Origin of the sequence: Citrobacter sp. Cpa228, from assembly GCF_030333085.1 — a bacterium.
Taxonomy (GTDB): Bacteria; Pseudomonadota; Gammaproteobacteria; order Enterobacterales; family Enterobacteriaceae; genus Citrobacter; species Citrobacter pasteurii.
Map to the genome: position 1 here is coordinate 186,924 of NZ_JAOWGQ010000053.1, position 57,671 is coordinate 244,594.

Sequence of the window (57,671 nt, forward strand, 5' to 3'; positions counted from 1 at the left end):
GGGATATCATCAAGGAATGCCGCATTCGCCAGCCCTTCATTGAGCGTAAACGCCATCTTATAACCTTGCTCTTTGGCCAGATTTAAGGTTGTACCGCTGGCGGCACCGTAAGGCCAGACCCACGCACGTGGCGATTTCCCCGTTACCGCTTTAATTTTATTGGTGATCAAAGAGATATCGGTATTAATACGGCGATAGTATTGCTCGTCCGTTTCGTAATTGCCGGTTTTCTTATCGTAAAGACGGTTTGCCACAGCAGGTTCTTTACTTCCTTGCGGGTTCGCCTCAGCACCGAAGTGCGAGTTCCAGGTATGCGCGCCGATTTCCACCAACGGCGATTTGCCCATTTCCTCGACCATCTTCCAGGTGGCGAATTTGTCGCGCGCCGTCATCAGGCCACCAAAATCGACTTTTTTGTCCGCAGGGGCATCCACCCAACTTCCAACAGGTGCCCAAAGGGCTGGCCAGTTGTAGGCTTTCAGCAGCGGCCAGACACGGGTATAGAAACTGCTATATCCATCATCAAAGGTGAGCAGCACCGCTTTTTCCGGCAACACGATTTTACCGTCATGAGCATCCAGAATTTGCTGAACGCTGATCGGGTTATAGCCATTATCACGGAGCCAGGCTATTTGATCGCTCAGCGCGCTGGTACGCACAGAGAGGTAGCGCTGATCGGCTGCATCATCTTCTACATCGTGATAGCCCAGAACCAAAAAACTATTTTTCGGCCACGGGTGATCTGCCGTCAGCGGCGTTCTCTCATCAGGAGGAACATAGCGAGGCGTCGTATTGTGCGCACTGCTGCACGCGGTAATCATCAACCAGCCAGCGATGAGTGCGCTAAGCCATAGGCATCTTTTCAGCATGAACAATCCTTAAAACCTGACATTCAAATCGAAAGCGAGGGAGATATTCCGCTCACGTTTACCGTCGTAGGGGCGTTTATCCCACACCAGCATCACCCCGCCATCTACGACGTTGTTCCATTTAAGCCGTTGACCGTAACCCAACTGGACGATAGCCCCCGCGTCTTCACCTTGTTGCCAGTAGCCGCCCACGCCAGCCACTCCCTGCTGTGTCCACACGGTGTCATAGTGTCGGTAAAGCACCTGCTCCGCGGTTAAGCCAGGTACCACGGAGAAATCACTTTTGGGGTTGTAATACGGCACATTCTCTTTGGTGTTGGTGCTACCGCCGATACCCGGGGTAAAGTCCAGCGTGAAGCGCGGTGTCGTCCACATACGCTCTTTTCCGCTAAGCCCGTATTCGATACGATCGTTACCATCCGAGAAATGTGAGGCTGCAAACGACAATTGATACTCTCGCCGTTCGTTTTGGTACCAGCGGACATACATATCGCCGCCGTTTGCATATACGCCGCTACGCAGCGCACGCAGTGGCGTATTGCGGGAAAGACGCTCTGCTGACCCACCCACACGCCAGTTATCATTGAAGTCATGCCAGGCTGAAAGACGGCCCCCCATTTTCTGCCCGTCGCCATAATTACGGCCAGACAGTTCCATTTCGGCCCAGTAATCACGTGAAGTCCATTCAGCACCAGCCGCCAGATCGCGGCTGATGCCTTTTCCTTCTTCAAACTCGCCGGTGGCAAAGTTGAAACCGGTAAACAGTCGCCAGTTGTCATTAATCGGCGGGCTGTAAATCGCAGTATTGATGTTAAAGTCATTCTTACCGCTGACCGGACTATCGGAGGAAATCCCCTGCGTACCGCTGATACGCAATTCCGACATTTTGTGCACATCACGAATACGCGCCAGACGCAGGGTCGCTTCATCATCCGGGCTACGGACGATGACATCATCGGTCAGCTCGTCGGCCTGCTTCCACTCCTGAAGATCCAGCGCCACATAGGCCTGCTGACGCTCCAGCTCCAGGTTGCTGGGCTCAATCACTTCCGCAAGCTTTAGCTCTTTTTCCGCCGCATGTGGCAATCCACGGGCTTCCAAAACGGAGGCATAAGTTATGCGCAGCCCCTGGTTACCGGACCCCGTTCGTGCCAGATGTTCTGAGAGTTTTTCTGCCTCTGGCAGTTCATTGGCAGCAAGATGATATTGCGTCAGCAGCGTCTGCCCGAGCAGCCAGTTATCGTTAGGCTGTGGCGTTGGCGAGCCATAGATACGGCGCAGGTACGGGCTCTCTTTGATCAAGTCATCGACTTGTTTTTTAGCGGCATCAAAGTTTTCATTATCAATATGCGCATAGAACAGATCCTGTTGATCTTCAGGACTGAGCGGCGTCACAGGGATAGGTCCGTTCGGGTAATAGATGCTCGTCAGCATTGCTTCGGTCTTTTCCGGCTGACGTTCGCTGAGCCACGCCGAAGCCACCCAACGTTTGGCATAGTTGGGCACTTCACCGTCCGCTGAAAGGGATTCGTACTCCTGAATCACGTCGGCAGTACGCTTACGCACCAGCAGGGCGCCCATGCGGTCAATTCTCGCCCGACGCACATCGCCCTGGGCTGCGGGATCATCTTTCCAGGCTGCCAGCAACTGGTCATAGCGAGCAAGCGCTTTATCCGCCACGATAAAACGCTCATCTTCATTTCGTGCAGAGGTATAAGAAGCGCGCACCTTTTCGGCTGCAGCATCAAGCGCCAGACGCCGCTTAACGGGATCAGATGTCGGAACCACTTCCGTCAGCCCCAACGCCGGTTCAGCTACACGGTTGGCTGACAGCGCTGACAACAGCGTGGATTTCGCATTTTTGTTACCCGGATCGACTTCATCCGCCTCGCTGGCGACTAACAGCGCATCCCAGTTTTTACCCTGTGAATGATACACATAGGCAAGCAGTGCATCAGATTCAGCCCCCGGATGCGCGCGTGCCCATTTATTCGCTTCAGTCAGGGCCTGCTGATTGTAACGTGCATCCGCCAGCGTCATGATCCAGCCAGTACGCACATCGGCGTTTTCAGGCTCTTCCTGTACAACGCTTTCCCAGAGGGCTAATGATTCATTCCAGCTCTTCTGATTGCGGTACGCACGTGCAGCGGCCACTTTGCCACGTGCGGGCACTTCCATCTGCCCATGATACCTTTGCCAGATATCAATGGTTGCTTTATCGTTGTTATCAACCCAACTGGATACCTGCAGCCAGTCAGCCACCTGATTTGGCGTTAACGCACTTTTCTTTCCCTGCTCCTCAAGGTAGCGCAATAGCGGTGTGCTATTACCACCTCGCGCTTCAATAATCAACGCATCATAATCTGATACTGCTGCAGAGGCTTGCATTGGGAAAAGAACGCTTGCCGTAAATAAACAGGTTACTGACTTGAAGCGTTTAATAAAGTTGGCATGTCGACGCATACTGAACATATCTGCCCTTATATCTTACATCATAGTAAAAATAAGCGTTTTCAATAAGTTATAGTCATTCCCTGACGGTTGCCGACCATGTAAAGTGCACTGCCGCTTATTTCGTAATATGGCTAAAAATCATTTAATTCTTTCGCCTTATTGACTCCCTGTGACTCGTCCACTCGTCGTTGAGAGGCTGGCGAAAGCTCAGGAATTTTATCACTCAGTGTGGGGTCTTGCTATGTTATAAGAAAACTCTTAGGCAAAAAAAGTATTTTAAACCAAATTATCCTAATACTCTTGGGATCGAATACTGGATTTAGATTAAGTTTCCGTGACGAAACCACGTAACGATGATAACTATTATCAGCAAATATAGAAACACCAGGTAACTGTTTGCCTGATAAGCATTTTGAAAATTGACAGGAAAAAACTGATAATTAACAGTAACTGATAACACTATAAATAACATCAGTTAATTTTAAACGGCTAAGTTTCAGGGTTAAATGGGCAACATGACACCAGGCAAAAAGAATTAGATAAAGATATAACAAAATGAAACTAAAGGGCTTTATGAACAGTAAGTTTATCACCTACCAAAAATGGCATTGTGGAATACCTCAATAAACGACCACAGGTAATTGTTAATTCCACTACGCCCTGGTGTATTTATCATTCCGCAAAACTGTACTTATCTATTTGTTAAATTATTGGCGATATCAACGACAATCAATTTTTACCCTTACAAAATACAAGCCTAATACTATTGAATGATGTCCATTGAACCATAAGCTTTTACGCTTACCCTTTGCGCATTCTTTCAGGTAATCTGGCAAAAGACGCCAATGGGAGCTGGGAGCTGGGAGCTGGGAGCTGGGAGCTGGTCAATGAAAATCGTTAACGCAGAAGAAAAGCACATCCCCGCTATCCATACTATCTACGCACATCATGTTCTTCACGGGGCGGCCAGCTTTGAGACTGACCCGCCAGATACTCGCGAAATGCTTGTTCGCCTGACTAAGATCCGCGAGCTGGGGTTGCCGTGGGTTGTGGCCCTGCAGGACGAAAAAGTCATCGGTTACTGTTATCTCACCCGCTACCGTGAACGCTATGCCTATCGTTATACGCTCGAAGACTCGATTTATATTGATCCGACAGCACAACGTCAGGGCGCGGGCAAAGCGCTACTACACCATGTTATTACATGGGCAGAAATACACGGCTACCGACAGATGATTGCCATCGTCGGGGACAGCAATAATCAGGGATCGCTGAAAGTCCACCAACAGGTCGGATTTACGGAGGTCGGCACGCTAAAGAATATTGGCTTCAAGCATGGTCGCTGGCTCGATACCGTATTGCTACAACGTAATCTGGGTGAAGGTAACAGCACACTGCCGCCCGATACTGGCGTGATACTTTGAGGGAAAACGGAGGACCCCCCCTTAATACTTATTTCAGTCGTTTACCTGCTTTATCTACCAGCTACTCGCCATCTTCCTTTACGAAAGTGCCTTTTTGCGCATTCGGGAGGATTTCCAGCACTGAAGTGGTTTACTGAATTTGGCCACCTGAATAGAGGTGATATGCTAAATCTTCGCATTGCAGCCCACAGCCCCGCAAGAACCAGGGCTACCATGCTCTGAAACGTGGGGTAAGGGCATAGCTCACAGGCTGTTACGCTGGCATACTGCGGGATTATGGAAAAGATATTGAAGACGTATTCCAGACTATCGACTACTGATGACCGTTTACGATTTTGCTATGCAAATCGCAACGCGACTATTGAGACTACTACTTTGAAGAAAATTTTACTTTTTGTGCTGGTCCTGCTGCCGCTGGCGGCTCATGCAGGAAAAATAACCATGAGCAACCCAGACGAACAGGAATTACAGGGAGGGAAGCGTCTTTGCACTTATGAAAACAGCATTTACCTGTTTACGCTGGTGACGCGCTCGCAGTCCTGCCCGTACTCTCGCACGTTCTCCACCTCGGACAGCGAAAAGTAAATGGCACAATGCCCGACTTAGTCAGGCAGTATTACGAGAAAATCCATACCACCTTCAGAGTTTTTGTTCACTTTATCTACAGAAAATCCTTTTTCATCGATAAACTTCAATAAGCCTTCATCAGTATAAAACCCCTGAATTCGTTCTTTGGTCTCAGCACTGACTAAGAAGAATTTCTTGGCTATATTTTGAGTCTCGTTCTCCGCAACTTTTTTAGGTTGAGTATTTGATGAGAGAGACCAAACCAAACAGACTAACCAACCAAGAAAGGTCCAGCCAAGGAAGATATTTAAAGCAAAAATAGGCTTAAAGTTTCTGTGCCATCTTCTGTAAGCAATAACAGATGGGATGAGATAAAGAACCAGCAGTACAGCAAGAAACATAAATCCATTAAGCGAAGAATAATCGTTCATCCAAAAAATCTCGTCAAATTATGTTATCAAGTATTAGCTTACTTAATTTCTCTTAGTTGCAACAGCATCATTTGCTGATGATGTGGCTACAGGCTTTGAGAGGATAGTCGTGAACGTTTCAAGGGTGTGTTACGAATTTCAGGGTGTTAAGAAATGTTGTAACAGATAGATTGGATAGCAGCGTTCATGGTAAACCACTCCGGCGCATCAAATCTCCTGGCAATAATTTAAGGTTTGGTATTGGACATTTTGTTACCCTCAACCATTTGCCAGATCAGACACTATGAAGAAGGTTTAAAAAGAATTTGGGGTACTGCTACCTTTTTTAAGCTGTCCAAAACTTAGGCCGGTGCGGGCGTAGAACAATGGGTAGTTTAAGTTGTACCTGCTAAGGTGGGGTAAACGTTACTAACTGATAAATCATAACTTGTTGATTTATCAGGAAATTGGAGCGGGCGAAGGGAATCGAACCCTCGTATAGAGCTTGGGAAGCTCTCGTTCTACCATTGAACTACGCCCGCGAAGAGGTGCGTGGGTCATTATAGACCTTACGCACCCTCTGACAAGCCCAAACTATGCTAACTGCTGATAAAATAGCCTTTTAGCACTTAGGTTTACTCCCCTGCGGCGGTAAATAACGCAGCGGATCAATCGCCGTTGCGCGATAGCGAATCTGGAAATGCAGGCGTACAGATGCCGCATCTGTACTACCCATGGTGGCAATTTTCTGCCCAGCCTTCACGCTCTGCCCGTTGTTCACCAGTAGCGTATCATTATGCGCATAAGCGGTAATGTAATCCTCGCTGTGCTTAATCATGATGAGGTTGCCATAGCCCCGCAACTGGTTGCCGACATATACTACCTTCCCTGCCCCCGCCGCATAAACCGGTGTGCCGCGCGCAGCTGAGATATCAATACCCTTGTTGCCGCCATCCGCCGTTGAATAAGGCAGGATCACTTTTCCGCTGGCTGGCCACAACCAGCAGCGTTGTCCCACCGGCGGCCAGGATGACTGCGGTACGGAGGACGACGGTCTGACTGCCGCTGTTTTTGTGGAAGATTTTGTGGTGGTCTTGCCGGAAGTCGGGCTGGTTTTCGTGCTACCGCTAAGCTTCAGCCTTTGCCCTACTTCGATGGTATAGGGAGGAGATATATTGTTGAGACGGGCGAGATCCCTGACGCTGGTACCGGTAGAGCGCGAAATCGCGTACAGCGTGTCACCACGCTTCACGGTATACGTAGAGCCGGAATTAGATGAACTGGAACATCCTGCAACGATCAGGCTGCCCACAAACATTATCAAGATAGAAAAGCGTTTACTCATCAGACATTCTGCACTAAACACGAACGTTCACCTCCAAACCAGAGGCAATTATCATACCAGCCAGCCGGACGATCCCCAATCGCTTCGGTTCAACCTGGTGTATTAAACGGATATCCCTGCGCAATAATATCCATCAGCGCGGGTAAATCAGGCATGGACGGTAATTTCACTAGCGCTGGATAAAATATTTATGGCGAAGGGAATACATCACCACGTAGCACTGGCCGAATTTATCCGCGTCGACTTCTGAAGAGGGTAGCAATGCCGCGGCTTCCAGGCCGGACTCCAGCCAGTCGAGGATCACCCCGGCAGTGGATATGCATGATCATCCAGGCGTTCACACCAGAGTTACACGGTGATGACCATTGCTATCCCGCAAATTATTATCCAGGTCGCGCTGGCGATGCTGGCAGTGGTTATTCTGCCGATGATCGCCCCAGACATGATGGCGGATTGCTAATGGTCGCGACCGGATTGCGCATCTGCAACATTAAACTATTTCCGGTCGCCAACATGCTGCCAGGGCTTGTTTTGATAATGCCTTTGTCCCATTTATGGGCTACCCTAGTGGCCTGAGTACATGACCCGGCGGGTTTGTACCGGGTTATTTTTTCTTTTCAGGAGTTGTCATGGCCGGGGAACATGTCGTTTTGCTGGATGAGCAAGATATACCTTCAGGTATACTCGAGAAGTATGCCGCCCACACCCACAATACCCCTCTACATCTCGCGTTTTCCTGTTGGATTTTTAACGACCAGGGCCAGCTGTTAGTTACCCGTCGTTCACTGCACAAAAAAGCCTGGCCAGGTGTCTGGACAAACTCGGTGTGCGGTCATCCACAATCAGGGGAAACAACTGAAGATGCCATTATCCGTCGCGCCCGCTTCGAGTTGGGTGCTGATATTCGCGCACTCACGCCCGTATACGCGGATTTTCGCTATTGCGCAGCAGATCCGAGTGGAATTGTGGAAAACGAAGTTTGTCCGGTATATGCCGCACAGCTAATCAGCACGCTGCAGCCGAATGCGGAGGAAGTGATGGATTATCGGTGGAGCAATCTTGAGGATGTGTTATGCGGGATTGACGCTACACCGTGGGCCTTCAGCCCATGGATGGTAATGCAGGTTTCAGACGATAAGGCGCGAAAATTGTTGCGCGCATTTTCCAGCGGCCATTAATTAATTGCCGGATGACAACGCAAACGCGTTTTATCCGGCCTACGAATAGTCTTCCCCGTAGGCCGGACAAGGCATCAGCCGCCATCCGGCAGTTCACATCTTACTTAACCGGACGCATTGCCGGGAACAGGATCACATCGCGGATGGTGTGGCTGTTGGTGAACAGCATAACCATACGGTCGATACCAATACCCAGGCCCGCAGTCGGCGGTAAACCGTGTTCCAGAGCGGTAACGTAGTCTTCGTCGTAGAACATCGCTTCGTCATCACCCGCATCTTTGGCGTTAACCTGATCCTGGAAACGCTGCGCCTGATCTTCGGCATCGTTCAGCTCGCTGAAGCCGTTACCGATCTCACGTCCGCCGATGAAGAATTCGAAGCGATCGGTGATTTCCGGGTTTTCATCATTACGACGCGCCAGCGGAGAAACCTCTGCCGGATACTCGGTAATGAAGGTTGGTTGAATCAGGTGCGCTTCCGCCACTTCTTCAAAGATCTCGGTCACAATACGACCCAGACCCCAGCTCTTCTCAACCTTGATGCCGATAGATTCAGCAATCGCTTTCGCTGAGTCGAAGTTATCCAGATCGGCCATGTTGGTTTCCGGACGGTATTTCTGAATCGCTTCGCGCATGGTCAGTTTTTCAAACGGCTTACCGAAGTCGAAGACTTCTTCACCGTAAGGCACTTCAGTCGTTCCGAGAACGTTCTGCGCCAACGTACGGAACAGAGATTCAGTCAGTTCGATCAGATCTTTGTAGTCCGCATAAGCCATGTAGAGTTCCATCATGGTGAACTCTGGGTTATGGCGAACAGAGATGCCTTCATTACGGAAGTTACGGTTAATTTCGAATACGCGTTCGAAACCGCCAACCACCAGACGCTTGAGGTACAGTTCCGGCGCAATACGCAGGTACATGTCCAGATCCAGCGCGTTATGGTGGGTGATGAACGGGCGTGCTGCCGCACCGCCGGGGATCACCTGCATCATCGGGGTTTCAACTTCCATAAAGCCACGGCCCACCATGAACTGACGGATACCCGCCATGATCTGTGAACGCACTTTAAAGGTGTTGCGGGATTCATCGTTAGAGATGAGATCCAGGTAACGCTGGCGATAGCGCGCTTCCTGATCCTGCAGACCATGGAATTTATCCGGCAGCGGACGCAGGGCTTTGGTCAGCAGACGCAGTTCGGTGCAGTGGATAGACAGCTCACCGGTCTTGGTCTTGAACAACTTACCTTTCGCGCCGAGGATATCGCCCAGATCCCATTTTTTGAACTGCTCGTTGTAGACGCCTTCCGGCAGGTCATCGCGAGCAACGTACAGCTGAATACGGCCGCCAACATCCTGCAGCGTAACGAATGATGCTTTACCCATAATACGACGGGTCATCATGCGGCCAGCAACGGATACCTCAATGTTCAGCGCTTCCAGCTCTTCGTTTTCTTTCGCGTCGAAGTCAGCGTGCAGTTGGTCTGAGGTATGATCGCGACGGAAATCGTTCGGGAACGGGATCCCCTGCTCACGCAGGCTCGCCAGCTTCTCACGGCGCGTTTTCAGTTCATTGTTAAGGTCGGCTACCGCGTCAGCGCCCTGTACGTGTTGTTCAGACATGTTGGTTCCTCATAACCCTGCTTTCAAACTTGCTTCGATAAATTGATCCAGGCTGCCATCCAGCACCGCCTGCGTGTTACGGGTTTCAACCCCGGTACGCAGATCTTTGATGCGGGAGTCATCAAGGACATAAGAACGAATCTGGCTACCCCAGCCGATATCTGACTTGGTGTCTTCCATCGCCTGTTTCTCGGCATTCTTCTTCTGCATTTCCAGTTCATAAAGCTTCGCTTTCATCTGCTTCATGGCCTGGTCTTTGTTCTTGTGCTGGGAACGGTCGTTCTGGCACTGCGTCACAATCCCGGTCGGGATGTGGGTAATACGCACCGCAGATTCCGTACGGTTAACGTGCTGACCGCCCGCACCCGAGGCGCGGTAAACGTCAATACGCAGATCCGCTGGGTTGATATCGATATCGATATCATCGTCAACTTCCGGATAGACAAACGCAGAACTGAACGACGTATGGCGACGGCCGCCGGAATCGAACGGGCTCTTACGTACCAGACGATGTACACCAGTTTCCGTGCGCAACCAACCGTAAGCATATTCTCCAGCGATTCTGATGGTCACGGATTTAATACCCGCCACTTCACCTTCAGACTCTTCAATAATTTCCGTCTTAAAGCCGCGCGCTTCAGCCCAACGCAGATACATACGCATCAGCATGCTGGCCCAGTCCTGCGCTTCGGTACCGCCGGAGCCAGCCTGAATATCGAGATAGCAATCCGCGCTGTCATATTCACCGGAGAACATACGACGGAATTCCAGCTGGGCCAGCTTATCTTCCAGCGTATCGAGTTCTGCTACGGCTTCGTTAAAGGTTTCTTCGTCGTCGGCTTCTACAGCCAGTTCCAGCAGGCCGGAGACATCTTCCAGGCCCTGGCTCATCTGATCGAGCGTATCAACGATGGCCTCAAGGGAAGAACGTTCTTTACCCAGCGCCTGAGCGCGTTCGGGTTCGTTCCACACGTCCGGCTGTTCCAGCTCGGCGTTTACTTCTTCCAGACGCTCTTTCTTGGCATCATAGTCAAAGATACCCCCTAAGAACGTCTGAGCGTTCCGTGAGGTCCTGAATGCGGTTATTTACCGGATTAATTTCAAACATGGTCTGATTTCTTTTATTGGACTAGTCAAAATGCGGTGATAAGAGCGGGATTGTACCGGATCCCGGCTCAATTTTATACACACTAAATTCGTCAAACTGGCCAGATATTATCGATAATAATCTGCAGGCTGCGGTTGCCACGAAACTCGTTAATATCCAGTTTGTAGGCAAGCTGAACTTCGCGAACACCGTTATCCGGCCAGCAGGTGGTATCGACATTAAACGCAATTCCGTCCAGCAGTGGGCCGCCGCCAACAGGCTCCACCATCACTTTCAAGTGACGCTCACCGACCAGGCGCTGCTGAAGCAGTCGGAAGTGCCCGTCAAACAGCGGCTCCGGGAACATTTGTCCCCACGGACCGGCATCGCGCAGCATTTGCGCGACCTCCATGGTCATCTCTGCCACACTCAGCGGACCATCAGAGACTACCTCACCCTGTAATAAAGCGGGGTCAAGCCACTCGGTTACCAGTTCACCAAAACGCTGCTGGAAACGCTCAAACTGCGCTTCTTCCAGCGACAGACCTGCTGCCATCGCATGTCCACCAAACTTAATGATCATGCCGGGATAAAGCGTGTCCAGACGCTCCAGCACATCACGCATATGCAGTCCCTGGATCGAACGTCCGGAACCTTTTAAGGTGCCATCCCCCGCAGGAGCAAAGGCGATTACCGGACGATGGAAACGCTCTTTAATACGCGATGCCAGAATGCCGACCACCCCCTGGTGCCATTCGGGATGATACATCGCCAGGCCCCCCGGGAGTGTGTCACTACTGCGCTCCAGTTTTTCACACAGGGCCAGTGCTTCTGCCTGCATACCCTGTTCAATCTCTTTTCGCGTCTGGTTGAGAGCATCCAGTTCATTGGCCAGCATACGCGCTTCACCAATGTTGTCGCACAGCAGCAGCGCCACGCCGACGGACATATCATCCAGACGACCTGCCGCGTTCAGCCGAGGGCCAAGCGCAAAACCTAAATCACTGGCGGCCAGTTTGAGCGGGTCACGATTGGAAATCTCCAGCAGCGCTTTAATGCCAGGGCGGCACTTTCCAGCACGAATGCGGCTTAAACCTTGCCACGTCAGGATACGGTTATTGGCATCCAGCGGCACCACGTCTGCTACTGTGCCCAAAGCAACCAGATCAAGCAAATCGGCCAGGTTCGGCGGTGCAATGCCGCGTTCATCAAACCAGCCTTTGTCACGCAGGAAGGTGCGCAACGCCAGCATCAGGTAGAAGGCCACACCAACGCCTGCCAGCGATTTCGACGGGAATTCACAGTCGGGCAGGTTAGGGTTGATGATAGCCTCTGCGCCCGGCAGCGTGTCACCGGGCAGGTGGTGATCGGTCACAACGACCGGGATCCCCAACGTTCGGGCATGTTCAACGCCCGCGTGGGACGAGATACCGTTGTCCACAGTAACGATCAGCTGAGCGCCCCGGGCATAGGCCTGATCCACCACTTCCGGGCTTAAACCATAGCCGTCTTCAAAACGATTAGGCACCAGGTAGTCAACGTTGCTGCAGCCCAACGCACGCATCGCCAGGATGCTCAGCGCCGTGCTGGTCGCACCATCGGCATCGAAATCCCCCACCACAATGATGCGGGTTCCTTCGCGAAAGGCGTTATAGAGGATCTCAACCGCTTTTTCGACGCCGTTCAAATGCTGCCACGGCAACATCCCTTTCACGCTACGTTCAAGCTCCTGCGCATTGCGCACGCCACGACCAGCGTACAAACGACGCAACAAGGGAGGCAAATCCGCTGGCAGTTCGGCTGTCTCGTCGGCTTCGCGCCGACGGAGTTGTATCTGTTGTTTCACGCGAATTATTTACCGCTGGTCTGTTTTTCGTGTGCGTCGAGGAATTCTTTCATCTCTTTCGGCCCCTGATAGCCCGGAACAACATAGCCGTTGCTCAGGACAATCGCCGGTGTGCCACTGACGCCAAACTGCACGCCCAGTGCATAATGATTCGCGATATCCACATCACAGGTCGCCGCTTTCACGTCTTTGCCCGCCATTGCATCGTCAAAGGCTTTGTTTTTGTCCTTCGCACACCAGATAGACTTCATGTCCTGCTCCGCCTGGCTTTCCAGCCCTTGTCGAGGGAAGGCCAGATAACGGACGGTGATCCCTAACGCATTGTAGTCTTTCATCTCTTCATGCAGCTTGTGGCAGTAGCCACAGGTGATGTCGGTGAAAACGGTGATGACGTGTTTTTCTTGCGGCGCTTTGTAGACGATCATCTCTTTTTCCAACGCATTCAGATGCTTCATCAGCAGTTGATTAGTGACATTCACCGGACTTGCGCCACTTACGTCATACATCGGCCCCTGAATAATATGCTTGCCGTCTTCAGTCACGTACAGCACACCGCTATTGGTCAGTACGGTTTTCATGCCCGCAACCGGAGCAGGTTGAATTTCGGTGCTCTGCACGCCCAGCTTCGTTAATGACTGGCGAATAGCTGCATCGTCTGCATGCACCATGCCCGAAAACGCTGTAGCCAGCAGGGTGAGCATCATAAAACGTTTCTTCATAACCTATCCTTTACTGTCAGCACTCACGCTCGTGGGTGATGCTGTTGATGTAGTTGACGCAAGCGCTCCGTTGCGACATGTGTATAAATCTGCGTAGTCGAGAGATCGCTATGCCCCAGCAGCATCTGCACCACGCGCAGGTCAGCACCGTGATTGAGCAGATGCGTGGCAAAAGCGTGCCGCAATACGTGCGGTGATAGTTTCTCGCTGTCGATCCCTGCTAACACAGCATAGTGTTTAATACGATGCCAGAAAGTCTGACGGGTCATCTGCTGCGCACGCTGGCTGGGAAACAGTACGTCAATCGATACGCCGTTGAGCAACCATGGACGACCGTGTTCCAGGTATGTTTCCAGCCAGTACACGGCTTCTTCGCCTAACGGCACCAGCCGCTCTTTGTTGCCTTTACCAATCACCCGCACAACGCCCTGGCGCAGACTAATATCGCTCATCGTCAGCCCCACCAACTCTGATACGCGCAACCCCGTGGCGTACAAAACCTCCAACATCGCTTTGTCGCGTAGCTCAAGCGGTTGGTCAATAAGCGGGGCCTGCAGCAGCCGTTCTACCTGCGCTTCGCTAAGATCTTTTGGTAAACGCTGCGGAAGTTTAGGTGAAGCAAGCGAGGCGCTCGGATCGTCTTCGCGAAATTTTTCGCCGTAAAGATGCTGAAAAAAACGCCGCATGGCACTGAGCAAACGTGCTGAACTGGTGGCTTTATACCCGCCATCCATCCGCTCAGCCAGCAATGCCTGCAAATCATCGCTCTGCGCCGTCGCCAGTGAAATGCCACGATGGTGCAACCATTCAACAAGCATTGTCAGATCGCGACGATACGCACTTAACGTGTTCTCTGCCAGATTTCGTTCCAGCCACAGTGCATCAAGAAACTGCTCGATGCGCGCCAGATCCTGTTCCACTCGCGCCCCTTATTCCACTCTCATTTTTGATGCATTATGCCTCATTGTGCCGAGAATGCGGCGATTCTGTTACACTACCCGCAACGCTACAGCAGAATTGAGATGTTTACGTCATGAACATGGGTCTTTTTTACGGTTCAAGCACCTGCTACACCGAAATGGCAGCAGAAAAAATCCGCGATATCCTGGGTCCCGAACTGGTGACACTGCACAATCTCAAGGATGATTCCCCAGCCCTAATGGAGCAGTATGACGTGCTCATTTTGGGTATTCCAACCTGGGATTTCGGTGAAATTCAGGAAGACTGGGAAGCGGTCTGGGATCAACTGGACAACCTCAACCTGGAAGACAAGATTGTCGCGCTTTACGGCATGGGCGATCAACTGGGGTACGGTGAGTGGTTCCTTGATGCACTGGGTATGCTGCATGATAAACTGGTCACCAAAGGCGTTAAGTTTGTCGGTTACTGGCCAACAGAAGGTTATGAATTCACCAGTGATAAACCCGTGATTGCCGATGGGCAGTTGTTTGTCGGTTTAGCACTGGATGAAACTAACCAATACGACCTCAGCGATGAACGTATCCAGGCATGGTGTGAGCAAATTCTCGGTGAAATGGCCGAACACTGGTCCTGATAACTGTGTTGCCGGATGACGGCGTGAATGCTTTCTCCGGCTTACATAGCGCGCTAAACCGTAGCTGCTCGCCATCAGTCATTCGCCGGCGTTAACCCTGCTTCGCCTGTTGCAGCATTAACCGCCGCAAATCCCGCCACTCTGCGTCATCCATGCTGTCCGCTGCCAGCCACAAATGCTGACGTTTTCCCGCATCGGAACGCAAACGCAGCATCATGCCCGTTTTAATCATCCAGGGTGTACAAACGATAGACCACTCCTGCCCCTGCCAGCGCAGGCGACCGTCCATTAACAGTCTAATATCTCCCTGACAAGCGTTAATGCGACGCTGACTGCGTACGCTATCAAACACCACCAGAGAGAGCAGAACCAACCATAATGGGGTGTAGCTCAATGGCCAGGGCATCAATAAAATGAATACCGCAACCAGCCCATGAATGAGCAGAGAGAGCCACTGTGCGCGCCATGAAACGCGTAAATCAGATTGCCACTGGACCACGTTCCCGATTCCGTGTCTGGATGAGTCGCACCATCTGCTCCAGCTGCTCATCAGCCGGTTTCCCATGATTCATCAACCAGTTAAATAAGTCTGGATCATCACATTCCAGCAGACGGATAAAGATGCGTTTTTCTTCGTCACTTAAGTTGTCATACTCATGTTCGAAAAACGGCATGATAGAGATATCCAGTTCACGCATACCGCGGCGGCATGCCCAATGAATACGTGCTTTGTTGTTAATATCCATGTTCTTTTCCCTGTCTCGCGAAAACGAAGTATCCGGCTATTGTAACGTGTTTTTCACGCTCTTTTACGGGAATATCAGTAAACGGAAGCGCGATCGCTAAATAAAACCACATTAAGTCAAAGGGTTCACTTTTTTGGATGTCTCCTCGCAAAGCTTAATATAAGGCACAAACAGGATGTTTAAACCGCTTGCAATAGCCCATAGCTCTTTTACCATTAGTCATTATTACCGCGTTAAGCAAATCAGGACATTATTATGGCTTTTACATCGTTTCCTCCTCGCCAGCCGTTTGCGTCGGCACGTTTGCCTCTGACGCTAATGACGCTCGACGACTGGGCTCTCGCCATCATTACCGGTGTCGACAGTGAAAAGTACATCCAGGGCCAGGTCACCGCTGATGTCAGCCAGATGACCGAACAGCAACACCTGCTGGCAGCTCACTGCGATGCCAAAGGTAAAATGTGGAGCAACCTGCGCCTCTTCCGTCAGGCTGATGGTTTTGCCTGGCTTGAACGCCGTAGCCTGCGTGATGCCCAATTGACCGAACTGAAAAAATACGCCGTCTTCTCGAAGGTCGTGATTGCCCCGGATGACGAGCGTGTCCTGCTGGGCGTGGCGGGCTTCCAGGCGCGTGCTGCACTAGCTAATCTCTTTAGCGAACTGCCAACCAGCGATAAGCAGGTCGTTACCCACGGCGCTTCCACCCTTCTGTGGTTCGAGCATCCATCTGAACGCTTCCTGCTGATCGTTGATGTCGCAACAGCTGAGATGATTACAGAGAAACTGCGTGGTGAAGCTGAGTTAAATAACAGCCAACAGTGGCTGGCGCTGGATATCGAAGCAGGTATCCCGGTGATCGACACCGCCAACAGCGGTCAGTTTATTCCTCAGGCCACTAACCTTCAGGCTCTGGGGGGTATTAGCTTCAAAAAAGGCTGTTACACCGGCCAGGAAATGGTTGCCCGCGCAAAATTTCGCGGTGCCAATAAGCGCGCAATGTGGACCCTGGCGGGTACTGCCAGCCGGGTACCAGAAGCGGGTGAAGATCTGGAACTAAAAATGGGTGAGAACTGGCGTCGTACCGGTACCGTTCTTGCTGCCGTGCAGCTGGCCGATGGTCAGGTGTTAGTACAGGTCGTGATGAATAACGATATGGAAGCAGACAGCGTGTTCCGCGTGCGTGATGATGCGAAAACGCTGCATATTGTGCCGCTGCCGTATTCACTGGAAGAGTAAATGATTAACGCCGGATAGCGCTACGCTTATCCGGCCTACAGGCACATTTTGTAGGCCGGATAAGGCGTTAGCCGCCATCCGGCATCAAGGGTTACGCCTGTCCAACATACAAATAAATCGCCAGGAAGTGGCAAACGCTGCCACCCAGCACAAATCCATGCCAGATCGCGTGGTTGTAGGGAATGCGCTTACAGACGTAGAAAATTACGCCCAGCGAATACACGACGCCGCCAACGGCCAGCAACGTCACACCACCCGCCGCCAGTTTAACCGCCAGTTGATACACCACAATCAGCGATAGCCAGCCCATTGTCAGGTAGGTTACCAGCGACAGAACCTTAAAGCGGTGCGCAATAGTCAGTTTGAATAAAATACCGATTAGCGCCAGGCTCCAGATAACAATCATCAGTCCGCGTGCCAGCGGCGAATCCAGCCCCACCAGCAGAAACGGCGTGTAGGTCCCGGCAATCAGCAGATAAATCGCGCAATGGTCGAATTTTTTCAGCCAGATTTTCGCTCTCTGATGGGGGATCGCATGATACAAGGTTGAGGCAAGGAACAGCAGGATCATGCTGCCGCCGTACAGGCTATAGCTGGTAATGGCCATAGCGCTGGCGTTGGTATCCACTGCCTGAACCAGCAACAGCACCAGTCCGACAATCCCAAACACCAACCCGATACCATGGCTGATGCTGTTGGCTATTTCCTCTGCCAGCGAATATCCCTGCGCGATTAATGGCTTCTGAACCATAAGTTACTCCCCAGAAACGAACACTTTCGTTATTGCGTCTCTAGCGTAACTGAGAATAGTTCCAGTGAACACCTGTTAGCTAAAATATTTATCAAAAATAAAATAATTAATTAAAATCATATAATTATATTTTACATTTCAGCTAACAGCTGTACCTGTAAAGTTAAAGACATTTAAAATCAATCACATAAAATTGCGTTTGATCCGGGTAAATCTCGGCAATCACCTGTTTAAGTTCTTCAAGCGTCATGTTTTCCTGCTGGGCATGTTTATCCGTTAGCGTATCCAGCGTGACGGTTGAGGTGCCAACAACCTCAATCGTGCAGAAGTAACCGTCATCTTCGAAGCGCCCAACCCGTAAAATGTCCCCGGCTTTGAAGTGTGATTCGGACTCGTCACGAATGGTGATGGTCTTGCGTCCGGCCAGAATGTCATCCTGGAAACGCTGAAAAAAAGTGATGTCATTTGGCTGCATGTTATTATTCCCTGTAGATGAAGTCTGATGAGTGAGTTTTGCCATTGTGAGTATGTTCTCCCACGCTGCCATCGCCAGTCTCAACAATCTTGAGATGCTGGTCTACAACTATGTCATCAAAAACCGTGACAAAGTCATGTACATGACCATTCGCGAACTGGCCGATGCCGTGGGTGTTTCCACTACCACCGTACTGCGCTTTTGCCGCAAGCTTAAATGTGAGGGTTACTCAGAATTTCGCGTGCGCTTCAAATTATATTTAGAGCAGAATGAACCGCAACAGGCTAATTTCGGTGCCAGCGAAATTATCAGTTTCTTTAAAGGCGTCAATAACGACGAATTCGATAAACTGCTCGATCAGGCTGTTGATATTATATTATCGTCCGAACGTATTATATTCGTCGGAGCGGGAACGTCTGGAGCGCTGGCAAAATATGGCGCACGTTTTTTCTCAAACGTCGGTAAATTCAGTAATCACATTGACGATCCTTATTTCCCGGTCACTAACGACATGGCCAGAAACGCGCTGGCGATCGTGCTTTCCGTTTCTGGTGAAACAGAAGAAATCCTGCGCTTTGCCAGTCAGTTCAGCCTGCACAACTGTAAGGTTCTGTCGGTCACCAGCCATGAACACTCTCGTCTGGCGAAGCTGGCCGACTTTAACCTCTCCTGGCACGTACCGCAAACCCGCATAGCGGGGGTCTATGATATTACCACGCAAATCCCTGTTATTTATATTCTGGAATCACTCGGTCGCAAGCTGGCGAAAAGAATAGCGTAAAAAAACAATCTGTTTTTTTGATGTAACAAATCACATTTACGCTATTTTGTTATATCGTGACATTTATCTTTCCTTTGTTAGACTCAAAATCAGATTGTATTAATTTGAGACTGAGCGCAGATGAAAAAACTTACCTTACCAAACGATTTTTTATGGGGCGGCGCGGTGGCGGCGCATCAGGTTGAAGGCGGCTGGAACAAAGGTGGCAAAGGCCCCAGCATTTGCGACGTCCTGACCGGTGGGGCACACGGCGTTCCGCGAGAAATCACTCAGGAAGTTGAGTCCGGTAAGTACTACCCCAACCACGAAGCTGTCGATTTTTACAGTCATTACAAAGAAGACATCAAGCTGTTTGCCGAGATGGGATTCAAATGCTTCCGTACCTCAATCGCCTGGACCCGTATCTTCCCCAAAGGGGACGAAACCCAACCGAATGAAGAAGGGCTAAAGTTCTACGACGACATGTTCGATGAACTGCTGAAGTACAACATTGAACCAGTCATCACCCTTTCCCACTTTGAAATGCCGCTGCACCTGGTTCAACAGTACGGTAGCTGGACCAATCGTAAAGTCGTCGATTTCTTTGTCCGTTTTGCTGAAGTCGTTTTTGAGCGCTATAAGCACAAGGTCAAATACTGGATGACCTTCAATGAGATCAACAACCAGCGTAACTGGCGCGCACCGCTGTTTGGTTATTGCTGCTCCGGCGTGGTGTATACCGAGCATAAAAACCCGGAAGAGACTATGTACCAGGTGCTGCACCACCAGTTCGTGGCCAGCGCGCTGGCGGTAAAGGCGGCACGTCGCATCAACCCGGAAATGAAAGTCGGCTGCATGCTGGCGATGGTGCCACTGTACCCGTTCTCCTGTAAGCCTGAAGATGTGATGTTCGCGCAGGAATCGATGCGTGAGCGCTACGTTTTCACTGACGTTCAGCTGCGCGGCTACTATCCATCATATGTACTGAACGAGTGGGAACGCCGCGAATTCAACATCCGAATGGAGGCCGGCGATGAGCAAATCCTGCGTGAAGGCACCTGTGACTATCTCGGATTCAGTTACTACATGACCAACGCGGTAAAAGCGGAAGGCGGCAGCGGCGATGCCATTTCTGGTTTTGAGGGCAGCGTACCGAACCCGCACGTAAAAGCCTCCGACTGGGGCTGGCAGATTGACCCCGTCGGTCTACGCTATGCCTTATGTGAGCTGTATGAACGCTACCAGAAGCCGCTGTTTATCGTTGAAAACGGGTTTGGCGCTTACGACAAAGTGGAAGAAGACGGCAGTATCAACGACGACTATCGCATCGATTATCTGCGTGCTCATGTCGAAGAGATGATGAAAGCGGTGACCTATGATGGCGTAGATCTGATGGGCTACACGCCGTGGGGCTGCATCGACTGCGTGTCATTCACCACTGGCCAGTACAGCAAACGGTATGGCTTTATCTACGTAAACAAACACGACGACGGCACCGGCGATATGTCGCGTTCGCGTAAGAAGAGTTTTGAGTGGTATAAAGCGGTGATTGCCAGCAACGGCGAGAATCTGTGATTTTTTGCCGGATGGCGCTGCGCTGATCCGGCCTACGGAGACTTCATCTGTAGGCCGGATCAGGCGTTTACGCCGCCATCCGGCAAACAACTCATTACCTTCCGCCAGCCAGTTCCAGAAAACTCCCCGTCACGTAAGACGCTTTCTCGCTCAACAGCCAGATAATCGCCTGCGCGACCTCCTCCGGCTGTCCGCCGCGCTGCATAGGTAACAGTGATTTCACGCGATCGACTCTTCCCGGCTCGCCGCCTGACGCATGCATTTCAGTGTAGATCAGACCAGGTCGCACGCAGTTTACGCGGATCCCTTGTGCCGCAACCTCCAGCGCCAGGCCGGTGGTGAGCGTGTCCACAGCCCCTTTCGATGCGGCATAATCAACATATTCGAAAGGTGCGCCAAGCCGTGAGGCCGCTGAAGAAACATTAACAATCGCCCCACCTTGCCCCCCGTGCTTGAATGACATCCGTTTTACTGCTTCGCGACAGCACAGAAAATAGCCGGTAACATTAGTCGCCAGAACGCGATTAATTCTTTCGGCGGTTAGGCTTTCCACCGTGCTCTGTTCAAACAAAATCCCGGCATTATTCACCAGGGCAGTCAGCGGCTCGCCTTCACGGTCAATAGACTCAAACATTGCTACCACCTGGCTTTCATCGCTGATATCTGCCCGCAAAGCAAACGCCTTCCCGCCTGCAGCGACGATGCTGTTCACCACCTCCGTTGCCGCACGAATGTTGTGATGAAAGTTCACCGCGACCGTGTAGCCCTCTTGCGCCAGTTGCAGCGCGGTTGCCCGACCAATGCCACGACTGCCGCCCGTCACCAATGCGATTGCCATAACGTTTCTCCCAAAAAATAAAGGCGCCGAAGCGCCTTTAAAAGATAGTTGAATCAGCAGATTACTGATATTCGCTCATCGGTACGCAGGAGCAGAACAGGTTACGGTCACCGTAAACGTCATCAAGGCGTTTCACGGTTGGCCAGTATTTGTTCGCCACACCCGCCGGGAAGACGGCGATTTCGCGGCTATAACCGTGGTTCCACTCCGCCACCAGCTCGTTTTGCGTGTGCGGTGAGTTAACCAGCGGGTTATCTTCCAGTGACCATTCACCGGCTTTCACGCGATCGATCTCAGCGCGGATGGCCAGCATCGCATTGATAAAGCGATCCAGTTCCACTTTGCTTTCCGATTCGGTCGGTTCAACCATCAGCGTACCCGCTACCGGGAACGACATGGTCGGCGCATGGAAACCGTAGTCAATCAGACGCTTGGCAATATCCAGTTCGCTGATGCCGGTTTCTTCTTTCAGTGGGCGAATGTCGAGAATACATTCATGCGCCACGCGACCATCACGACCGGTATACAGCACCGGATAGGCATCTTTCAGACGGCTGGCAATGTAGTTGGCATTCAGAATAGCTACCTGGCTTGCCTGCTTCAGACCTTCTGCGCCCATCATACGGATGTACATCCAGCTGATTGGCAGAATAGATGCGCTACCGAACGGAGCGGCAGAAACTGCGCCCTGACGGGTGAGCATCCCTTCAATCTGTACCACACTGTGACCCGGAACGAACGGTGCCAGATGCGATTTCACGCCGATCGGTCCCATGCCCGGGCCGCCGCCGCCGTGCGGAATGCAGAATGTTTTATGCAGGTTGAGGTGCGAGACATCCGCGCCGATAAAGCCCGGCGTAGTGATCCCAACCTGAGCGTTCATGTTCGCGCCATCAAGGTAAACCTGACCGCCAAACTGGTGCACAACGTCGCACACTTCACGGATCGTTTCTTCATACACGCCGTGGGTGGATGGGTAGGTCACCATGATGCAAGAGAGGTTGTCGGCACGTTGTTCTGCTTTTGCACGCAGATCGTCCAGGTCGATGTTGCCATTCTTATCACAGGCGACTACCACCACCTGCATCCCCGCCATTTGTGCGGAAGCCGGGTTAGTACCGTGGGCGGACGCCGGGATCAGGCAGATATCACGATGGCCTTCGTTACGGCTTTGGTGATAATGGCGAATCGCCAGCAGCCCCGCATACTCACCCTGCGCGCCGGAGTTCGGCTGCATGCAGACTGCGTCATAACCGGTCAGTTTTACCAGCCACTCGGAAAGTTGGCCAATCATCTGGTGATAACCTTCCGCCTGCTCTGGTGGGCAGAACGGGTGCAGTTCAGCGAATTCCGGCCAGGTGATAGGGATCATCTCGGCGGCAGCGTTCAGCTTCATGGTGCAAGAACCCAGCGGGATCATCGCCTGATTCAGCGCCAGATCTTTACGCTCCAGTGAGTGCATGTAGCGCATCATCTCGGTTTCGCTGTGGTAGCGGTTGAACACCGGATGGCTGAGGATCGCGTCGTCACGCAGCATACTGTCCTGAATGGAACGGCTGTCGAGCGCCACGTCTTTATCCAGCGTGTCGATGTTCAGGCCGTGACTGTCGCCCAGCAGAACATTGAACAACTGCACCACGTTTTCACGGGTGGTGGTTTCGTCGAGGGTAATACCTACCGCGTTATGGATGTCGCTACGCAGGTTGATTTCTGCCGCTTCAGCGCGCGCCAGTACTGCGGCCTTATCGGCAACTTCAACACACAGGGTGTCGAAGTAGTGTGCATGACGCAGCTTCAATCCTTTCTGTTGCAGACCGGCTGCCAGGATATCAGTCAGGCGGTGGATGCGATTAGCAATGCGTTTCAGGCCAACCGGGCCATGATAAACGGCATACAGACTGGCGATATTAGCCAGCAGGACCTGCGAGGTACAAATGTTGGAGTTCGCTTTCTCGCGGCGGATATGCTGCTCACGAGTCTGCATCGCCATGCGCAGTGCGGTATTGCCCGCTGCATCTTTGGAGACGCCGATAATACGGCCTGGCATGGAGCGTTTGAATTCGTCTTTAGCGGCGAAGAATGCCGCGTGTGGGCCACCGTACCCCATCGGTACGCCGAAGCGTTGCGCAGAGCCGAACACAATGTCTGCGCCCTGTTTACCCGGAGCGGTCAGCAGAACCAGCGCCATAAAATCAGCCGCTACGCTGACCACAACTTTGCGGGATTTCAGCTCAGCAATCAGTGCGCTGTAGTCGTGCACTTCACCGGTAGTGCCAACCTGCTGCAACAGCACGCCGAACACATCCTGATGATCCAGCGCTTTTGCCGCATCATCAACAATGACGTCAAAACCAAAGGTTTGTGCACGAGTACGCACAACATCCAGCGTTTGCGGATGAACATCAGCGGCCACAAAAAAGCGGTTAGCATTTTTCAGTTTGCTGACGCGTTTTGCCATCGCCATGGCTTCAGCAGCAGCGGTAGCTTCATCCAGCAGAGAAGCGGAGGCCATGTCCAGGCCGGTCAGATCCAGCGTCACCTGCTGGAAGTTGAGCAGCGCTTCCAGGCGCCCCTGAGAAACTTCTGGCTGATACGGCGTATACGCAGTGTACCAGCCCGGGTTTTCCAGCATGTTGCGCAGGATAACAGGTGGCAACTGCACGGCGGTGTAGCCCATGCCAATGTAGGACGTGAAGCGCTTGTTACGCCCGGCGATGGCTTTTAATTCAGCCAGCGCAGCGTATTCGGTCGCCGCCTCACCCACCTGTGGCGGGGTTGCGAGCTGAATGTCTTTCGGCACAATCTGGCCGATCAGCGCATTTAACGACTCGGCGCCAACCGCATTCAGCATCTCTTGCTGCTGCGCGGCGTCCGGTCCGATGTGGCGTTCAATGAAAGCGCCGCTGTTTTCAAGCTGGCTTAACGTCTGTGTCATGGGCGATGGTTCCTGAAACGTGCAGTGAATCGTGATTGTCTCTGTTTACGAGTCCGGCAGCGCTAGCGCTTACCGGGCCTACGCATGCTTTGTAGGCCGGATAAGCGCAGCGCCATCCGGCAAAAGCGTATTTACTCGTCTTCTAACAATGCTTCATATGCGGTCGCATCCAGCAGCGATTCAATTTCGCTTTCATCGCTGGCTTTGATTTTGAAAATCCAGCCGCCCGCATACGGCTCGCTGTTGACCAGTTCCGGGGAGTCGCTGAGCGCGTCGTTAACCGCCACAATCTCACCGCCTACTGGCGCATAGATATCGGAGGCCGCTTTTACGGACTCCGCAACGGCGCAGTCATCGCCCGCGCTAACGGTTGAGCCAACTTCTGGCAGGTCAACGAAAACCATGTCACCTAACAGCTCCTGAGCGTGTTCGGTGATACCCACGGTGTAAGAGCCGTCAGCTTCTTTGCGCAGCCATTCGTGTTCTTTGCTGTATTTCAGTTCTGCAGGTACGTTGCTCATCAATCAATCTCCAAAAAAGGATGAATTACGCGACGGCTTTGCCGTTACGCACAAAAACAGGTTTAGTCACTTTTACCGGCATTTCGCGGTTACGGATCTGGACGATCGCGGTCTCACCGATGCCCTCCGGGACACGTGCCAGTGCGATGCTGTAACCCAGGGTTGGGGAGAATGTCCCGCTGGTGATAATGCCTTCCTGCTGGTTGCCGGAAGCATCGGTGAAACGCACCGGCAGTTCATTACGCAGCACGCCTTTCTCAGTCATTACCAGCCCGACCAGCTGTTCGTGGCCTTTTTCACGCTGCATTTCCAGCGCATCCCGACCGATAAAGTCGCGATCGGTCGGTTCCCACGCTATAGTCCAGCCCATGTTGGCCGCCAGCGGCGAAATGCCTTCGTCCATCTCCTGACCGTACAGGTTCATGCCTGCTTCCAGACGCAGCGTGTCACGCGCCCCCAGACCACAAGGTTTAACGCCTGCTTGTACCAGCGCATGCCAGAAATCTGCCGCCTTTTCATTCGGCATGGCAATTTCATATCCCGCTTCGCCGGTATAACCCGTGGTCGCGATAAATAAATCACCCGCCTGAACGCCGAAGAACGGTTTCATACCTTCAACAGCATGGCGTTGTTCGTCAGTAAACAGGGTGGCAGCTTTTGCCTGCGCGTTTGGTCCCTGCACCGCGATCAGTGACAGGTCATCACGAACAGTGATGTCAATGGCGTAAGGTTCAGCGTGTTGGGTAATCCAGGAGAGGTCTTTTTCACGGGTGGCGGAGTTTACAACGAGGCGGAAGAAATCTTCAGTGAAGTAATAGACAATCAGGTCATCTATCACGCCGCCCGACGCATTGAGCATGCCGGAGTAAAGGGCTTTACCCGTCTTCGTTAGCTTCGCGACGTCGTTTGCCAGCAGATAACGCAAGAACTCCCGGGTGCGGCTGCCGCGCAGGTCGACGATGGTCATATGCGACACATCAAACATACCGGCATCGGTGCGGACAGCATGGTGCTCATCGAGCTGAGAACCGTAATGCAGTGGCATCATCCAGCCATGGAAATCAACCATGCGCGCGCCACATAGCGTGTGTTGTTCGTACAAAGGAGTCTGTTGAGCCATCTTTTCCTCGTTGAATAAGCGGGGCTATCAACTCTTTCGTGGTGAAATCTTCGCCACGAAACCCAGCACCACAGCCGCTCCAGGGGCTGCGACGCAAACGTTCTCTTTGTCCTGAACTTACCACCGAAACAGACGCTAAACCATAAGGCAAAATTAACCATCACATTAGCTTATGACCAAAAACAGCCAGATCGCTGACAGAATAAAAATCCAGAACCATAGCAACAAATCAGAATAACAAATAAAGACAGACTGAAATTATCCGCATTAACCAACATTAAATGTTGAAAAAATGTCAAAAATGGCGTTATGAAAAAAACGTAATATAAAAAAAACTAATGCGAAAAAAGGCATGGAATTAGATTATTTCAAATGAGAGAAGCATCCCGGCGCGCAGGCCGGGAGAGGAAAGTGTGACGGGTCTCAAACTCTTAAGATTGTCCTTACGGACGCTAGCGCAACCACTCAGGAAGATCGTTCAGTCCCATCGCCTGGCGGATGAGCTGTGGTTTTACGCCTGGCAGGGTATCGGCCAGTTTCAGACCAATATCACGCAGTAATTTCTTCGCCGGATTTTCCCCGGCAAACAGTTCACGGAACCCTTGCATTCCAGCCAGCATCAGCGCAGCACTGTGCTTACGGCTACGCTCATAACGGCGCAGATAGAGGTACTGACCGATGTCTTTCCCCTGGCGTTGCAGGCGCTTAAGTTCATCAATCAACTCCGCCGCATCCATAAAACCGAGGTTCACGCCCTGTCCTGCCAGCGGATGAATGGTATGCGCCGCATCACCCACAAGGGCCATACGATGGGCGGCAAACTGACGAGCATAGCGTCCAGTCAGCGGAAACGTCTGGCGTTCGCTTTCAAGCTGGCATAACCCCAGGCGATTATCAAAAGCGATATTCAGCGCCTGATTGAATTCGTCTACACTTACCTGCTGCATACGTTCAGCATCCTGCGGCGAGAGCGACCAGACAATAGAGCACAGGTTCGGGTCACTGAGCGGCAGAAATGCCAGGATCCCCTCACCGTGAAACACCTGACGCGCAACCGCGCCGTGGGCTTCCTGCGTACGGACAGTCGCTACCAGCGCATGATGACGGTAATCCCAGAACGTCAGCGGAATATCCGCTTTGTTGCGCAGCCACGAGTTTGCACCGTCAGCACCGACGACCAGGCGAGCGGTCAGCATAGAGCCATCTTTCAGCGTCAGGAACGCCTCGTTTTCTCCCCAGGCCACCAGCTGTAACTCAGCCGGTGCCATCAGCGCGATATCCGCTGAACGCTGCGCTTTTTGCCACAGTGCGTAGTGAATCACCGAGTTTTCGACGATATGCCCCAAATGACTGTAACCCATACTCTGGTCATCAAACGCAATTCGTCCAAAGCTGTCTTTGTCCCAGACTTCCATGCCGTGGTAGCAGCAAGCGCGACGGGCGACAATATCGGACCAGACGCCAAGACGGGTCAGCAGTTTTTCGCTGGCGGCATTAATAGCCGATACGCGAAGCTGGGGAGGTGCATCCGCTGCCAAAGGCTGCGGAACATGTTGTTCCAACACCGCAACGCGCAACCCGCTGCCCAGCAAGCCGCAGGCAACCGCCAGCCCCACCATGCCGCCACCCACAATTGCTACATCAACACTTTGCACTGTTTATACCTCGAAACCTGTAATCCGTAGGCCTGATAAGCGCAGCGCCATCAGGCATTTTTGCGGAGACCCTTGCCGGATGGCGGCGTTGCCTTATCCGGCCTACAGGTCATATTTATCGCGCAACCCAACCGAGGGTTCGCTCCGCCAACGCATCGCGCGCGGGTGTGAATAATTCCATCGCCATCAGCCCGGCATTACGCCCAACGACCAGCGGAGCCCAGCGATTGGCAAACAGATACACCAAATTGTTGGTCACGCCAATCGTCGTTTCGCGATCGCGTTCGCGGCGCTGCTGATAGCGTGCCAGCACCGCATAATCACCGACATCTTCCGCGCTGTTCTGCGCCTGGGCCAACGTTTCAGCCAGGCTCATCACATCACGCAGACCAAGGTTGAAACCTTGTCCGGCAATGGGATGCAGCGTCTGGGCTGCGTTCCCTACCAGCACGGTACGATGGGTAATCGCTTTTTGCGCCGAGGTTAACGAAAGTGGATAGGCGCTGCGTTTACCAGCATGGGTAATACGTCCCAGTCGCCAGCCAAAAGCGGTTTGTAGTTCACGGCAAAAACGTTCGTCGGACCAGGCCATAATCTCATCACGCTGCTCCAGCGGATGGCACCACACCAGCGAGCAGCGACCGTCAGACATCGGCAGCATTGCCAGCGGGCCATATTGCGTGAAGCGTTCAAACGCTCGCCCGTCGTGCGGTACAGAGGTCGTTACGTTGGCAATTACCGCCAGTTGCTCATAGGGCTGTTGCAGCCAGTCAACGCCGCAGGCGGTAGCCAGTGCGGAGCGCGTACCGTCGGCGGCCACCAGCAGGCGACCATCGATCATTTCGCCATTTTCCAGCGTAACTTCTACGCGCTCCTGCGTGCGTGACACGCTGGCTACGCGGTCGGGGCAGTGCAGCGTGACGCCCGGCGCTTTACGCAGCAGCGCAAACAGACGTAGCCCCACATCATGCAGTTCTACCACCTGACCGAGCGCTGAAATATGGTATTCCTGCGCATCCAGCGTTACAAATCCGGCATGGCCACGATCGCTGACGTGAACGGTTTTGATCGCCGTTGCGCAATCGGCAATCGCCTGCCATATGCCAATTCGCGCCAGCTGTTGGCAGGTCCCTGCCGCCAGCGCGATCGCCCGGGCATCAAACCCGGGATGGCGATCATTGTCAGGCGCGCTCGCTTCTATCAGATGAACCGGCAGCGTCCCATGGCTAAGCTCGGAAATAGCCAACGCCAGCGTCGCACCAACCATACCACCACCGACGATAATCACGCTCATTGCAGTCGCGCCGTAGCCATCAGGGCTTCAATGTCATCCGCCTTCTTCACCACGCTGGCGGTCAGATTTTCATTACCGTCTTCGGTAATAAGGATGTCATCTTCAATTCGAATGCCGATACCACGGTAGGCAGGCGGTACATCGGCGTCGGGCGCGATATAGAGCCCCGGTTCAACCGTGAGCACCATTCCCGGCTCCAGAATACGCGAACGATCCTGACCATAAACGCCAACGTCATGGACATCCAGACCCAGCCAGTGGCTAAGACCATGCATAAAGAATGGGCGATGCGCATTTTCGGTAATCAGTTGATCGACCTCGCCGTGCAGAATGCCAAGCCTCACCAGACCCGTAATCATGATACGCACTACTTCGCTGGTGACTTCCTGGATGGACGTCCCGGGACGATACAGGCGCAGGCTGGTCTCTAAGGATTCCAGTACGATATCGTAGATTTCACGCTGTGCTGGGGTAAATTTACCATTTACCGGGAAGGTACGCGTAATGTCGCCCGCATAGCCTTTGTATTCGCATCCGGCGTCAATCAGCACCAAATCGCCATCGCGCATTTCACTTTCATTTTCGGTGTAATGCAGGATACAGCCGTTTGCACCGCTGCCAACGATGGTGTTATAGGATGGGTAACGCGCGCCGTGGCGGGTAAATTCGTGATGAATTTCCCCTTCCAACTGGTACTCAAACATCCCCGGACGGCATTTTTCCATCGCTCGGGTATGCGCCAGCGCGGTGATCTCTCCGGCACGGCGCATGACCGCAATTTCTTCCGCTGATTTGAACAGGCGCATTTCATGCACCATAGGACGCCAGTCGATGATCGCGGCGGGCGCGTGCAGATTTTGTCTGGAACCTTTACGCAGTTTATCCAGCGCCGTACAGACAATCTCGTCTGCCCAGGCATATTCGCCCTGTGCGTGATACACCGCGTCCAGACCATTGAGTAAAAGGTGCAGCTGTTGGTTGATTTCGCTGAAAGCCAGCGCCCGGTCAACGCCGAGTTTTGCCGGTGCGGCATCCTGGCCAAGACGGCGGCCAAACCAGATTTCCGCCGTCAGATCGCGAACCCGATTGAACAAAACGCTATGGTTATGAGTGTCATCGCTTTTAATCAGCACCAGCACGGCTTCAGGTTCGTTAAAACCGGTGAAGTACCAGAAATCACTGCTTTGGCGGTACGGGTATTCACTGTCCGCGCTGCGCGTCGCTTCAGGCGCGGCAAAAATCAGCGCGGCGCTGCCGGGCTGCATTTGTGCCAGTAAAGCCTGGCGGCGGCGCTGGAATTCTTGCTGAGATATTTCGCTCATCACACTCTCCTTGGCGTTTTGTTCTTAATGCAGAGTCGGTTTACGGACTTCCGGCGCGGTCGGCTGCTGACGCGTAAACGTGTCATGGCACAGCAAGGCGGCTACGCGCACGTATTCGATGATCTCTTCGAGCGACATTTCCAGCTCTTCCTGATCTTCGTCTTCGTCATATCCCAACTGAGCGATATTGCGCAGGTCGTCAATCGCTTCCCCGGTTTCACCTGTCACCTTGTCGAGCTTCGGTTGCGTCACACCGAGGCCCAGCAAAAAGTGGTTAACCCACCCCGCCAGCGCATCGGCGCGATCAAACACGCTAACGTCATCGCCTTCAGGCAGATAAAGCTGAAAAAGGAAGCCATCATCTTCCAGCGCATCGCTGGTGGCAGAGTGCATTTTCAGCAGCGCCTGAGCCAGCTCGTGACCGAAGGCCAGACCTTCGTTCGTCAGGTCGTGCAACAGCGGCTGCCATGAGCTGTCGTTGTTGCCACCGCAAATCATCCCGCTGATCAAACCGTGCATTTCGGCGGGGGTCAATCCGGCCCCTTGTTGGTTCAAAAACTGGCTAACTTCGTTGTAACCAGGCATTTCGTTCTGTATAGACATAAGCATTCGTCATCAAAGGGAGGATATTCATGATATGCTACCACTTTGGACCCTGGTGAACCAGAAAAGGGCTTGTATCTTGATACCAGGGTAGCTATAGTGTCGCCCCTTCGCGGACCCACGGTCTGGAGACGAAGGCAGCGCAGTCAATCAGCAGGAAGGTGGCATGTCTGCACAACCCGTCGATATCCAAATATTTGGCCGTTCACTGCGAGTGAATTGCCCGCCTGAACAAAGGGATGCGTTGAATCAGGCTGCGGACGATCTGAATCAGCGATTGCAAGATCTGAAAGTTCGCACTAGAGTCACAAATACTGAGCAGTTGGTTTTCATCGCCGCGTTGAACATCAGCTATGAATTAACTCAGGAAAAAGCGAAGACGCGTGAGTACGCGGCGAGCATGGAACAACGTATTCGGATGCTACAACAGACCATCGAACAAGCGTTGCTTGATCAGGGTCGCATAACCGAAAAAACGGGCCAAAACTTTGAATAACACTTTTCGGTTTACTGTGGTAGAGTGACCGTGAAGACAAAATTTCTCTGAGATGTTTGCAAGCGGGCCAGTCCCCTGAGCCGATATTTCATACCACAAGAATGTGGCGCTCCACGGTTGGTGAGCATGCTCGGCTCGTCCGAGAAGCCTTAAAACTGTGACGACGCATTCACCTTGAACCAAGGGTTCAAGGGTTACAGCCTGCGGCGGCATCTCGGAGATTCCCTTCTACCTGGCAACAGCCATGACACTACTTTCTGAACTCCCTTTATCCCGGCAAGAAATTCGTCAACTGATTCGTCAGCGTCGACGTGCGCTTACCTCTGAGCAGCAGCATCAGTACGGTCAGCAGGCCGCGACCCGAATGCTCAGCTTTCCCCCTGTTGTACTCGCTCATACGGTGGCAGTATTCCTCTCGTTCGATGGCGAACTCGATACCCAGCCGCTAATAGATCAGCTGTGGCGAGCGGGCAAGCGCGTTTATCTTCCGGTTCTTCATCCCTTCAGCGCCGGTAATTTGCTGTTCCTGCACTATCATCCGCATAGCGACCTGGTAACCAATCGCTTAAAAATTCAGGAACCCCGGCTTGATGTACGTGACGTATTACCGCTGTCACGGCTGGATGTACTGATTACGCCGTTAGTGGCGTTTGATGAATATGGGCAACGCCTGGGCATGGGCGGCGGATTTTATGACCGCACGCTACAAAACTGGCAGCAGCATAAGATCCAGCCCGTAGGCTACGCGCACGATTGTCAGCGAGTAGAAAAGCTGCCTGTTGAAGAATGGGATATCCCGCTGCCTGCGGTGGTGACGCCATCCAAAATCTGGCAGTGGTAGCCGTTTTTTAGCGATTGACAGCGTCGTTTTTTTGACCTAAATTCCTCGGTGAAGGGTGAGGAAGGCGAACCTCCCTCCTGCGTACTCTCTGTTAATATGCTGGGTAAGCGATGATTAACAGGATCAGCAGCATGATGACGTATCTCATCATCGTCCTTTTCCTTTTTAAAGCCCCCTGCTTCGGTAGGGGCTTTCCCGTTTCAGCACGATGCTGAGCCCCTGGCGTAAATTCCTTTTATTGATGTACAACGCAGAGCGCAGCCTTTAATTACCAATTGCGGCAAGGCTCGAAAACAGAATGTATGCGTTACAGGAAGAGATTTTGAGGCAGGGAAATCAGAGGAAAGATGGGCAGGCCAGCAGCCTGCCCGTTAAAAGGAAATCAGTACAGCAGACGAGCGCGAATGGTTCCCGGAAGAGCTTTCATCGCCAGCAACGCTTTCTCCGCCACATCTTCATCCGCTTCAATATCAATAACCACGTAACCTACCTGTGCGGAAGTCTGCAGATACTGCGCGGCAATGTTGACGCCCTGCTCGGCAAAAATCTGGTTCAGCGCCGTCAGTACGCCGGGACGGTTTTCGTGAATGTGCATCAGACGACGACCACCATGCAGCGGCAGCGATACTTCCGGGAAGTTCACGGCAGACAGCGTAGAACCGTTGTCGGAATACTTCGTCAGCTTACCCGCTACTTCAAGGCCGATGTTTTCCTGCGCTTCCAGCGTGGAACCACCGATATGCGGCGTCAGGATCACGTTGTCGAAATCACACAGCGGCGAAGTGAAAGGATCGCTGTTGGTTGCAGGCTCCGTTGGGAAGACGTCGATGGCCGCTCCCGCCAGATGCTTCGTTGCCAGCGCATCACACAGCGCAGGAATATCGACAACCGTACCGCGAGCGGCGTTGATCAGCAGTGCACCTGGTTTCATCAGCGCAATCTCACGCGCGCCCATCAGATTTTTGGTGGAGGCGTTTTCCGGCACGTGGAGGCTGACCACATCGCTCATATTCAGCAGGTCGGAAAGATGCTGTACCTGCGTGGCATTACCTAACGGCAGTTTATTTTCAATATCATAGAAGTAAACGTGCATCCCCAGCGATTCCGCCAGAATGCCCAACTGAGTGCCAATGTGGCCATAGCCGATGATCCCCAGTTTTTTGCCACGCGCTTCAAACGAGCCGGTAGCCAGTTTATTCCACACGCCCCGATGTGCTTTGGCGTTCGCTTCGGGGACGCCGCGTAGCAGTAGAAGCAGTTCGCCAATCACCAGTTCAGCAACGGAACGCGTGTTAGAGAACGGCGCGTTAAACACTGGGATCCCGCGTTTTGCCGCCGCGCTCAGATCAACCTGATTGGTACCAATGCAGAAGCAGCCAATTGCGACCAGTTTCTCTGCGGCGTCAATCACATCTTCAGTCAGATGGGTTCGGGATCGCAGGCCAATGAAGTGGGCATCACGGATGGACTCTTTCAGCTGTTCAGTGTCCAGAGCGCCTTTATGAAACTCGATGTTGGTATAACCTGCTGCACGAAGGCTTTCGAGTGCTTTTTGATGCACGCCTTCAACCAGCAGAAATTTAATCTTCTCTTTCTCCAGTGATACCTTTGCCATTTCCCCGACCCTGTCTTTTTTGTTCAAACTAATGTGTTGTGTGTGGGATTTTCATCCTCCTCTTCAACATATCAAAAAATAATATTGCGGCAATATGAACGTTTGCGTCGTCATGCTGAGGAAATGTCATTCAGCGGGAATTGTCAGAGGAAAATACTGGCGATAAGTTTTTCTTTGGAGGGATCGGCAGGACAATATTATAAACGTGACACAAGTCACCAAATTTGCCCTGCCAAAATTTTTTTAACGGGAGAAGACGCTCCCGTCAGATCATTTTACGATAGTTTTCACGCCGTCCGGTGTGCCAATCAGCGCCACATCCGCACCACGATTGGCGAACAGACCTACGGTTACTACGCCCGGAATCGCATTGATGGCGTTTTCCATGGCCACAGCGTCAAGGATCTCCAGGCCGTGCACATCAAGGATCACGTTGCCGTTGTCCGTCACTACGCCCTGACGATATTCAGGACGACCGCCCAACTTCACCAACTGACGAGCGACAGCGCTGCGCGCCATTGGGATCACTTCCACCGGCAGCGGGAAGTTGCCAAGAATATCGACTTCTTTGGACGCATCGGCAATGCAGATAAATTTCTTCGCCACCGAAGCAATGATTTTTTCACGGGTCAGCGCTGCGCCGCCGCCTTTGATCATCTGCATATGCCCGTTAATTTCATCTGCGCCATCAACGTATACGCCAAGGCTGTCCACTTCGTTAAGATCGAATACGTGGATACCGAGGCTTTTCAGTTTTTCAGTCGATGCGTCCGAGCTGGACACTGCGCCTTCAATCTGACCTTTCATTGTGCCCAGCGCATCAATAAAGTGTGCGGCTGTTGAACCGGTACCTACGCCCACAATGGTGCCGGGCTGTACATACTGAAGTGCCGCCCATCCTACTGCTTTTTTCAGTTCATCCTGCGTCATGATCGTTTCGCCTGTGGTGTGAATATGGTGGAAAAATTCATGCGCATTATAGAACATTGTGCAGAAAAATGTCCCCACACCCGCTCGCAAGCGGCGGATTTCGTCTTTACCCAACCTAAATTTGTGTCATAGTGCAGAACAAGCAAAAATTTCAGGAGTGCGTCAAAGCAATGAAACGTCCGGACTACAGAACACTACAAGCACTGGATGCGGTTATTCGTGAACGGGGATTTGAGCGCGCGGCGCAAAAGCTGTGCATCACGCAATCCGCAGTTTCACAACGCATAAAACAGCTTGAGAATATGTTCGGACAACCGCTGCTGGTGCGTACCGTACCACCACGCCCTACCGAACAGGGGCAGAAACTGCTGGCACTTTTGCGTCAGGTTGAACTGCTGGAAGACGAGTGGTTGGGCGATGAACAAACCGGCTCGACGCCACTGCTGCTCTCGCTGGCGGTGAACGCCGACAGTCTGGCGACGTGGTTACTTCCGGCGCTGGCCCCGGTACTGGCCAATTCACCGATTCGCCTGAACCTGCAGGTTGAAGATGAAACGCGCACCCAGGAACGTCTGCGTCGTGGTGAAGTGGTCGGTGCGGTGAGTATTCAACATCAGGCGCTGCCAAGCTGTCTGGTGGATAAACTTGGCGCGCTGGACTACCTGTTTGTTGGCTCTAAACCATTCGCCGAGCGTTATTTCCCTAACGGCGTCACCCGCTCCGCCCTGCTGAAAGCCCCGGCGGTAGCGTTTGACCATCTTGATGATATGCATCAGGCGTTCTTACAACAAAACTTCGACCTGCCGCCGGGCAGCGTGCCGTGCCACATCGTTAACTCGTCTGAAGCTTTCGTCCAGTTGGCGCGTCAGGGAACCACCTGCTGCATGATCCCACACTTACAGATTGAGAAAGAACTGGAAAGCGGCGAGCTGATCGACTTAACGCCAGGCCTGTTCCAGCGGCGGATGCTGTACTGGCACCGCTTTGCGCCGGAAAGCCGCATGATGCGCAACGTTACCGACGCGCTGCTGGAATACGGACACAAGGTGTTGCGTCAGGATTAATTCATCGCACGAATGCCGGATCGGCTTTGCCAATCCGGCATGTATGACTCTATCGACTTTTCATGCTATTCCCGCCACGTCTTTGAAATAAATCACAAAATAAAACACGCCACGCGGCAAAAAACGACGTCCTGTTGGCTATTTTTTGCTGGCGACAAGCCAAATGAAAAAGCACACCGTATTCGCAAAGATTCAACTTATTGCGTAATACGGAGCAGAAAATGGCAAACGTGCAGGAGTGGCAAACACTCGCCAACAAAGAACTCAGTCGACGGGAAAAAACCGTTGAGTCGCTGGAAAGACAGACGGCGGAAGGGATTGCCATCAAGCCGCTGTACACCGAAGCGGACCTCGATAATCTGGAAGTAACAGGCACCCTCCCCGGTCTGCCGCCTTACGTGCGCGGCCCACGCGCCACCATGTATACCGCGCAGCCGTGGACCATTCGCCAATACGCCGGTTTCTCTACCGCCAAAGAGTCCAACGCCTTTTACCGCCGCAACCTCGCCGCCGGGCAAAAAGGGCTTTCCGTCGCCTTTGACCTTGCCACCCATCGCGGTTATGACTCAGACAACCCGCGCGTGGCGGGTGACGTCGGCAAAGCGGGTGTGGCGATCGATACCGTCGAAGATATGAAGGTGCTGTTCGATCAGATCCCGCTGGATAAGATGTCGGTATCGATGACCATGAACGGCGCGGTGCTGCCGGTGCTGGCGTTTTATATCGTCGCTGCTGAAGAACAAGGCGTAACGCCGGAACAGCTCACCGGAACCATTCAGAACGATATTCTGAAAGAGTACCTGTGCCGCAACACCTATATTTATCCACCAAAACCCTCCATGCGCATTATCGCTGACATCATCGCCTGGTGCTCCGGCAACATGCCGCGTTTTAACACCATCAGCATCAGCGGTTACCACATGGGTGAAGCTGGGGCGAACTGCGTACAGCAGGTGGCATTTACGCTGGCAGACGGAATTGAATACATCAAGGCCGCGCTTTCCGCCGGGCTGAAAATTGATGACTTCGCCCCACGCCTGTCGTTCTTCTTCGGCATCGGTATGGATCTGTTTATGAACGTCGCCATGCTGCGCGCGGCGCGGTATTTGTGGAGCGAAGCGGTCAGCAGTTTTGGTGCGACTAACCCGAAATCTCTCGCTCTGCGTACCCATTGCCAGACGTCCGGCTGGAGTCTGACTGAGCAGGACCCGTACAACAACGTGGTGCGTACCACCATTGAAGCGCTCGGCGCCACGCTTGGCGGCACTCAGTCCCTGCATACCAACGCCTTTGATGAGGCGCTCGGTCTGCCCACCGATTTTTCCGCCCGTATTGCGCGTAATACGCAGATCATCATTCAGGAAGAGTCAGAGATCTGCCGCACTGTTGATCCGCTGGCCGGATCGTATTACGTGGAGTCTCTGACCGATCAAATCGTGAAGCAGGCGCGCACGATCATCAAGCAGATAGATGAGGCTGGCGGCATGGCGAAGGCGATCGAAGCCGGATTGCCTAAACGGATGATCGAAGAAGCCTCCGCGCGTGAACAATCGCTGATCGACCAGGGTAAACGCGTCATCGTCGGCGTGAATAAGTACAAGCTGGATAAAGAAGACGAGACGTCGGTGCTGGAGATCGACAACGTGAAGGTGCGCAACGAGCAGATTGCCTCACTGCAGCATATCCGCGCCACCCGCGAAAGTGATGCCGTTAACGCCGCGCTATCCGCGCTGACCCACGCCGCGCAGCATAATGAAAACCTGCTGGCAGCCGCCGTCAACGCCGCCCGCGTTCGCGCCACGCTCGGTGAAATCTCCGACGCGCTGGAAGCCGCCTTTGATCGCTATCTGGTTCCCAGCCAGTGCGTCACCGGGGTGATTGCGCAAAGCTATCACCAGTCTGATAAATCCGCCGATGAGTTCGACGCCATTGTTGCGCAAACCGAACAGTTCCTCGCAGAAAATGGCCGCCGTCCGCGCATTCTGATCGCCAAGATGGGTCAGGATGGCCACGATCGCGGCGCAAAAGTGATCGCCAGCGCCTACTCCGATCTCGGTTTCGATGTCGACCTCAGCCCGATGTTCTCCACTCCAGAGGAAATTGCCCGTCTGGCGGTAGAAAACGATGTCCATGTGGTTGGCGCATCATCGCTGGCGGCGGGTCATAAAACATTGATCCCAGAGCTGGTCACCGCGCTCAAAAGCTGGGGACGCGAGGATATTTGCGTCATCGCCGGAGGGGTAATTCCGCCACAGGATTACGCTTTCCTGCACGAGCATGGCGTGGCCGCTATTTATGGCCCCGGCACGCCAATGCTCGACAGCGTCCGCGATGTGTTAACCCGTATCAGTCAGCATCATGATTAACGCCGCCACGCTTGAGGATACCGTCCGTCGGTTGCGACTTGGCGAACGGGCTACGCTCGCCCAGGCGATGACGCTGATCGAAAGCAGCCACCCGCGCCACCAGCCGCTCAGTACGCAATTGCTCGACGCGATTATGCCGTTCACCGGTAACGCCCTGCGCTTGGGGATAACCGGTACGCCGGGCGCGGGGAAAAGCACCTTTCTGGAAGCCTTCGGCATGCTGTTGATTCGCCAGGGGTTACGCGTGGCGGTGATCGCCGTCGATCCCAGCAGCCCGGTCAGCGGCGGCAGTATTCTCGGTGATAAAACCCGCATGACGGAACTGGCACGCGCCGAATCTGCGTTTATTCGCCCGGTACCTTCCAGCGGGCATTTAGGTGGCGCCAGCCAGTGCGCCCGCGAATTAATGCTGCTGTGCGAAGCGGCGGGCTTTGACGTGGTGATTGTGGAAACCGTCGGCGTTGGACAGTCAGAAACCGAAGTCGCAGGTATGGTGGATTGCTTTATCTCACTGCAAATCGCCGGCGGTGGTGACGATTTGCAGGGCATCAAAAAAGGCCTGATGGAAATGGCTGATCTGGTCGTCATCAACAAAGACGACGGTGATAACCATACCAACGTTGCCATCGCCCGCCATATGTACGAATCCGCCCTGCATATTCTGCGCCGCAAATATGACGAGTGGCTGCCGCAGGTTCTGACCTGTAGCGCGCTGGAAAAACGCGGTATTGAGGAGGTTTGGCTGGCGATAACCGACTTTAAAACGTGCCTTACCGCCAGCGGTCGACTTGAAAAAGTCCGCCAGCAGCAGGCGGTGGACTGGTTACATCGTCAGGCTGAAGAAGAAGCACTGCATCTGCTGTTTGCCCGTACTGATTTCGACCGTTATTTCCAGCAGACGCTACAGGCCGTCAAAAATAACGATCTGTCGCCGCGTACCGGTCTGCGGCACATCAGCGAATTTATCCAGCATCATTACTTTCACTAAAGAGAACATTATGTCTTATCAATACGTCAACGTGGTCATCATCCAGAAAGTCGCGGTTATTGAGTTCAACTACGCCCGCAAGCTCAACGCCCTGAGCAAAGTGTTTATTGACGATCTGATGCAGGCGCTGAGCGACCTCAATCGTGCGGAAATTCGCTGCATTATTCTGCGCGCCCCGAGCGGGGCCAAAGTGTTCTCTGCCGGGCATGATATTCATGAACTCCCCACCGGACGCCGCGATCCGCTCTCTTATGACGATCCGCTGCGTCAGATAACCCGCATGATCCAAAAATATCCGAAGCCGGTGATCTCTATGGTTGAAGGCAGCGTCTGGGGCGGCGCATTTGAGATGATCATGAGTTCCGATCTGATCATCGCCGCTGAAACATCCACCTTCTCGATGACCCCGGTCAACCTCGGCGTGCCGTATAACCTGGTAGGCATCCACAACCTGACTCGCGACGCCGGTTTTCACATCGTTAAAGAGCTGATTTTTACCGCTTCGCCGATTACCGCTCAGCGTGCGATGGCCGTCGGGATCCTCAACCATGTGGTTCCTGTAGACGAACTGGAGGATTTCACTCTGCAAATGGCGCACCACATCTCGGAGAAAGCACCGCTGGCGATCGCCGTCATTAAAGAAGAGCTGCGCGTGCTGGGTGAAGCGCACACCATGAATTCCGATGAGTTCGAGCGCATTCAGGGCATGCGCCGCGCGGTGTACGACAGCGAGGATTATCAGGAAGGGATGAACGCATTTATGGAAAAACGTAAACCTAATTTTGTCGGCCATTAATCACGTCTGAGGAAGGAGACGGCCATGAAACGGATGAGCGCCGAACAGGCGGCAGAAATTATCCAGCACGATGATATGGTGGCGTTCAGCGGCTTTACCCCCGCGGGTTCGCCAAAAGCGTTACCCAGCGCAATTGCCCAACGCGCCTGCGAGCAACATCAAACCGGGCAGCCTTTTCAGATCCGTCTGCTGACCGGGGCATCAATTGGCGCCGCCGCTGATGATGCCCTGTCTGCGGCGGATGCCGTTTCCTGGCGTGCGCCTTATCAAACATCATCTGGCCTGCGTGAGAAAATTAATCAGGGCCAGGTGAGGTTTGTCGATCTCCATTTGAGCGAGGTCGCACAGATGGTTAATTACGGCTTTTTTGGCGAGATCGACGTTGCCGTTATTGAAGCCTCCGCGATTGCGCCAGACGGCCGGATTTGGCTTTCCAGCGGCATTGGTAACGCGCCCACCTGGCTACTGCGGGCGAAAAAAGTAATTATCGAGCTGAATCATTACCATAATCCGCGCGTGGCAGAGTTTGCCGACATCGTGATACCCGGCGCACCGCCGCGGCGTAACAGCGTGCCCATTTTTCATACCATGGATCGCGTAGGTAGCCAGTGTGTGCAGATAGACCCCAGGAAAGTGGTCGCGGTGGTGGATACCGAACTGCCCGATGCCGGAAATGCGTCGGATAAAACCAATCCGGTCAGCCAACAAATTGCCGATAACGTGGTCACCTTTCTGCTGGCAGAAATGGCGCACAAACGCATTCCAGCTGAGTTTCTGCCCTTACAAAGCGGCGTGGGTAATATCAACAACGCGGTGATGGCGCGACTGGGGGAGAATCCGGATATCCCGCCCTTTATGATGTATTCGGAGGTGCTACAGGAGTCGGTGGTGCATCTGCTGGAAACGGGCAAGATAACCGGTGCCAGCGCTTCCAGTCTGACCATTTCAGCCCCGTCGCTACAGAAGATTTACGACAACATGGACTTCTTCGCCAGCCGGATTGTGCTGCGCCCGCAGGAGATCTCCAATAACCCGGAAATCATTCGTCGGTTGGGCGTCATTGCGCTCAATGTTGGTCTGGAGTTTGATATCTACGGCCATGCTAATTCCACGCACGTTGCGGGCGTCAACCTGATGAACGGCATCGGCGGTAGCGGCGATTTCGAGCGTAACGCCTATCTGTCGATTTTTATGGCCCCGTCGATTGCCAAAGGCGGGAAAATATCCACTATCGTGCCGATGTGCAGCCATGTCGATCACAGCGAGCATAGTGTGAAAGTGATCGTCACTGAACAGGGCATTGCCGATCTGCGTGGTTTATCTCCGATGCAGCGGGCGCACACGATTATCGATAACTGTGCGCATCCGCTTTACCGGGACTACCTGCACCGCTATCTGGAAAAAGCGCCCGGCGGGCATATCCATCACGATCTCAGCCATGCGTTCGATCTGCATCGCAATCTTCTCGAAACAGGCTCGATGCTCGGTTAACTTGCCGTACCGTCACGATCTTCAGCAATATGCTGGAGCATGGTGGCGGTATAGCGATGATTTTTCAGCGAATACAGAAACTCCTGCATATACATTGGGTTACCGGGCGCATCGAAATATTTCAGCGTCGACGGGTTCACCAGGCGCCAGGCGAAATACGGGATCACCGTCAAAAACTGCCCACGCTCCACCGCGCTAATCTTCGCCATAAAGCTGTACGGACGATAGATAATCGTCGGGTTGATCCCACAGGGTCGCATGTAAGCATCCAGCATCGCCTCAAAGTTGGCGCGATTCTGGAAACGCATTTGCAGCCAGGGCAGCTCGCGCAACAGATCCTGCGGCTGTTTTTCTTCGTAGCGCCGGGAAACGAGAAAGCCCAGACGCAGCGGAGGCAGTTCGCTGATCGCCATATTTTCCAGCCCCTGCACGCGGGGGGAAACGTGCTGCGGCGAGATAATAAAATCCAGTTTTCGATCGAACAGGTTATCAATCACCCCATTTTCGCTGAATTCAACGGCCTGAGCCGTCACGCCGTCATACTTATCGCCAAGGCTGATCAACTGGTCAAAAATAATCGTTGGGTAGGTATTGTCGATGCCGATGACGATTTCCCGCGAGCGGCGAGAGGTGTTATGGATTTCGTTATCAATGGCAGAAAGGCGCTGATAGACGGGAAACAGCTTCTGATACAACTCTTGTCCGGCTTTATTCAGGCTAATGTTGTTATCTTTGCGGGTAAATAGCGTATAGCCGATTTGATCTTCCAGTGCGGCAATGCTTTTACCGAAAGGTGATGCGGTCATATGTATTTTTTCTGCCGCTCTGGCGATGTTATTGGTTTGCGCCAGCAGAATGAAATTACGCATCTTTTTTGAGATAAAAATATCCATAGCGTCCCCTTAAAAATCGCTATGGCCTATCCTCATTACGGCGAAAAAAAAGACCGGATGTGAAGTCTCATTTTTACAGTTGATCACAGAAAAAACCCGGCTGGAAAGCCGGGTCTGAAAAGATTACTGCGTTTTGGCAGGCGCTGCTGCTGGCTGACCCGCCGCGGGTTCGAGCTGGAAGACCACATCAACCTGATCGTCAAACTGAATAACTGGCTGTTCGTAGGTTTCCTGAGCAGAGGCAGCAGGTGCGGCATCTGCTTTCATCATCCGAACCATCGGGCTCGGCTGATAATTGGAAACGTGGTAGCGCACGCTGTAAACGGGACCCAGTTTACTGTTAAAGCCCGCGGCCAGCTGTTCAGCCTGATGAATTGCATCATCAATTGCCGCTTTACGCGCTTTATCTTTGTAAGCATCCGGTTGGGCAACGCCCAGTGATACCGAACGGATCTCATTCAGACCCGCTTTCAGCGCGCCATCGAGCAGAGCGTTAAGTTTGTCCAGTTGGCGCAGCGTGACTTCAACGGTGCGCACCGCACGATACCCTTTGAGGATACTTTTACCATTCTGGTAGTCGTAGTCCGGTTGGGTACGCAGGTTGGCCGCGCTAATGTCTTTCTTCGCTATCTGGTTCTGTTCAAGGAAAGACAGATATTGCGCCACGCGCTCATCAGCCTGCTTCTTCGCTGACGCCGCATCCTTGGCAGCAACGTTCACTTCAATTGCCAGCGTGGCGATGTCTGGTGTCGCATCCACGCTTGCCGTTCCGGAAGTCACGATGTGCGGTCCATTTGGCAACTCATTTGCCTGTACCGATAGTGCGCTGAATCCGATTAATGCCGCCAGGGCCATTATTTTGAACTTCACGGTCGTTCCTCCATGTTTCAATAATTACCCCGAAACTCAGGGCACATGCAGGCAAGCTTAGCCGATCTCGCTGCGTTGTCCATCAGACAACACTTAGTTGAACAACGCTTGAACGTGCGCAACACCTTCTTTTGCCAGTTGAAAAGCAATAAACCACATCACTAATCCTACCAGCGTATTGATGATGCGCTGCGCTTTAGCAGTGCGCAGACGCGGAGCCAGCCAGGCCGCCAACAATGCCAGACCGAAGAACCACAGGAACGAAGCGCTGACGGTTCCTAGCGCAAACCAGCGCTTCGGCTCAACGTCCAGTTGCCCCCCCAGACTCCCCAGCACCACAAAGGTATCCAGGTAAACATGGGGATTGAGCCAGGTCACCGCCAGCATAGTAGCGATGATTTTCCAGCGCCCCTGCTTCATTACTTCAGCGCTGGCCAGTTCCAGATTGCTGCTCATCGCCGTTTTTAACGCACCAAAACCGTACCAGAGCAGAAACGCCACTCCGCCCCAGGTGACCAGAGCCATCAACCACGGCGACTGCATCAGCAAGGCGCTACCGCCAAAGATCCCGGCACAAATCAGCACTAAATCGCTGATAGCACAGAGTAAAGCAATCATGATGTGATACTGGCGGCGAATGCCCTGGTTCATCACGAAGGCGTTTTGCGGGCCAAGCGGAAGTATCATGGCTGCACCAAGCACAAGCCCTTGAAAGTAATACGATAACACGTTAATCATCCCGAACTGTTTCTCTTAGGAGCAGACTATAGCGCGGGAAAATCATTAGCGGAAATTGATAATTTTAATCAGGGATAAGAGGAATTAATACCAGGAGGGAAGATGCGGGTGGTGCCTTGTCCGGCCTGGAGATTTTGTAGGCCCGGTAAGCGATAGCGCCACCGGGCACGCGATTACTCTGCAGCGCTCTCTTTCACACGCTTGAAGTTCACATCCATCTGCGGATACGGGAAACTGATGCCGTTGGCGTCAAATTCTCGTTTAATACGCTCCAGAACGTCCCAGTAGACGCTTTGCAGATCGCTGCTGTTGCTCCAGACGCGTACGACGAAATTAATTGAGGAAGCACCCAGCTCATTCAGGCGCACCGTCATTTCACGATCTTTAATGATTCGCTCGTCAGACTGGATGATATCGGTGAGGATTTTTTTCACTTGATCGATATCGGAATCGTAGGCTACACCGATAATAAATTCGTTACGACGAACCGGTTCACGAGAGAAGTTAATGATGTTCCCGGCGATGATTTTACCGTTCGGGATCACGACAATCTTACCGTCAACGGTGCGCATAGTGGTGGAGAAAATCTGCACATTGAGCACGGTTCCGGCCACGCCGCCGAGATCGACATACTCACCTGCACGGAACGGACGGAACATTACCAGCAGGACACCTGCGGCGAGGTTAGACAGCGAGCCTTGCAGCGCCAAACCGACGGCTAAACCTGCGGCACCGAGCACGGCGATCACGGAGGCCGTTTGCACCCCAACGCGGCCCAGAGCGGCAATCAGCGTGAAAGCGATAATACCGTAACGCACCAGTGCAGAGAGGAAGTCGGCAACGGTGGCATCAATTTTACGCGCCAGCATCAGGCGGTTAACGGTATTTGATACAATGCGCGCCACGATCATACCGATAATGACAATCGCGATGGCCGCAACGATGTTGACGGCATAGCTCAACAGCAGTTCCTGGTTGCGCACCAGCCAGGTGCCCGCACCGTTTATGCTGTCGACAACATTCAAATCTTCCATTCACTATTCCTTTTTTGCTTACCCAAACGGGAGAAATAAAGCCGCCCTGACGGGACTGGCAACCTGACAAGGGTAAACAATAAAACTGGATTTTGCCAAACAGATCACAGAATTCTCTGCCAGCAGCACGTTGACATAGCAATAAAAAAGGCCCGCATTTGCGGGCCTCATGTCACGTGGAACGGCGTAAATTACAGAACGTCAACCGCGTTCAGTTCTTTGAAAGCCTGTTCCAGACGGGTGATCATGGTTGCCTGACCAGCACGCAGCCATACGCGCGGATCGTAGTATTTCTTGTTCGGCTGATCTTCGCCTTTCGGGTTACCCAACTGGCCCTGCAGGTAAGCTTCGTTTGCTTTGTAGTAGTTCAGAACGCCTTCCCAGGTCGCCCATTGGGTATCGGTGTCGATGTTCATTTTCACTACGCCGTAGCTTACGGAGTCTTTGATTTCCTGAGCAGTAGAACCGGAACCGCCGTGGAAGACGAAGTTCAGGCTGTTGTGCGGCAGGTTATGTTTCTTAGAAACATAGTCCTGAGAGTCGCGCAGGATGGTCGGGGTCAGAACGACGTTACCCGGCTTGTAAACGCCGTGTACGTTACCGAAGGACGCAGCGATGGTGAAACGCGGGCTGATTTTGCTCAGCTCGGTGTATGCGTAATCAACGTCTTCCGGCTGGGTGTACAGTGCAGAAGCGTCCATGTGGCTGTTGTCCACGCCGTCTTCTTCGCCACCGGTGCAACCCAGTTCGATTTCCAGAGTCATGCCCATTTTGGACATGCGCGCCAGGTATTTGGAGCAGATTTCGATGTTCTCTTCCAGAGACTCTTCAGACAGGTCGATCATGTGAGAAGAGAACAGCGGTTTGCCGGTTGCTGCGAAGTGTTTTTCACCCGCGTCCAGCAGACCGTCGATCCACGGCAGCAGTTTCTTCGCGCAGTGGTCAGTGTGCAGGATAACCGGAACACCGTAGTGTTCAGCCATCTGGTGAACGTGATGCGCGCCAGAGATAGCACCCAGGATTGCAGCGCCCTGAGGAACGTCGGACTTCACGCCTTTACCCGCGATGAAAGAAGCACCACCGTTGGAGAATTGTACGATTACCGGCGCTTTAACTTTTGCAGCAGTTTCCAAAACGGCGTTGATGGAGTCGGTACCCACGCAGTTAACAGCTGGCAGAGCAAAGTTGTTTTCTTTAGCTACCTGGAAAACTTTCTGTACGTCATCACCAGTGATTACGCCTGGTTTTACGAAATCAAAAATTTTAGACATTTTACGAGTCCTGTATCTTCGGCCTTGGAAAGGGCGCGCGCCCTAAAGCGCGCTAAAATAAGGGCAGGTTTCCCTGCCCATTAAATTCTTACTTTTTAGCACGCTCTTCGAGCATGGCTACTGCTGGCAGCACTTTGCCTTCCACGAATTCGAGGAACGCGCCGCCGCCAGTAGAGATGTAGGAGATTTTGTCAGCAATGCCGAACAGGTCGATTGCTGCCAGGGTGTCACCGCCGCCTGCGATAGAGAATGCTTCGCTGTCTGCGATGGCATTAGCAACGATTTCAGTACCTTTGCGGAAGTTCGGGAATTCGAACACGCCAACCGGGCCGTTCCACAGAATGGTTTTCGCATTCTTCAGGATGTCAGCCAGTTGCTGTGCAGAAGCGTCGCCGATATCCAGGATCTGCTCGTCTTCTTTTACATCGCTAACGGATTTCAGGGTAGCCGGTGCGGTTTCAGAGAATTCAGTCGCTACGCGAACGTCGGTCGGAACCGGGATGTCGCAAGTGGTCAGCAGACGCTTAGCTTCGTCAACGAGATCTGCTTCGTACAGGGATTTACCCACGTTGTGACCTTGAGCAGCAACGAAGGTGTTCGCGATACCACCGCCAACGATCAGCTGGTCAGCGATTTTTGACAGAGAGTCCAGAACAGTCAGTTTGGTAGAAACTTTAGAACCACCAACGATAGCAACCATCGGACGAGCAGGTTCTTTCAGCGCTTTACCCAGTGCATCCAGCTCGGCAGCGAGCAGCGGACCTGCACAAGCGACATCGGCGAATTTACCGATACCGTGAGTAGACGCCTGCGCACGGTGAGCAGTACCGAAAGCGTCCATAACGAATACGTCGCACAGAGCAGCATATTTTTTGGACAGCGCTTCGTCGTCTTTCTTCTCGCCTTTGTTGAAGCGAACGTTTTCCAGAACAACCAGTTCACCGGCAGCGACTTCAACGCCGTCCAGGTAATCTTTTACCAGGCGAACCGGAGCAGACAGTTTGTCTTTCAGGTAGTTAACAACCGGCAGCAGAGAGAATTCTTCGTTGTACTCGCCTTCGGTAGGACGACCCAGGTGGGAAGTTACCATCACTTTAGCACCCTGTTTCAGTGCCAGTTCGATGGTCGGCAGGGAAGCACGGATACGTGCATCGCTGGTTACTTTCCCTTCTTTAACTGGTACGTTCAGGTCCGCACGGATAAAAACGCGTTTACCAGCCAGATCCAGATCGGTCATCTTAATTACAGACATGGTGAATCCTCTCGTTGATTCATAAAGTTTTGTCGACGCTCAAGCGTCGAGCCTGAAACCAATAGCAGCCATCGCTAACGTCGTGTCGAGCATACGGTTAGCAAAGCCCCATTCATTATCACACCAGACCAGCGTTTTGATCAGGTGAGCGCCACTCACGCGCGTTTGCGTGCCATCAACGATGGCGCTGTGCGGGTCGTGGTTAAAATCTACTGAGACCAACGGTAATTCCGTATAGTCAACTATACCATGAAATGCACCTTGTGCTGCTTTTTGCAGCAACTGGTTGACTTCACTGGCTTTTACTGGTTTTTTCACCGTCACGCTTAAGTCGATCGCCGTCACATTTATGGTCGGTACACGCACCGCTATCGCCTCAAAACGATCGTTAAACTGCGGGAAAATTCGCGTGATGCCCGCCGCCAGTTTGGTATCAACCGGAATGATCGACTGGCTGGCCGCTCGCGTGCGACGCAGGTCAGGATGATAAGCATCAATAACCTGCTGATCGTGCATCGCGGAGTGGATCGTGGTGACGGTACCAGACTCAATGCCGTAAGCATCATCCAGCAATTTGATGACGGGTATTATGCAATTCGTGGTGCAGGAGGCATTGGAAACGATCCGGTGCTCAGCGCGCAGCTGATCCTGATTAACGCCAAACACAACGGTTGCGTCGATGTCGTGACTACCAGGATGTGAAAAGAGCACTTTCTTTGCGCCGGCGGCAATATGCGCCTCGCCGTGTTCGCGACTGCCGAAGACCCCTGTACAATCCAGCACAACGTCGACACCCAGTTCGCGCCATGGAAGCGCATCGAGCGTTCGCTCATGCAGAATGCGGATCGCGTCATCGCCAACGATGAGCTGGTCTCGTTCCTGACGAACATCCCAGGCAAAACGCCCATGGCTGGTGTCATATTTCAACAAATGCGCCATGCCTGCAGCATCCGCCAGTTCGTTGATTGCCACCACGGTGATTTCCGCCCGACGCCCGGATTCATACAAAGCACGAACCACGTTGCGTCCGATGCGACCGAAACCATTAATCGCTACGCGTACGGTCATAGGTCTCCTGCAAGGATTTCTCAGAAACGATGTGGCAGACAGAGTAATGCAGCAAATCGCTCAGGGAAACCTTACCTGTCGCAAACTGCGACTAATTGGTTAATTGTCGAACATTTAGTCTACTGAAACGCTTCAGCTAGAATAAGCGAAACGAGGAATAAAAGGAATGATTGTCCAGCAACAGAACACAGTTATCTGACTTACGTCACATTTTAATGTCCTTCAACACGACTTTTATTCCATATTCCAGAATTACGAATAACCGTAGCAAGATTATTTCGTTGCCATGTCACAAATCCTGATTAATATCAGAAAGCTCCCTAAACCGCGTCTATATTATCAGCGCAACGTCCGAGTCTCGGAGTCCCTCAACTATGGCAACATTCTATCCCCAACCATCTGAAGCTCGCTTTCATGCGCTGCGTTTATTACCGGGCCAGGAAGTCTTTTCAGCGCTACACGCGTTTATCCAGCAGCATCAACTACAGGCAGCCTGGATAGCGGGTTGCACCGGCAGTTTGACCAATATTGCTCTGCGCTTCGCCGGACGTGAAGAAACCACACTACTTACGGGTACGTGGGAAATTATCTCTCTGAACGGCACGCTGGAACTTACCGGCGAGCATCTCCATCTGGCGGTTGCTGACCCACGCGGCGCAATGCTGGGCGGGCACATGATGCCGGGCTGTACCGTGCGAACCACGCTGGAACTGGTGATTGGCGAGTTGACGTCTCTGGCATTCAGCCGTCAGCCCTGCGCCGTTTCCGGTTATGACGAACTGGTTATTTCATCCCGCTAACGCTTCACTTATACGAGGTCTTTTATGGCGCGTCGCCAATTTTCCAGCCAGTCTCTGGTACTTATTGTCATTGCTATCGCCATCAACATGGTCGGTGGGCAGCTTATCAGCATGTTGAAATTGCCTATTTTTCTCGACTCGATTGGCACGTTGATCAGCGCGGTGCTGTTAGGCCCGGTCGTGGGGATGCTAACCGGATTACTCACTAATCTGTTGTGGGGGTTACTGACCGATCCGATCGCCGCCGCCTTTGCGCCCGTCGCCATGGTTATTGGACTGGTCGCCGGTTGGCTGGCACGGGCGGGATGGTTTCGCACCTTACCCAAAGTCGTGGTCAGCGGCGTAATTATCACGCTTGCCGTGACCCTCGTTGCCGTGCCGATTCGCACGACTCTGTTCGGCGGTGTCACTGGCAGCGGCGCGGATCTTTTTGTCGCCTGGATGCACTCGGTCGGTCAGAACCTGGTTGAGTCCGTCGCCATCACCGTCATCGGAGCGAATCTGGTCGATAAAATCCTCACGGCAATCATCGTCTGGGTGCTGCTGCGACAACTTCCGCTGCGCACCACGCGCCATTTCCCTACGATGTCTGCCGTGCGCTAAATGCATCCGTTTACGTCGTTAACTCTGTGGGCGCTTGCCGCCTGCTCCACGCTCCTGCTGCCAGCCGGAGTGCCGCTCAGCTTGTACAGCGCCGCGACGTTTGTCGGTTTGCTATGTATGAAGGCTACGCGGTCGCGGGCGAAATACGTACTCTGGCTGATGATCCCCTTAGGACTGGGGCTATGGCTGGTACACGGCGGATGGCTTACCGAGTGGATTAGCGGGCAGCCGCGCACTCCAGAACGCTGGGGCGATGCCGTTACGCTCTGGCTGCGGATCCTGGCCATTGTGTCGACATCGCAGATGTGGATGCAGTACGTGCCGGTTGCGCGCTTTATGCGCGCCCTGTTTGCTTCTCGCCTGCCGCCAGGCGTTGCCTATCTGTTCGCAGGCCCGCTGCTGGTGGTTGAACAACTCAAACGCCAATTGGCGATTATTCACGAGGCTCAGCGCGCACGCGGCGTACCGCTGGATGAGTCCTGGTACCAACGTTTACGCGCTATGCCGGCATTGATTGTGCCGCTCACCCATAACGCGCTCAATGACTTGGCCGTTCGCGGTGCAGCGCTCGATATGCGGGGATTTCGCCTGCATCGCACTCGCACCACGCTATGGGCGCCGCCAGACAGCACCTTACAACGTCTGGCCCGCTACGGTATGGTGGTTCTGATGGCAGTTGAGACAGGAATCTGGATATGGTTACGTTAGAGCAGTTTCGCTATATTCCGACGCACGCTATGCGGCCATCCGCCTGTTACGATTTCCATTACGCCAGGCCTGGTATGGTGGCTATTTTTGGTGAGAACGGCAGCGGGAAAAGTACGCTGGCACAGCTGATGGCTGGCTGGTACCCCGACTTCCTTCCGGGAGAAATTGAGGGCACTGGTACGCTACTGGGTAATCCCATCGGGCAACTATCGCTGGTCGAGCAGTCGAGTACCATCCAGCTTGTGCAGCAGTCACCTTACCTGCAGCTTTCAGGTTGTACTTTCAGCGTGGAAGAAGAAGTGGCGTTTGGCCCGGAAAACCTCTGTCTGGACGAGGCTGAAATTATGCAGCGCATAGATGCCGCCCTGACGCTGACGGAATGTCAGCCCCTGCGTCATCGTCATCCCGGCACCCTTTCCGGCGGGGAAACCCAGCGGGTAGTCATTGCCAGCGCACTCGCCATGCAGCCGAAAATATTGATTCTGGATGAAGCGTTCAGTCGCCTGACGGCGCAAGCCACGGCAATGCTGCTGGCGCGACTGCAACAGTGGGCACAGGAACAGCATGCTTTGGTAATACTTTTCGAACGCAACCCTTCACCTTTTCTCAGCTACTGCCAGCAGGCATGGCAGCAGCGCGACGGAGCATTGTCACCACTATGCTAACGCTAAACCAGGTCAGTTATCGCTGGCCGAACGCCGCCGATGACTGTTTACGCAATATTTCGCTGGAACTCCAGGAGGGGGAATGGCTGGCACTAACGGGCGATAATGGCGCAGGAAAATCCACGCTTTTGCGCATCATGGCCGGGCTACTGACGCCTTCATCCGGCACAATAACCCTGCAGAGCCGTCCGATTGCGCAACTGAAAAACCGGGAGCGTGCCAGGGTGCTCGGCGTCCTGTTTCAGGAAGCTGAAAATCAACTTTTTCACAGCAAGGTGGCAGAGGAAGTGGCTTTTGGATTACGGCTACAGAAGCATCCGGCGACTGAAATTGCGCAACGCACGATGGCGGCGCTGCGATTATGTCAATTAGAGGATGTCGCCGACGCGCACCCGCTCGATCTGCATACTGCACAGCGACGTATGGTTGCCGTCGCCAGTCTGGAAGCCCTCGAACCTGCTATTCTACTGCTGGATGAGCCCAGCCGGGACTTTGATGCGCACTGGCTTGGCGTCTTCGAAAACTGGCTGGCAGTGTGTCGTACGCGTGGCGCCAGCGTTGTAGCGATCAGTCATGACGCTGCATTTACGCAGCGCCATTTTTCGCGCGTAGTACGGCTACACAACAAAAATCTCATGCCGTCCGATATGCCCCCTCAAGCGTCATCTCCAGCATAAGGTCTGCTGGCAGGCTATCTTCCAGCACCCGACGAACATTCGGTCCGTCGGTACGCTCATAAAATGCCTCAGCGTCAACTTGTGAGAGTCCGCCAGCCAGTTTACGGCCTACCAGTCGCGTACGCAGCGCATTGGCTGGAGCGCGAATAAACAACGAGTAATCACAAAACTCAGCTAACGCTCGCCATCTTTCATCATCGCGCAATAGCCAGTTTCCCTCCACAATCACCATCGGCGCAGTCACCCGTATGGCCTCTTCGACCGGATCGTGTTTTTGCCGATCGTATTGCGGCCAGAAGCCTTCCCCTTCCCTTATCTGGCGTAGATTCTGCGCAAGCTTATCCACATCAAAGGTTTCCGGCGCACCTTTGTATGTCCGCAGATTATGGGCATCCAGCCAGTTGTTGTAGTGATGGAAGCCATCCATCGGCAGCGTCTGGATCTTCGGCAGACAAGGATCCTGAGCGCAGAGATATTCCCAGAAGGTGGTCAGCGTCGATTTACCCGTACCCGGTGGCGCGCAGAGAAAAACTATCGTACGTCGCTGCGGGTTAGCGGCCTGTATTTTTGCCAGTTGCTGTAATAACGGTTTGTGGACGTTCTCTATCTCATCATCATGGTAATGTGCTTCAACCTGGAGCCCATTCACCGTTAGTTCGATTTTCACGGCGTTAATTCCTTTAAAATCGCCGTCACCGCCAGCGTCATTGCCGTCTTGACCATTGCGCTAAAGCGCACCTCGGACCACGCAGCAAAGTCGGCAAATTTCATTGACTCCAGCGCGCCGTAGAGCGTTGCGTTGCGGGTAATACTGTTCACGTTGCTAACAAAATCCCAGGTGATGTCATCGGCAAAACCGGGGATAGTATCCTGCCCGTTTAAGTACTGATAAAACTGGGAAAAATGGGTGATATCGGCGTAAAGCCATTTATCCATTTTTCCCAGCGCATAAATCAGACGTAGCGCAACGTCGATATCGTCAAGCGGTCCACTCTGGGCGAGCAACGGCTTCACTGCATATTCCACGATCTCTTCATCGTTATTAACGAACAGCGACGGCAGAAAGCGCTTAATGCCCTGGAGCAAAATGTTATGTGCCGTCGTCATAAACGAAAGTAAATTATTTTGAGCATCCAGTTGCTCAAGCACATCGTCTTCTGTCAGCGTCGTCATTAGTTACCCGATAAATCACCATGAATGCAGAGAGTCTATTATATTACACGTTCGATCCGCGCCGCCGATCAGTAAAGTTTGCGTGCGCACACCATTCGCAACCTGTTGGATCCCTTTCACAAGATCGCCGCCCGTAACACCCGTCGCGCTGAAGAGGATCTTATTTCCCCCTACCAGTTCGTCGAGCGCATAGATACGGTTGATCTCAACGCCCATTTCCATGCAGCGCTGACGTTCCTGTGCCGCAATCAGACGATTATCTGCGCTATCACCTTTCGCCTCGCAAAAATCAATCAGTTCAGCCTGCATGTCGCCCCCCAGCGCTTTAACTGCGCAAGCTGAAATAACCCCTTCAGGTGCCCCGCCAATGGTGTACATCAGGTCATAGGGATTTTCCTGCATACAGGCCAACACGCTGGCAGCCACATCGCCATCGGGCAGCGCAAAGACTTTGACGCCCAGTCGTGTCGCTTCGGCAATCGCCGGTTGAAGACGCGGTTTATCCAGCGTCACCATCCGCAGTCGCTCCAGCGGTTTGCCCAGTGCCTCAGCCACATTGCGCAGATTGTCTGCCAACGGCAGTGCCAGATTAATCGCCCCTTTTGCATACCGATTAACAACCAGTTTTTTCATGTACATATCAGGGGCGTGTAACAAACTGCCGCGAGGGGCAAACGCCATGACAGCCAGCGCATTGCATTGCCCCATCGCCACCATTCGTGTGCCTTCAATAGGATCGACGGCGATATCGACCTCAGGTCCGGCGCCGGTTCCCACTTCCTCACCAATCCACAGCATCGGGGCACGATCAATCTCCCCTTCGCCAATGACGATTCGCCCGCGGATGGCAATACTGTTCAATGCTTCGCGCATTGCCGTCACGGCCAGACCATCAATCTTGTTTTTATCGCCGCACCCGGTTTGCGGCCAGGCTGCCAGCGCAGCCTGCTCCGTGATACGAAATAGCGGCCATGCCAGCGACATCATATCGCCGCCTCCCCGATATCAACGCCGAAGTGTGCCAGCAGGTATTTTTCTGCCTTTTCATTCCAGATGCCGTGAGTTTCCTCCACCAGCAGCGCCAGCTCTTTGAATAATGGGTCAGTTTTCCCTTTCTCGGCAAAATCAGCAATAGCGGTTAGCGGCATGGTAACGCCGTTATAAATCAGCTTTTTACCGCCGGGAATTGCCGGTAAATTCAATACGGTTTCCGGAACCGCATCAAGGCCGCCAATGTGCGTTACCATAAACGACGGCTGTAGCTGTCCGGTTGCACTGAGTGCAATAGCCTCTTTCATATCATCCGTTGATCCACCGGAGGTCCCGACCACGTGAGTGCTGTTGTAGTGCACGTTATAAAAATTAAACGGCACTTTGAAGTTGCTGTCCGTCGGCCCGGCAAAGAAATTCAGGCAACCATCTTCCGCAAGTAAATCGTCAGCCATTTCAATGACGGCTGGCACTGCCGCATACACAAAGACATCATCAAAACCTGCGTCATTGGTAAGGGCGCGCAGCATCACGGTCGGAGAGTCCATGCCGGAGGTATTCACATAGATAAGCTCAATCCCTTTTTCTGCCGCCAGCTCAATCGGCAACAGTTTTTTAGCCTGCGCCAGTCGTGCTTCATCAATGTCAACCACCACCACGCGTGACGGCTGAATACTGCCGTTAATGGCATAATCTATTGCGCCGATACCCATCGGCCCGGCGCAGGCCAGAAGCGCAATGCTTCCCCCCGGCTTAATCCCCATGCGATGCTCATAAACGTAAGGCGTGGTATGAAAATTCGCGTTATACGCACCAATAATGCAGCACATCGGCTCTGCCAATGAGGCGGCGGCAAAATAAGAGCCGTGGTAAGGTAAAACGCATCCCAGGTTAATCGCCACTTCCGGGATAATCATATATGTCGCATTGCCGCCAAAATATTCGTAGCTGTATCCCGCGGAATATCCACTTGGCAATCCCATCGCGGGTTGCAACACAAAACGCTGACCTTTCTTATATTTATCCGTCAGTTTTTTTCCTACCTCAACAATGATACCTGCACATTCATGTCCGGTAATAACCGGATGATTTTCCAGATCGTCCGGTACGCGTTTATGATCGCTCCCCAATGCCGCCGCTTTCCAGGTGGATAAACATACGCTATCGGATATTACGCTTACTAACAATTCGTTATCTGTAATTTCAGGCAGATCAAATTCGCGGATACGAATATCCTGCTTGCCATATATGGCAGCCACTTTCGTTTTCATACTTACTCCCAAAATAGAAGAAGGCTAGTTCGCAGTAATGCGTTTAAATAAATCGTCCAACAATGGATCACCAATATAGTTCTTAATCAGGACTAATGGTTTTTCACTCACTCGTTTAACACGGCCTTCAAGACTGGCATGGGTAACAATAATATCGGCATCTTGCGGAACGTTTTCGATAGCATAGTGCGTCACATTAATCGCATACCCGGCTTTTTCCAGACGTTTACGAAACGTGGTAGCCCCCATCGCACTGGAACCCATTCCCGCGTCACACACAAAAGCGACGCGTTTAATATTTTTATAAGAGAACTTACCTTCCTGCTTCATCGCTTTGACGGTTCTGGCTGATTCAGCAAAGTCATCCTCACTTTCCGTTTCTACGCTCTTTTCCATTTTCAGGATTACAGAGGTAATCACAAAAGTAACAACGGTTCCCGCTGTAACGCCTGCAATGGTCGCGAGGAAAGAACCTTTTGGCGTTAATGCCAGATAGGCGAATATTGATCCTGGGCTCGGTCCTGCAACCAACCCACCGTCCAGCAGGTGAAATACCCACGTCCCGGTCATTCCCCCGGCAATCATCCCAATCAGGGTTAAAGGCTTCATCAGCACATACGGGAAATACAGTTCATGAATACCACCGAGGAAGTGGATAATCATGGCGCCTGGCGCGGATTTTTTACTCATCCCTTTGCCAAAGATGGCAAAGCCGAGTAACAGGCCTAATCCCGGCCCCGGGTTGGATGCCACCATGAAGAAAATCGATTTTCCCGTTTCAGAGGCTTGCTGCATTCCCAACGGATAATAGACGCCCTGATCGATAGCATTATTCAGAAAGAGGATTTTCGCAGGCTCATTGATTACAGATAGCAACGGCAGATAACCTGCATGAACCAACGCTTCAATACACTCCTTCACAAAATTATTGGCAATGAGAACCGCCGGGCCAATAACTTCGAACCCCAGCAAACATAAGAGCATTCCCGCAATACCCAGGGAGAAGTTATTGATAACCATCTCGAAACCAGCGGGGATGCGTTTTTCCAGCAGGCGGTCGATATGCTTAATCACCCAGCCGCCAAGCGGCCCCATCACCATCGCGCCAAGGAACATTGGGATATCCGCGCCCACAATAACGCCAATAGAACCAATGCCTCCCATTACCGCGCCACGTTTTCCGCCAACCAGATGCCCCCCTGTGGAGCCAATCATGACGGGCAGTAAATAGGTAATCATCGGACCGACAATTTTGGCGAAATGCTCATTCGGCATCCAACCGGTAGGAATAAACAATGCGGTTATAAAACCCCAGGCAATAAAGGCACCGATATTGGGAATGACCATTGCAGTCAAAAACCCACCAAAAGCCTGGACTTTGGCACGAGCAGACTTGTTTTCCATAATAATATCCTGAAAGGAAACGATGAATTATGCGAAGGCGATAATATCCGCCAGTTGTTTTTCTGATTTAGCCGCTAACAAAGCGGTTAGCGCTTCCTCTTCACATAATAATTCGCTTAAGGCCTGAATAGCGCCAATGTGAGAGTCAGCATTTGCCGCCGACAACCCGATTAATAATTTGATACCTTCATCATCATCGGCAAATTTCACTTCCTGTTTAAGAAGCGTTAATGACATTCCGGTTTTTAACGCGCCACATTCCGGCCGAGCGTGTGGCATGGCGACGCCAGGCGCTAAAATATAATAAGGGCCATTGTTAATCGTTGAGTCTTTGATCGCCTGAATATAATCTGAATTGACATAATGATTGGCGAGTAAGGATGACATAGAAAAGTCAATTGCTTCCTGCCAGTTCTTTGCTGAATCTTTTATTGAGATAGATGATTCGGGAAAGTAATCAATCAACCGCATACATTTTCCTTATTTTATTATTAGGGTACGAGTTAGCGTTAAAAATAAAATACGCGTGCGGCAACATGGAATCAATCGAGGGGGGAAATACGTATGGTGCGGAATGTCTTTTCGTGAAGTCTTTAAAAACAATGAATTGAGACATTAAAAATAAAAAGCAACACTAATTGCGTGACTCATGCTGCAAATATCAAATAACACTAAATATCACATTTGTGATACGGATCTACAATTACAGGTTGCGCGGAGTAAATTAAATTCAATCAAATTAAAAAACGGGCCGCCTGAGCGAC

At 52.6% G+C, this 57,671-nt stretch carries 55 protein-coding genes, 1 tRNA gene, 1 other RNA gene and 2 pseudogenes (1 of these 59 only partly in view); 21 read left to right on the top strand and 38 right to left on the bottom strand.

The window, feature by feature from the left end:
- Both pgaB and pgaA read right to left on the bottom strand, forming a co-directional pair.
- Nucleotides 1-869, bottom strand: the beginning of a protein-coding gene (gene pgaB, locus OGX91_RS16940; RefSeq protein ID WP_040232143.1) for a poly-beta-1,6-N-acetyl-D-glucosamine N-deacetylase PgaB. Its footprint begins 1,153 nt before the window's first position; the window shows 869 of its 2,022 coding nt (coding positions 1-869); its start codon is at nt 867-869; the stop codon falls past the left edge of the window.
- A 9-nt stretch (nt 870-878) separates the two neighbouring features.
- Nucleotides 879-3,341, bottom strand: coding sequence for a poly-beta-1,6 N-acetyl-D-glucosamine export porin PgaA (gene pgaA / locus OGX91_RS16945; protein WP_199947095.1), 2,463 nt, complete (start codon nt 3,339-3,341; stop codon nt 879-881).
- Between the two features lie 869 nt (nt 3,342-4,210).
- Here pgaA and OGX91_RS16950 point away from each other — a divergent pair.
- Nucleotides 4,211-4,747 (top strand): GNAT family N-acetyltransferase, encoded by a 537-nt coding sequence (locus OGX91_RS16950; RefSeq protein ID WP_286626942.1) that lies wholly within the window; start codon nt 4,211-4,213, stop codon nt 4,745-4,747.
- Nucleotides 4,748-5,122: 375 nt separating this feature from the next.
- Nucleotides 5,123-5,332: a hypothetical protein gene (locus OGX91_RS16955; protein ID WP_040232140.1), complete on the top strand. Its 210-nt coding sequence runs from the start codon at nt 5,123-5,125 to the stop codon at nt 5,330-5,332.
- Nucleotides 5,333-5,349: 17 nt separating this feature from the next.
- On the opposite strand, the gene OGX91_RS16960 is transcribed toward OGX91_RS16955, so the two are convergent.
- The 4 genes and pseudogenes from OGX91_RS16960 to OGX91_RS16975 all read right to left on the bottom strand — a co-directional run.
- The gene (locus tag OGX91_RS16960; protein ID WP_082031738.1) at nt 5,350-5,745 is read right to left on the bottom strand and encodes a superinfection immunity protein; all 396 of its coding nucleotides are present in this window, start codon (nt 5,743-5,745) and stop codon (nt 5,350-5,352) included.
- 447 nt (nt 5,746-6,192) lie between these two features.
- A tRNA-Gly gene (locus OGX91_RS16965) sits at nt 6,193-6,266 on the bottom strand.
- 80 nt (nt 6,267-6,346) lie between these two features.
- Complete coding sequence (actS, locus tag OGX91_RS16970; RefSeq protein ID WP_040232139.1) at nt 6,347-7,069, bottom strand: amidase activator ActS; 723 nt, start codon at nt 7,067-7,069, stop codon at nt 6,347-6,349.
- An 89-nt stretch (nt 7,070-7,158) separates the two neighbouring features.
- Nucleotides 7,159-7,416 (bottom strand): annotated as a pseudogene (locus OGX91_RS16975) (LysR family transcriptional regulator); the annotation flags it as partial.
- A gap of 2 nt (nt 7,417-7,418) precedes the next feature.
- Here OGX91_RS16975 and OGX91_RS16980 point away from each other — a divergent pair.
- Both OGX91_RS16980 and idi read left to right on the top strand, forming a co-directional pair.
- Nucleotides 7,419-7,645 (top strand): annotated as a pseudogene (locus tag OGX91_RS16980) (DUF554 family protein); the annotation flags it as partial.
- A 53-nt stretch (nt 7,646-7,698) separates the two neighbouring features.
- The gene (gene idi / locus OGX91_RS16985; RefSeq protein ID WP_005123358.1) at nt 7,699-8,247 is read left to right on the top strand and encodes an isopentenyl-diphosphate Delta-isomerase; all 549 of its coding nucleotides are present in this window, start codon (nt 7,699-7,701) and stop codon (nt 8,245-8,247) included.
- Between the two features lie 100 nt (nt 8,248-8,347).
- Here the strand turns inward: idi and lysS are convergent, their stop codons facing one another.
- The 5 genes from lysS to xerD form a co-directional block, all read right to left on the bottom strand.
- Nucleotides 8,348-9,865 (bottom strand): lysine--tRNA ligase, encoded by a 1,518-nt coding sequence (lysS, locus tag OGX91_RS16990; RefSeq protein WP_005123357.1) that lies wholly within the window; start codon nt 9,863-9,865, stop codon nt 8,348-8,350.
- A 9-nt stretch (nt 9,866-9,874) separates the two neighbouring features.
- A protein-coding gene (gene prfB, locus OGX91_RS16995) for a peptide chain release factor 2 (RefSeq protein ID WP_096878465.1) occupies nt 9,875-10,973 on the bottom strand; the annotation gives its coding sequence in 2 pieces (ribosomal slippage) (nt 9,875-10,897 and nt 10,899-10,973; 1,098 coding nt in all).
- A gap of 91 nt (nt 10,974-11,064) precedes the next feature.
- Nucleotides 11,065-12,798 carry a single-stranded-DNA-specific exonuclease RecJ gene (recJ, locus tag OGX91_RS17000; protein WP_149692347.1) on the bottom strand — a complete coding sequence of 578 codons (1,734 nt, stop codon included), beginning with the start codon at nt 12,796-12,798 and terminating at the stop codon, nt 11,065-11,067.
- Between the two features lie 5 nt (nt 12,799-12,803).
- On the bottom strand, nt 12,804-13,517 hold the full coding sequence (gene dsbC, locus OGX91_RS17005) for a bifunctional protein-disulfide isomerase/oxidoreductase DsbC (protein WP_005123355.1): 714 nt from the start codon (nt 13,515-13,517) through the stop codon (nt 12,804-12,806).
- A gap of 23 nt (nt 13,518-13,540) precedes the next feature.
- Entirely contained in the window at nt 13,541-14,437 is an 897-nt protein-coding gene (gene xerD, locus OGX91_RS17010; protein WP_005123354.1) for a site-specific tyrosine recombinase XerD, read from the bottom strand.
- A 113-nt stretch (nt 14,438-14,550) separates the two neighbouring features.
- Between xerD and fldB the strand changes: the two genes are divergently transcribed.
- The gene (fldB, locus tag OGX91_RS17015) at nt 14,551-15,072 is read left to right on the top strand and encodes a flavodoxin FldB (RefSeq protein WP_149692349.1); all 522 of its coding nucleotides are present in this window, start codon (nt 14,551-14,553) and stop codon (nt 15,070-15,072) included.
- Nucleotides 15,073-15,163: 91 nt separating this feature from the next.
- Here fldB and OGX91_RS17020 read toward each other — a convergent pair whose 3' ends face one another.
- Both OGX91_RS17020 and sdhE read right to left on the bottom strand, forming a co-directional pair.
- A complete protein-coding gene (locus OGX91_RS17020) occupies nt 15,164-15,571 on the bottom strand; it encodes a protein YgfX (protein ID WP_005123352.1) in 408 nt (135 codons plus the stop codon).
- Nucleotides 15,552-15,818: an FAD assembly factor SdhE gene (gene sdhE / locus OGX91_RS17025; RefSeq protein ID WP_005123351.1), complete on the bottom strand. Its 267-nt coding sequence runs from the start codon at nt 15,816-15,818 to the stop codon at nt 15,552-15,554. Before sdhE ends, OGX91_RS17020 begins: the two co-directional genes overlap by 20 nt.
- 255 nt (nt 15,819-16,073) lie before the next feature.
- Here sdhE and ygfZ point away from each other — a divergent pair, with 255 nt between their 5' ends.
- The gene (ygfZ, locus tag OGX91_RS17030; RefSeq protein WP_005123350.1) at nt 16,074-17,054 is read left to right on the top strand and encodes a tRNA-modifying protein YgfZ; all 981 of its coding nucleotides are present in this window, start codon (nt 16,074-16,076) and stop codon (nt 17,052-17,054) included.
- 91 nt (nt 17,055-17,145) lie between these two features.
- Here ygfZ and trhA read toward each other — a convergent pair whose 3' ends face one another.
- Both trhA and yqfB read right to left on the bottom strand, forming a co-directional pair.
- Nucleotides 17,146-17,805, bottom strand: a complete 660-nt coding sequence (trhA, locus tag OGX91_RS17035; RefSeq protein ID WP_003838267.1) for a PAQR family membrane homeostasis protein TrhA — start codon at nt 17,803-17,805, stop codon at nt 17,146-17,148.
- A gap of 163 nt (nt 17,806-17,968) precedes the next feature.
- Nucleotides 17,969-18,280 carry a N(4)-acetylcytidine aminohydrolase gene (yqfB, locus tag OGX91_RS17040; protein ID WP_149692351.1) on the bottom strand — a complete coding sequence of 104 codons (312 nt, stop codon included), beginning with the start codon at nt 18,278-18,280 and terminating at the stop codon, nt 17,969-17,971.
- A 52-nt stretch (nt 18,281-18,332) separates the two neighbouring features.
- On the opposite strand from yqfB, the gene OGX91_RS17045 reads away from it, so the two are divergent.
- Both OGX91_RS17045 and bglA read left to right on the top strand, forming a co-directional pair.
- Nucleotides 18,333-19,061: a MurR/RpiR family transcriptional regulator gene (locus OGX91_RS17045; protein WP_003838265.1), complete on the top strand. Its 729-nt coding sequence runs from the start codon at nt 18,333-18,335 to the stop codon at nt 19,059-19,061.
- Between the two features lie 120 nt (nt 19,062-19,181).
- Complete coding sequence (gene bglA / locus OGX91_RS17050) at nt 19,182-20,615, top strand: 6-phospho-beta-glucosidase BglA (RefSeq protein WP_286626949.1); 1,434 nt, start codon at nt 19,182-19,184, stop codon at nt 20,613-20,615.
- A gap of 94 nt (nt 20,616-20,709) precedes the next feature.
- Here the strand turns inward: bglA and OGX91_RS17055 are convergent, their stop codons facing one another.
- The 8 genes from OGX91_RS17055 to OGX91_RS17090 form a co-directional block, all read right to left on the bottom strand.
- Nucleotides 20,710-21,453 (bottom strand): SDR family oxidoreductase, encoded by a 744-nt coding sequence (locus tag OGX91_RS17055; protein WP_040232130.1) that lies wholly within the window; start codon nt 21,451-21,453, stop codon nt 20,710-20,712.
- A gap of 61 nt (nt 21,454-21,514) precedes the next feature.
- Nucleotides 21,515-24,388: an aminomethyl-transferring glycine dehydrogenase gene (gene gcvP / locus OGX91_RS17060; protein WP_286626950.1), complete on the bottom strand. Its 2,874-nt coding sequence runs from the start codon at nt 24,386-24,388 to the stop codon at nt 21,515-21,517.
- Between the two features lie 131 nt (nt 24,389-24,519).
- Nucleotides 24,520-24,909, bottom strand: coding sequence for a glycine cleavage system protein GcvH (gcvH, locus tag OGX91_RS17065; RefSeq protein ID WP_005123344.1), 390 nt, complete (start codon nt 24,907-24,909; stop codon nt 24,520-24,522).
- 25 nt (nt 24,910-24,934) lie between these two features.
- Nucleotides 24,935-26,029 (bottom strand): glycine cleavage system aminomethyltransferase GcvT, encoded by a 1,095-nt coding sequence (gene gcvT, locus OGX91_RS17070; protein ID WP_040232126.1) that lies wholly within the window; start codon nt 26,027-26,029, stop codon nt 24,935-24,937.
- A 452-nt stretch (nt 26,030-26,481) separates the two neighbouring features.
- Nucleotides 26,482-27,684 carry an FAD-dependent 2-octaprenylphenol hydroxylase gene (gene ubiI / locus OGX91_RS17075; protein ID WP_286626952.1) on the bottom strand — a complete coding sequence of 401 codons (1,203 nt, stop codon included), beginning with the start codon at nt 27,682-27,684 and terminating at the stop codon, nt 26,482-26,484.
- A 115-nt stretch (nt 27,685-27,799) separates the two neighbouring features.
- On the bottom strand, nt 27,800-28,978 hold the full coding sequence (ubiH, locus tag OGX91_RS17080; RefSeq protein ID WP_149692354.1) for a 2-octaprenyl-6-methoxyphenyl hydroxylase: 1,179 nt from the start codon (nt 28,976-28,978) through the stop codon (nt 27,800-27,802).
- Nucleotides 28,975-30,300, bottom strand: a complete 1,326-nt coding sequence (gene pepP / locus OGX91_RS17085; protein ID WP_149692355.1) for a Xaa-Pro aminopeptidase — start codon at nt 30,298-30,300, stop codon at nt 28,975-28,977. The genes ubiH and pepP overlap by 4 nt, the downstream gene beginning before the upstream one ends.
- 24 nt (nt 30,301-30,324) lie before the next feature.
- Complete coding sequence (locus OGX91_RS17090) at nt 30,325-30,903, bottom strand: YecA/YgfB family protein (RefSeq protein ID WP_003026978.1); 579 nt, start codon at nt 30,901-30,903, stop codon at nt 30,325-30,327.
- Nucleotides 30,904-31,069: 166 nt separating this feature from the next.
- Between OGX91_RS17090 and zapA the strand changes: the two genes are divergently transcribed.
- From zapA to OGX91_RS17105, 3 genes are all read left to right on the top strand, one after another.
- Complete coding sequence (gene zapA / locus OGX91_RS17095; RefSeq protein ID WP_003026980.1) at nt 31,070-31,399, top strand: cell division protein ZapA; 330 nt, start codon at nt 31,070-31,072, stop codon at nt 31,397-31,399.
- 41 nt (nt 31,400-31,440) lie between these two features.
- Nucleotides 31,441-31,624: non-coding RNA, 6S RNA (gene ssrS, locus OGX91_RS17100), on the top strand.
- Between the two features lie 19 nt (nt 31,625-31,643).
- Nucleotides 31,644-32,240 carry a 5-formyltetrahydrofolate cyclo-ligase gene (locus tag OGX91_RS17105; protein WP_286626954.1) on the top strand — a complete coding sequence of 199 codons (597 nt, stop codon included), beginning with the start codon at nt 31,644-31,646 and terminating at the stop codon, nt 32,238-32,240.
- A 382-nt stretch (nt 32,241-32,622) separates the two neighbouring features.
- Here the strand turns inward: OGX91_RS17105 and serA are convergent, their stop codons facing one another.
- On the bottom strand, nt 32,623-33,855 hold the full coding sequence (serA, locus tag OGX91_RS17110) for a phosphoglycerate dehydrogenase (protein ID WP_199947100.1): 1,233 nt from the start codon (nt 33,853-33,855) through the stop codon (nt 32,623-32,625).
- Between the two features lie 270 nt (nt 33,856-34,125).
- The gene (gene rpiA / locus OGX91_RS17115; protein WP_003026986.1) at nt 34,126-34,785 is read right to left on the bottom strand and encodes a ribose-5-phosphate isomerase RpiA; all 660 of its coding nucleotides are present in this window, start codon (nt 34,783-34,785) and stop codon (nt 34,126-34,128) included.
- Nucleotides 34,786-34,955: 170 nt separating this feature from the next.
- Here rpiA and argP point away from each other — a divergent pair, with 170 nt between their 5' ends.
- The 5 genes from argP to scpC all read left to right on the top strand — a co-directional run bounded on the left by argP (nt 34,956) and on the right by scpC (nt 41,490).
- Nucleotides 34,956-35,849 (top strand): DNA-binding transcriptional regulator ArgP, encoded by an 894-nt coding sequence (gene argP, locus OGX91_RS17120; protein ID WP_003026988.1) that lies wholly within the window; start codon nt 34,956-34,958, stop codon nt 35,847-35,849.
- 221 nt (nt 35,850-36,070) lie between these two features.
- On the top strand, nt 36,071-38,215 hold the full coding sequence (gene scpA, locus OGX91_RS17125) for a methylmalonyl-CoA mutase (protein ID WP_149692357.1): 2,145 nt from the start codon (nt 36,071-36,073) through the stop codon (nt 38,213-38,215).
- Nucleotides 38,208-39,203: a methylmalonyl Co-A mutase-associated GTPase MeaB gene (meaB, locus tag OGX91_RS17130; RefSeq protein WP_199947101.1), complete on the top strand. Its 996-nt coding sequence runs from the start codon at nt 38,208-38,210 to the stop codon at nt 39,201-39,203. The genes scpA and meaB overlap by 8 nt, the downstream gene beginning before the upstream one ends.
- Before the next feature lie 10 nt (nt 39,204-39,213).
- The gene (gene scpB, locus OGX91_RS17135) at nt 39,214-39,999 is read left to right on the top strand and encodes a methylmalonyl-CoA decarboxylase (protein ID WP_149692359.1); all 786 of its coding nucleotides are present in this window, start codon (nt 39,214-39,216) and stop codon (nt 39,997-39,999) included.
- Nucleotides 40,000-40,023: 24 nt separating this feature from the next.
- A complete protein-coding gene (gene scpC / locus OGX91_RS17140) occupies nt 40,024-41,490 on the top strand; it encodes a succinyl-CoA:acetate CoA-transferase ScpC (protein ID WP_149692360.1) in 1,467 nt (488 codons plus the stop codon).
- Here the strand turns inward: scpC and srsR are convergent.
- From srsR to epd, 7 genes are all read right to left on the bottom strand, one after another.
- Nucleotides 41,487-42,383, bottom strand: a complete 897-nt coding sequence (srsR, locus tag OGX91_RS17145; protein ID WP_040232116.1) for a LysR family transcriptional regulator SrsR — start codon at nt 42,381-42,383, stop codon at nt 41,487-41,489. The two genes, scpC and srsR, sit on opposite strands and share 4 nt — an antisense overlap.
- 123 nt (nt 42,384-42,506) lie before the next feature.
- A complete protein-coding gene (locus OGX91_RS17150; RefSeq protein WP_005123328.1) occupies nt 42,507-43,253 on the bottom strand; it encodes an oxidative stress defense protein in 747 nt (248 codons plus the stop codon).
- A gap of 93 nt (nt 43,254-43,346) precedes the next feature.
- Nucleotides 43,347-43,982 carry an arginine exporter ArgO gene (argO, locus tag OGX91_RS17155; RefSeq protein WP_040232272.1) on the bottom strand — a complete coding sequence of 212 codons (636 nt, stop codon included), beginning with the start codon at nt 43,980-43,982 and terminating at the stop codon, nt 43,347-43,349.
- A 182-nt stretch (nt 43,983-44,164) separates the two neighbouring features.
- Nucleotides 44,165-45,025, bottom strand: a complete 861-nt coding sequence (locus OGX91_RS17160) for a small-conductance mechanosensitive channel MscS (RefSeq protein WP_043017526.1) — start codon at nt 45,023-45,025, stop codon at nt 44,165-44,167.
- A gap of 191 nt (nt 45,026-45,216) precedes the next feature.
- Nucleotides 45,217-46,296 (bottom strand): class II fructose-bisphosphate aldolase, encoded by a 1,080-nt coding sequence (fbaA, locus tag OGX91_RS17165; protein WP_003027029.1) that lies wholly within the window; start codon nt 46,294-46,296, stop codon nt 45,217-45,219.
- Between the two features lie 88 nt (nt 46,297-46,384).
- Nucleotides 46,385-47,548: a phosphoglycerate kinase gene (pgk, locus tag OGX91_RS17170; RefSeq protein ID WP_003027032.1), complete on the bottom strand. Its 1,164-nt coding sequence runs from the start codon at nt 47,546-47,548 to the stop codon at nt 46,385-46,387.
- A 39-nt stretch (nt 47,549-47,587) separates the two neighbouring features.
- On the bottom strand, nt 47,588-48,616 hold the full coding sequence (gene epd / locus OGX91_RS17175) for an erythrose-4-phosphate dehydrogenase (RefSeq protein WP_003027035.1): 1,029 nt from the start codon (nt 48,614-48,616) through the stop codon (nt 47,588-47,590).
- 374 nt (nt 48,617-48,990) lie between these two features.
- On the opposite strand from epd, the gene OGX91_RS17180 reads away from it, so the two are divergent.
- Genes OGX91_RS17180 through OGX91_RS17200 form a run of 5 tightly spaced genes read left to right on the top strand, consistent with a single transcriptional unit; the run spans nt 48,991 to nt 52,069 of the window.
- Complete coding sequence (locus OGX91_RS17180; RefSeq protein WP_005123323.1) at nt 48,991-49,416, top strand: PPC domain-containing DNA-binding protein; 426 nt, start codon at nt 48,991-48,993, stop codon at nt 49,414-49,416.
- A gap of 24 nt (nt 49,417-49,440) precedes the next feature.
- The gene (locus OGX91_RS17185; RefSeq protein WP_003027040.1) at nt 49,441-50,019 is read left to right on the top strand and encodes an ECF transporter S component; all 579 of its coding nucleotides are present in this window, start codon (nt 49,441-49,443) and stop codon (nt 50,017-50,019) included.
- Nucleotides 50,020-50,727 carry an energy-coupling factor transporter transmembrane component T gene (locus OGX91_RS17190; RefSeq protein WP_061547623.1) on the top strand — a complete coding sequence of 236 codons (708 nt, stop codon included), beginning with the start codon at nt 50,020-50,022 and terminating at the stop codon, nt 50,725-50,727.
- Nucleotides 50,715-51,392 carry an ABC transporter ATP-binding protein gene (locus OGX91_RS17195; protein WP_286626961.1) on the top strand — a complete coding sequence of 226 codons (678 nt, stop codon included), beginning with the start codon at nt 50,715-50,717 and terminating at the stop codon, nt 51,390-51,392. Before OGX91_RS17190 ends, OGX91_RS17195 begins: the two co-directional genes overlap by 13 nt.
- Nucleotides 51,386-52,069: an ABC transporter ATP-binding protein gene (locus OGX91_RS17200; protein ID WP_040232111.1), complete on the top strand. Its 684-nt coding sequence runs from the start codon at nt 51,386-51,388 to the stop codon at nt 52,067-52,069. Before OGX91_RS17195 ends, OGX91_RS17200 begins: the two co-directional genes overlap by 7 nt.
- Here OGX91_RS17200 and OGX91_RS17205 read toward each other — a convergent pair.
- The 6 genes from OGX91_RS17205 to cmtB are packed head-to-tail and all read right to left on the bottom strand — an operon-like array spanning nt 52,026 to nt 57,378.
- Nucleotides 52,026-52,736 carry a nucleoside/nucleotide kinase family protein gene (locus OGX91_RS17205; protein WP_040232110.1) on the bottom strand — a complete coding sequence of 237 codons (711 nt, stop codon included), beginning with the start codon at nt 52,734-52,736 and terminating at the stop codon, nt 52,026-52,028. The two genes, OGX91_RS17200 and OGX91_RS17205, sit on opposite strands and share 44 nt — an antisense overlap.
- Nucleotides 52,733-53,242: an MltR family transcriptional regulator gene (locus tag OGX91_RS17210; RefSeq protein ID WP_040232109.1), complete on the bottom strand. Its 510-nt coding sequence runs from the start codon at nt 53,240-53,242 to the stop codon at nt 52,733-52,735. The genes OGX91_RS17205 and OGX91_RS17210 overlap by 4 nt, the downstream gene beginning before the upstream one ends.
- Nucleotides 53,243-53,257: 15 nt before the next feature.
- Complete coding sequence (glpX, locus tag OGX91_RS17215) at nt 53,258-54,229, bottom strand: class II fructose-bisphosphatase (protein ID WP_286626963.1); 972 nt, start codon at nt 54,227-54,229, stop codon at nt 53,258-53,260.
- Nucleotides 54,226-55,503: a zinc-binding dehydrogenase gene (locus tag OGX91_RS17220; protein WP_286626965.1), complete on the bottom strand. Its 1,278-nt coding sequence runs from the start codon at nt 55,501-55,503 to the stop codon at nt 54,226-54,228. The genes glpX and OGX91_RS17220 overlap by 4 nt, the downstream gene beginning before the upstream one ends.
- 24 nt (nt 55,504-55,527) lie before the next feature.
- The gene (locus OGX91_RS17225) at nt 55,528-56,907 is read right to left on the bottom strand and encodes a PTS mannitol transporter subunit IIBC (RefSeq protein ID WP_286626966.1); all 1,380 of its coding nucleotides are present in this window, start codon (nt 56,905-56,907) and stop codon (nt 55,528-55,530) included.
- A 27-nt stretch (nt 56,908-56,934) separates the two neighbouring features.
- Nucleotides 56,935-57,378 carry a PTS mannitol transporter subunit IIA gene (cmtB, locus tag OGX91_RS17230; protein WP_149692367.1) on the bottom strand — a complete coding sequence of 148 codons (444 nt, stop codon included), beginning with the start codon at nt 57,376-57,378 and terminating at the stop codon, nt 56,935-56,937.
- Between the last annotated feature and the right edge of the window lie 293 nt (nt 57,379-57,671).

Coding starts and splice junctions, on each gene's coding strand:
- scpC (WP_149692360.1), top strand. CDS start 40,024: ATGAAACGGATGAGCGCCGAACAGGCGGCAGAAATTATCCAGCACGAT.
- ygfZ (WP_005123350.1), top strand. CDS start 16,074: ATGGCTTTTACATCGTTTCCTCCTCGCCAGCCGTTTGCGTCGGCACGT.
- OGX91_RS17090 (WP_003026978.1), bottom strand. CDS start 30,903: ATGTCTATACAGAACGAAATGCCTGGTTACAACGAAGTTAGCCAGTTT.
- pgk (WP_003027032.1), bottom strand. CDS start 47,548: ATGTCTGTAATTAAGATGACCGATCTGGATCTGGCTGGTAAACGCGTT.
- fbaA (WP_003027029.1), bottom strand. CDS start 46,296: ATGTCTAAAATTTTTGATTTCGTAAAACCAGGCGTAATCACTGGTGAT.
- OGX91_RS17180 (WP_005123323.1), top strand. CDS start 48,991: ATGGCAACATTCTATCCCCAACCATCTGAAGCTCGCTTTCATGCGCTG.
- OGX91_RS16960 (WP_082031738.1), bottom strand. CDS start 5,745: ATGAACGATTATTCTTCGCTTAATGGATTTATGTTTCTTGCTGTACTG.
- OGX91_RS17200 (WP_040232111.1), top strand. CDS start 51,386: ATGCTAACGCTAAACCAGGTCAGTTATCGCTGGCCGAACGCCGCCGAT.
- lysS (WP_005123357.1), bottom strand. CDS start 9,865: ATGTCTGAACAACACGTACAGGGCGCTGACGCGGTAGCCGACCTTAAC.
- OGX91_RS16950 (WP_286626942.1), top strand. CDS start 4,211: ATGAAAATCGTTAACGCAGAAGAAAAGCACATCCCCGCTATCCATACT.
- trhA (WP_003838267.1), bottom strand. CDS start 17,805: ATGGTTCAGAAGCCATTAATCGCGCAGGGATATTCGCTGGCAGAGGAA.
- yqfB (WP_149692351.1), bottom strand. CDS start 18,280: ATGCAGCCAAATGACATCACTTTTTTTCAGCGTTTCCAGGATGACATT.
- OGX91_RS17220 (WP_286626965.1), bottom strand. CDS start 55,503: ATGAAAACGAAAGTGGCTGCCATATATGGCAAGCAGGATATTCGTATC.
- glpX (WP_286626963.1), bottom strand. CDS start 54,229: ATGATGTCGCTGGCATGGCCGCTATTTCGTATCACGGAGCAGGCTGCG.
- argP (WP_003026988.1), top strand. CDS start 34,956: ATGAAACGTCCGGACTACAGAACACTACAAGCACTGGATGCGGTTATT.
- ubiH (WP_149692354.1), bottom strand. CDS start 28,978: ATGAGCGTGATTATCGTCGGTGGTGGTATGGTTGGTGCGACGCTGGCG.
- serA (WP_199947100.1), bottom strand. CDS start 33,855: ATGGCAAAGGTATCACTGGAGAAAGAGAAGATTAAATTTCTGCTGGTT.
- gcvP (WP_286626950.1), bottom strand. CDS start 24,388: ATGACACAGACGTTAAGCCAGCTTGAAAACAGCGGCGCTTTCATTGAA.
- OGX91_RS17160 (WP_043017526.1), bottom strand. CDS start 45,025: ATGGAAGATTTGAATGTTGTCGACAGCATAAACGGTGCGGGCACCTGG.
- gcvH (WP_005123344.1), bottom strand. CDS start 24,909: ATGAGCAACGTACCTGCAGAACTGAAATACAGCAAAGAACACGAATGG.
- epd (WP_003027035.1), bottom strand. CDS start 48,616: ATGACCGTACGCGTAGCGATTAATGGTTTCGGTCGCATCGGACGCAAC.
- OGX91_RS17195 (WP_286626961.1), top strand. CDS start 50,715: ATGGTTACGTTAGAGCAGTTTCGCTATATTCCGACGCACGCTATGCGG.
- scpB (WP_149692359.1), top strand. CDS start 39,214: ATGTCTTATCAATACGTCAACGTGGTCATCATCCAGAAAGTCGCGGTT.
- meaB (WP_199947101.1), top strand. CDS start 38,208: ATGATTAACGCCGCCACGCTTGAGGATACCGTCCGTCGGTTGCGACTT.
- OGX91_RS17105 (WP_286626954.1), top strand. CDS start 31,644: ATGACACTACTTTCTGAACTCCCTTTATCCCGGCAAGAAATTCGTCAA.
- scpA (WP_149692357.1), top strand. CDS start 36,071: ATGGCAAACGTGCAGGAGTGGCAAACACTCGCCAACAAAGAACTCAGT.
- actS (WP_040232139.1), bottom strand. CDS start 7,069: ATGAGTAAACGCTTTTCTATCTTGATAATGTTTGTGGGCAGCCTGATC.
- gcvT (WP_040232126.1), bottom strand. CDS start 26,029: ATGGCTCAACAGACTCCTTTGTACGAACAACACACGCTATGTGGCGCG.
- sdhE (WP_005123351.1), bottom strand. CDS start 15,818: ATGGATATTAACAACAAAGCACGTATTCATTGGGCATGCCGCCGCGGT.
- OGX91_RS17045 (WP_003838265.1), top strand. CDS start 18,333: ATGTTCTCCCACGCTGCCATCGCCAGTCTCAACAATCTTGAGATGCTG.
- OGX91_RS17190 (WP_061547623.1), top strand. CDS start 50,020: ATGCATCCGTTTACGTCGTTAACTCTGTGGGCGCTTGCCGCCTGCTCC.
- srsR (WP_040232116.1), bottom strand. CDS start 42,383: ATGGATATTTTTATCTCAAAAAAGATGCGTAATTTCATTCTGCTGGCG.
- OGX91_RS17055 (WP_040232130.1), bottom strand. CDS start 21,453: ATGGCAATCGCATTGGTGACGGGCGGCAGTCGTGGCATTGGTCGGGCA.
- fldB (WP_149692349.1), top strand. CDS start 14,551: ATGAACATGGGTCTTTTTTACGGTTCAAGCACCTGCTACACCGAAATG.
- pepP (WP_149692355.1), bottom strand. CDS start 30,300: ATGAGCGAAATATCTCAGCAAGAATTCCAGCGCCGCCGCCAGGCTTTA.
- OGX91_RS17185 (WP_003027040.1), top strand. CDS start 49,441: ATGGCGCGTCGCCAATTTTCCAGCCAGTCTCTGGTACTTATTGTCATT.
- bglA (WP_286626949.1), top strand. CDS start 19,182: ATGAAAAAACTTACCTTACCAAACGATTTTTTATGGGGCGGCGCGGTG.
- dsbC (WP_005123355.1), bottom strand. CDS start 13,517: ATGAAGAAACGTTTTATGATGCTCACCCTGCTGGCTACAGCGTTTTCG.
- cmtB (WP_149692367.1), bottom strand. CDS start 57,378: ATGCGGTTGATTGATTACTTTCCCGAATCATCTATCTCAATAAAAGAT.
- OGX91_RS17225 (WP_286626966.1), bottom strand. CDS start 56,907: ATGGAAAACAAGTCTGCTCGTGCCAAAGTCCAGGCTTTTGGTGGGTTT.
- OGX91_RS17210 (WP_040232109.1), bottom strand. CDS start 53,242: ATGACGACGCTGACAGAAGACGATGTGCTTGAGCAACTGGATGCTCAA.
- zapA (WP_003026980.1), top strand. CDS start 31,070: ATGTCTGCACAACCCGTCGATATCCAAATATTTGGCCGTTCACTGCGA.
- pgaA (WP_199947095.1), bottom strand. CDS start 3,341: ATGTTCAGTATGCGTCGACATGCCAACTTTATTAAACGCTTCAAGTCA.
- idi (WP_005123358.1), top strand. CDS start 7,699: ATGGCCGGGGAACATGTCGTTTTGCTGGATGAGCAAGATATACCTTCA.
- rpiA (WP_003026986.1), bottom strand. CDS start 34,785: ATGACGCAGGATGAACTGAAAAAAGCAGTAGGATGGGCGGCACTTCAG.